This window comes from Paenibacillus xylanexedens (assembly GCF_017874615.1).
GTDB classification, from domain to species: domain Bacteria; phylum Bacillota; class Bacilli; order Paenibacillales; family Paenibacillaceae; genus Paenibacillus; species Paenibacillus xylanexedens.
Map to the genome: position 1 here is coordinate 115343 of NZ_JAGIKV010000011.1, position 57671 is coordinate 173013.

At 45.5% G+C, this 57671-nt stretch carries 47 protein-coding genes (2 of these 47 running past the window's edge); 4 read left to right on the top strand and 43 right to left on the bottom strand.

Annotation, left to right across the window (positions count from 1 at the left end):
* From J2Z28_RS16140 to J2Z28_RS16170, 7 genes are all read right to left on the bottom strand, one after another.
* A protein-coding gene (locus J2Z28_RS16140; RefSeq protein WP_211083246.1) for a serine hydrolase domain-containing protein crosses the window boundary here: on the bottom strand, nucleotides 1-72 show its 5' portion. 2016 nt of this gene lie to the left of the window's left edge; 72 of the gene's 2088 nt are visible here — the first part of the coding sequence; its start codon is at nucleotides 70-72; the stop codon falls past the left edge of the window.
* A gap of 35 nt (nucleotides 73-107) precedes the next feature.
* Complete coding sequence (locus J2Z28_RS16145) at nucleotides 108-1562, bottom strand: alpha/beta hydrolase family protein (RefSeq protein ID WP_211083247.1); 1455 nt, start codon at nucleotides 1560-1562, stop codon at nucleotides 108-110.
* Between the two features lie 127 nt (nucleotides 1563-1689).
* Nucleotides 1690-2670, bottom strand: coding sequence for an alpha/beta hydrolase (locus tag J2Z28_RS16150; RefSeq protein ID WP_211083248.1), 981 nt, complete (start codon nucleotides 2668-2670; stop codon nucleotides 1690-1692).
* Nucleotides 2671-2895: 225 nt separating this feature from the next.
* Nucleotides 2896-4266: a sensor histidine kinase gene (locus J2Z28_RS16155; RefSeq protein ID WP_211083249.1), complete on the bottom strand. Its 1371-nt coding sequence runs from the start codon at nucleotides 4264-4266 to the stop codon at nucleotides 2896-2898.
* Nucleotides 4263-4937 (bottom strand): response regulator transcription factor, encoded by a 675-nt coding sequence (locus J2Z28_RS16160; RefSeq protein WP_017688634.1) that lies wholly within the window; start codon nucleotides 4935-4937, stop codon nucleotides 4263-4265. Before J2Z28_RS16160 ends, J2Z28_RS16155 begins: the two co-directional genes overlap by 4 nt.
* 73 nt (nucleotides 4938-5010) lie before the next feature.
* On the bottom strand, nucleotides 5011-5544 hold the full coding sequence (locus tag J2Z28_RS16165; RefSeq protein WP_211083250.1) for a GNAT family N-acetyltransferase: 534 nt from the start codon (nucleotides 5542-5544) through the stop codon (nucleotides 5011-5013).
* 34 nt (nucleotides 5545-5578) lie between these two features.
* Entirely contained in the window at nucleotides 5579-6184 is a 606-nt protein-coding gene (locus tag J2Z28_RS16170; protein ID WP_211083251.1) for a TetR/AcrR family transcriptional regulator, read from the bottom strand.
* A gap of 281 nt (nucleotides 6185-6465) precedes the next feature.
* On the opposite strand from J2Z28_RS16170, the gene J2Z28_RS16175 reads away from it, so the two are divergent.
* Nucleotides 6466-7905 carry a DHA2 family efflux MFS transporter permease subunit gene (locus J2Z28_RS16175; protein WP_076249946.1) on the top strand — a complete coding sequence of 480 codons (1440 nt, stop codon included), beginning with the start codon at nucleotides 6466-6468 and terminating at the stop codon, nucleotides 7903-7905.
* A 98-nt stretch (nucleotides 7906-8003) separates the two neighbouring features.
* On the opposite strand, the gene J2Z28_RS16180 is transcribed toward J2Z28_RS16175, so the two are convergent.
* The 3 genes from J2Z28_RS16180 to J2Z28_RS16190 all read right to left on the bottom strand — a co-directional run bounded on the left by J2Z28_RS16180 (nucleotide 8004) and on the right by J2Z28_RS16190 (nucleotide 10881).
* Nucleotides 8004-9239: a cytochrome P450 gene (locus tag J2Z28_RS16180; protein ID WP_211083252.1), complete on the bottom strand. Its 1236-nt coding sequence runs from the start codon at nucleotides 9237-9239 to the stop codon at nucleotides 8004-8006.
* Nucleotides 9240-9454: 215 nt separating this feature from the next.
* Nucleotides 9455-9742, bottom strand: a complete 288-nt coding sequence (locus J2Z28_RS16185; protein WP_211083253.1) for a hypothetical protein — start codon at nucleotides 9740-9742, stop codon at nucleotides 9455-9457.
* Nucleotides 9739-10881: an NAD(P)/FAD-dependent oxidoreductase gene (locus J2Z28_RS16190; protein WP_211083254.1), complete on the bottom strand. Its 1143-nt coding sequence runs from the start codon at nucleotides 10879-10881 to the stop codon at nucleotides 9739-9741. Before J2Z28_RS16190 ends, J2Z28_RS16185 begins: the two co-directional genes overlap by 4 nt.
* 296 nt (nucleotides 10882-11177) lie before the next feature.
* Here J2Z28_RS16190 and J2Z28_RS16195 point away from each other — a divergent pair, with 296 nt between their 5' ends.
* Nucleotides 11178-11993 carry an AraC family transcriptional regulator gene (locus J2Z28_RS16195; protein ID WP_051447072.1) on the top strand — a complete coding sequence of 272 codons (816 nt, stop codon included), beginning with the start codon at nucleotides 11178-11180 and terminating at the stop codon, nucleotides 11991-11993.
* Here the strand turns inward: J2Z28_RS16195 and J2Z28_RS16200 are convergent.
* The 32 genes from J2Z28_RS16200 to J2Z28_RS16355 all read right to left on the bottom strand — a co-directional run bounded on the left by J2Z28_RS16200 (nucleotide 11990) and on the right by J2Z28_RS16355 (nucleotide 54142).
* A complete protein-coding gene (locus tag J2Z28_RS16200; RefSeq protein ID WP_211083255.1) occupies nucleotides 11990-12631 on the bottom strand; it encodes an HAD family hydrolase in 642 nt (213 codons plus the stop codon). The two genes, J2Z28_RS16195 and J2Z28_RS16200, sit on opposite strands and share 4 nt — an antisense overlap.
* A 39-nt stretch (nucleotides 12632-12670) precedes the next feature.
* Nucleotides 12671-13264: a DUF1349 domain-containing protein gene (locus J2Z28_RS16205; protein ID WP_017688643.1), complete on the bottom strand. Its 594-nt coding sequence runs from the start codon at nucleotides 13262-13264 to the stop codon at nucleotides 12671-12673.
* 94 nt (nucleotides 13265-13358) lie between these two features.
* On the bottom strand, nucleotides 13359-14603 hold the full coding sequence (locus tag J2Z28_RS16210; protein ID WP_169479570.1) for an MFS transporter: 1245 nt from the start codon (nucleotides 14601-14603) through the stop codon (nucleotides 13359-13361).
* Between the two features lie 80 nt (nucleotides 14604-14683).
* Nucleotides 14684-15715, bottom strand: a complete 1032-nt coding sequence (locus J2Z28_RS16215) for a zinc-dependent alcohol dehydrogenase (RefSeq protein ID WP_036608226.1) — start codon at nucleotides 15713-15715, stop codon at nucleotides 14684-14686.
* A 42-nt stretch (nucleotides 15716-15757) separates the two neighbouring features.
* Nucleotides 15758-17065: an aminotransferase class III-fold pyridoxal phosphate-dependent enzyme gene (locus J2Z28_RS16220; protein WP_211083256.1), complete on the bottom strand. Its 1308-nt coding sequence runs from the start codon at nucleotides 17063-17065 to the stop codon at nucleotides 15758-15760.
* Between the two features lie 37 nt (nucleotides 17066-17102).
* Complete coding sequence (locus J2Z28_RS16225) at nucleotides 17103-18257, bottom strand: glycosyltransferase family 2 protein (RefSeq protein ID WP_211083257.1); 1155 nt, start codon at nucleotides 18255-18257, stop codon at nucleotides 17103-17105.
* Nucleotides 18258-18602: 345 nt separating this feature from the next.
* A complete protein-coding gene (locus tag J2Z28_RS16230; RefSeq protein ID WP_211083258.1) occupies nucleotides 18603-20216 on the bottom strand; it encodes a DUF4179 domain-containing protein in 1614 nt (537 codons plus the stop codon).
* Nucleotides 20200-20718 carry an RNA polymerase sigma factor gene (locus tag J2Z28_RS16235; protein WP_211083259.1) on the bottom strand — a complete coding sequence of 173 codons (519 nt, stop codon included), beginning with the start codon at nucleotides 20716-20718 and terminating at the stop codon, nucleotides 20200-20202. The genes J2Z28_RS16230 and J2Z28_RS16235 overlap by 17 nt, the downstream gene beginning before the upstream one ends.
* Before the next feature lie 243 nt (nucleotides 20719-20961).
* Nucleotides 20962-21528 (bottom strand): TetR/AcrR family transcriptional regulator, encoded by a 567-nt coding sequence (locus tag J2Z28_RS16240; RefSeq protein ID WP_017688648.1) that lies wholly within the window; start codon nucleotides 21526-21528, stop codon nucleotides 20962-20964.
* Between the two features lie 151 nt (nucleotides 21529-21679).
* Nucleotides 21680-23158, bottom strand: a complete 1479-nt coding sequence (locus tag J2Z28_RS16245) for an Lsa family ABC-F type ribosomal protection protein (RefSeq protein ID WP_211083260.1) — start codon at nucleotides 23156-23158, stop codon at nucleotides 21680-21682.
* 552 nt (nucleotides 23159-23710) lie between these two features.
* A complete protein-coding gene (locus J2Z28_RS16250) occupies nucleotides 23711-24094 on the bottom strand; it encodes a hypothetical protein (RefSeq protein WP_211083261.1) in 384 nt (127 codons plus the stop codon).
* Nucleotides 24095-24237: 143 nt separating this feature from the next.
* Entirely contained in the window at nucleotides 24238-24843 is a 606-nt protein-coding gene (locus J2Z28_RS16255) for a pentapeptide repeat-containing protein (RefSeq protein WP_211083262.1), read from the bottom strand.
* 305 nt (nucleotides 24844-25148) lie between these two features.
* Nucleotides 25149-25481, bottom strand: a complete 333-nt coding sequence (locus J2Z28_RS16260) for a hypothetical protein (RefSeq protein WP_211083263.1) — start codon at nucleotides 25479-25481, stop codon at nucleotides 25149-25151.
* A gap of 32 nt (nucleotides 25482-25513) precedes the next feature.
* Nucleotides 25514-25876: an Asp23/Gls24 family envelope stress response protein gene (locus tag J2Z28_RS16265; protein ID WP_211083264.1), complete on the bottom strand. Its 363-nt coding sequence runs from the start codon at nucleotides 25874-25876 to the stop codon at nucleotides 25514-25516.
* Nucleotides 25877-26039: 163 nt separating this feature from the next.
* Entirely contained in the window at nucleotides 26040-26498 is a 459-nt protein-coding gene (locus tag J2Z28_RS16270; protein WP_211083265.1) for a hypothetical protein, read from the bottom strand.
* The gene (locus J2Z28_RS16275) at nucleotides 26495-28513 is read right to left on the bottom strand and encodes a S9 family peptidase (RefSeq protein WP_211083266.1); all 2019 of its coding nucleotides are present in this window, start codon (nucleotides 28511-28513) and stop codon (nucleotides 26495-26497) included. The genes J2Z28_RS16270 and J2Z28_RS16275 overlap by 4 nt, the downstream gene beginning before the upstream one ends.
* A 21-nt stretch (nucleotides 28514-28534) precedes the next feature.
* The gene (locus J2Z28_RS16280) at nucleotides 28535-29464 is read right to left on the bottom strand and encodes an ABC transporter permease (RefSeq protein WP_211083267.1); all 930 of its coding nucleotides are present in this window, start codon (nucleotides 29462-29464) and stop codon (nucleotides 28535-28537) included.
* Between the two features lie 16 nt (nucleotides 29465-29480).
* Nucleotides 29481-30398, bottom strand: a complete 918-nt coding sequence (locus tag J2Z28_RS16285; RefSeq protein ID WP_017688654.1) for an ABC transporter permease — start codon at nucleotides 30396-30398, stop codon at nucleotides 29481-29483.
* 102 nt (nucleotides 30399-30500) lie between these two features.
* A complete protein-coding gene (locus J2Z28_RS16290) occupies nucleotides 30501-32066 on the bottom strand; it encodes an ABC transporter substrate-binding protein (protein WP_211083268.1) in 1566 nt (521 codons plus the stop codon).
* On the bottom strand, nucleotides 32063-33274 hold the full coding sequence (locus J2Z28_RS16295) for a M20 metallopeptidase family protein (protein WP_211083269.1): 1212 nt from the start codon (nucleotides 33272-33274) through the stop codon (nucleotides 32063-32065). The genes J2Z28_RS16290 and J2Z28_RS16295 overlap by 4 nt, the downstream gene beginning before the upstream one ends.
* A complete protein-coding gene (locus tag J2Z28_RS16300) occupies nucleotides 33271-34023 on the bottom strand; it encodes a FadR/GntR family transcriptional regulator (protein ID WP_211083270.1) in 753 nt (250 codons plus the stop codon). The genes J2Z28_RS16295 and J2Z28_RS16300 overlap by 4 nt, the downstream gene beginning before the upstream one ends.
* 259 nt (nucleotides 34024-34282) lie before the next feature.
* Entirely contained in the window at nucleotides 34283-35380 is a 1098-nt protein-coding gene (locus tag J2Z28_RS16305; RefSeq protein WP_211083271.1) for a Gfo/Idh/MocA family protein, read from the bottom strand.
* A 12-nt stretch (nucleotides 35381-35392) separates the two neighbouring features.
* Nucleotides 35393-36316, bottom strand: a complete 924-nt coding sequence (locus J2Z28_RS16310; protein ID WP_244988337.1) for a helix-turn-helix domain-containing protein — start codon at nucleotides 36314-36316, stop codon at nucleotides 35393-35395.
* 24 nt (nucleotides 36317-36340) lie between these two features.
* On the bottom strand, nucleotides 36341-37345 hold the full coding sequence (locus J2Z28_RS16315) for a Gfo/Idh/MocA family protein (protein ID WP_211083272.1): 1005 nt from the start codon (nucleotides 37343-37345) through the stop codon (nucleotides 36341-36343).
* A gap of 246 nt (nucleotides 37346-37591) precedes the next feature.
* Nucleotides 37592-40393: an alpha-mannosidase gene (locus tag J2Z28_RS16320; RefSeq protein WP_211083273.1), complete on the bottom strand. Its 2802-nt coding sequence runs from the start codon at nucleotides 40391-40393 to the stop codon at nucleotides 37592-37594.
* Between the two features lie 18 nt (nucleotides 40394-40411).
* A complete protein-coding gene (locus tag J2Z28_RS16325) occupies nucleotides 40412-41236 on the bottom strand; it encodes a carbohydrate ABC transporter permease (RefSeq protein ID WP_036608291.1) in 825 nt (274 codons plus the stop codon).
* A 22-nt stretch (nucleotides 41237-41258) separates the two neighbouring features.
* Nucleotides 41259-42125 carry a carbohydrate ABC transporter permease gene (locus tag J2Z28_RS16330; protein WP_211083274.1) on the bottom strand — a complete coding sequence of 289 codons (867 nt, stop codon included), beginning with the start codon at nucleotides 42123-42125 and terminating at the stop codon, nucleotides 41259-41261.
* A 67-nt stretch (nucleotides 42126-42192) separates the two neighbouring features.
* Nucleotides 42193-43572: an extracellular solute-binding protein gene (locus tag J2Z28_RS16335; protein ID WP_211083275.1), complete on the bottom strand. Its 1380-nt coding sequence runs from the start codon at nucleotides 43570-43572 to the stop codon at nucleotides 42193-42195.
* Nucleotides 43573-43651: 79 nt separating this feature from the next.
* Complete coding sequence (locus J2Z28_RS16340) at nucleotides 43652-44953, bottom strand: glycoside hydrolase family 125 protein (protein WP_211083276.1); 1302 nt, start codon at nucleotides 44951-44953, stop codon at nucleotides 43652-43654.
* 223 nt (nucleotides 44954-45176) lie between these two features.
* Nucleotides 45177-46349, bottom strand: a complete 1173-nt coding sequence (locus tag J2Z28_RS16345; RefSeq protein WP_342357511.1) for a GntR family transcriptional regulator — start codon at nucleotides 46347-46349, stop codon at nucleotides 45177-45179.
* Nucleotides 46350-46606: 257 nt separating this feature from the next.
* Nucleotides 46607-51853, bottom strand: coding sequence for a S8 family peptidase (locus J2Z28_RS16350; protein WP_211083278.1), 5247 nt, complete (start codon nucleotides 51851-51853; stop codon nucleotides 46607-46609).
* A 687-nt stretch (nucleotides 51854-52540) separates the two neighbouring features.
* Nucleotides 52541-54142 (bottom strand): exosporium glycoprotein BclB-related protein, encoded by a 1602-nt coding sequence (locus tag J2Z28_RS16355; RefSeq protein WP_211083279.1) that lies wholly within the window; start codon nucleotides 54140-54142, stop codon nucleotides 52541-52543.
* A gap of 345 nt (nucleotides 54143-54487) precedes the next feature.
* Between J2Z28_RS16355 and J2Z28_RS16360 the strand changes: the two genes are divergently transcribed.
* On the top strand, nucleotides 54488-55417 hold the full coding sequence (locus tag J2Z28_RS16360; RefSeq protein WP_211083280.1) for a carbohydrate deacetylase: 930 nt from the start codon (nucleotides 54488-54490) through the stop codon (nucleotides 55415-55417).
* A gap of 160 nt (nucleotides 55418-55577) precedes the next feature.
* Here the strand turns inward: J2Z28_RS16360 and J2Z28_RS16365 are convergent, their stop codons facing one another.
* Nucleotides 55578-57038, bottom strand: a complete 1461-nt coding sequence (locus J2Z28_RS16365; protein ID WP_211083281.1) for an alpha-L-fucosidase — start codon at nucleotides 57036-57038, stop codon at nucleotides 55578-55580.
* A gap of 122 nt (nucleotides 57039-57160) precedes the next feature.
* Here J2Z28_RS16365 and J2Z28_RS16370 point away from each other — a divergent pair, with 122 nt between their 5' ends.
* Nucleotides 57161-57671 carry the 5' portion of an AraC family transcriptional regulator gene (locus J2Z28_RS16370; RefSeq protein WP_211083282.1) on the top strand. 323 nt of this gene lie beyond the right edge of the window, so only the first 511 of its 834 coding nucleotides appear in the window; its start codon is at nucleotides 57161-57163; the stop codon falls past the right edge of the window.

Here is a 57671-nt window from a genome sequence, read left to right on the forward strand (position 1 = left end):
CATTGGAGCTAACATTGTTAATGCCAGCGTTAACAGGGCGATTGAAGTGCGTTTTCCCTTTTGTCGTCCCATTCACATCATCTCCTGAATTTTAAGTGTTTTGGTAATTAGAGTTCTTCTGGGTCTACAAATTCCACCTCCGGATACAAGTCGTTTGGTCCCTGAATCAGATCTCCACCTGTTTCTTTCAATTGCTTGTTAAAGAAATCGAGTACATATTGATTTACGATGTTTGCTCCTCTTTTACCATTGATATCTCCTGTGATACCGGACAGTTTAACCAGCTCTGAATAGAACTGAAGGTCCGTGAAATTGAAGTGTTGGGTTCCTTCTATATAGATCACATTTCCCCCATGATTGATAACATTTTTCATAATGTGTAGCTCATCTGAAAGAAATTTGGTTACTTCATCATCCGAATTTCTATCCATTTCAAAATTGGCTAACCAGTCTTCAAAACTTCCTGATCGGATGAACATAAACGGCTTGTTTATATCATCTCTATTTTCCACTTCATATAGTGACCCATCCATATTAACCCCGGCCTTGATTCTCTGATCTAAATACGTTGCATTAAATGCGGTTGCACCCCCAAAAGAATGCCCCATCGCGCCGATGTGATCTAGATCGATTTTTCCTTTAAACTGACTTTCGATTGCACCTGAATTCAGCTTTTCGATTTGATCGATTACAAACTTCACGTCTTTCGTCCATATATCCCCTGTTTTTGTACGTTCATCTAGTGTAGTCGTACTTTTTTTGTAATCCGTTACACGGCCATCTGGAAAAAGAGTAGCAAAGGTGCTATACGTATGATCGATGGTGACCACGATATACCCATGACTGGCCAGATTCTCGGCCTGTGATGCTTGAAGAACTCTACTGGTTCCCATACCATGAGATAGCAGCACCACGGGATAAGGACTTGTAGAAGGTAATATTTCTACATTTTCATAAGAGTTGGTTTGACTATACTTCAAGTAGTCGAGCAAAAATTCGGGCAGTTTTAAAGAATTAGAGAAGCTCTGAATATACTTTTTGAACATTTCTTTATTATTTGGAAACAGCGTGTCACGCTTGTTATTATTGCTGTTTTCAGTTGGGTACCAAACTTGAACCATTAGTTCTCTCTTATCGCTTTGATCTTCAGTGAAGATTTCGTCTCTGTTCTGATCTGTTAAATGAAATGTTTGAGTACCCACCTTCTCTGGACCATCAAGCTTCGGCAGATTAAAAACAGGTAAGTATACAGACAAGACGGTAGAACCAACAAGCAGAATGACAATTAAGGAAGATAAACTATATTTCAAGAACTTCCCTATTTTTAGATTCATCATCTTTTCGGAATGTCTGAATAAAACGATGATTATGAATAGAGCCGTCATGATATATACCAAAAGCAACTGCCATCTGTATCCCTCAACAAACAATTGAACTAATAATATAACGCTACTTCCTATACCCAAACCCAAGCCTATTTTCTTTGCACTTCTTTTAATAAATAGTAGGTCTATGAGTAACGCGAAACAGGATAGAACTAACAGTATCTCAAATAATCTCAATTGAATTCCTCTCTCTCATCACGGCAACGGCCAAATTAATCTATTATGGAAAAACCGCCCCACAGGACGGTTCTTCATATTCGTTTATACATATCTGTGAACTCACGAGTGAACTTTTACAAGAGCGTTACTTCGCTTCGTTCATGAATGCTCTAACATCTTCAGCTATTTCTTTAGATAACGTATGGTGCAAGTAATGTTCGCCATCCATTGTGATTACTTTTCCATGTACCGAGTCTTTGATCTGTTCTTCGTGCAAAGGTATCCATCCTTTTACGCCAGTATTATTCGCCTGTATAAGGAAAAGAAGTGGAAGGTCTTTAGGGAAGGTTAAACCTTGAGCTTCTTTAAAATTGGAAGCAATATGACCCATCTCATTCAAAGTCGTGGAACTGTTCGAGTTTTTATTCGACAGCATGTTCATCTGCTCTACGGTATGTTCATCAAATGCGAGACCAGCATAGGGGTCACCACTAAATTTGACCACCAATCTTTGGAGACCTGATTTTTTAAGGAAATTGAACATTTTCACAGGTAATTTAGCATCCATACCCGGTTGTGTTGGAACACTGCTATCAATTCCGACGAATGCAGTTACCTCATCCGGATATTTGTTCACATAATCAATGCCGTAAATGCCTGCAATGGAGTGTCCCATCAGCATGTATTTGTCAATATTAAGCTGCTGTAGAGCTTCATGAATTTCACTTACGATATTCTCTGTGGTTCTCTCTTTTTCCGTTGCATCACTTAAGCCATAACCGAAAGGCTCCACCGCTACAACTTTGTAATATGGAGATAACTCGTCGATGAGAAGCTTAAAATCAAGCGCTGGTGCAGCTGTTCCGAAACCTGGAATTAGCACGATCGTTTCTTTGCCTTCACCTTGAATGAGCACATTCATATTTTTCCCGTCTACGGATACATGTTGACCGTAAGACTCTATCTTTTTTGCCTCTGAATTGCTACTGATCACATTCGTAATATAAACAATACCTAGAAACAGAATAATGGCGATTACGATTGCCCCTAATATTTTTAGTATAATGTTTCGTATTTTCTTGGACCTTGATCCATTCTTTTCTTTCTTTTCCTCTGTTTGTGTCACTGTCATCTTCTCCTGTCTTGAACTGTTGGTTAGGCTGCGTCATTGCCGTTAATGAAATCTTAACGAATGAAGATGTACTCCCTGTGACGGCAATATGAACTGAATATGAACAAGCAAAAAAAATGTCATATGTAACATACAAGGAAGCTTGCATGTTACATATGACATGAACATTCGGTTTAGATAATCCGATGGATATTCTATTCATTGGCCTATCCTGCGAGCCTAACTATCCATTGGTGTACTGATTGGCAACGTGACAAAAAAGGTCGTTCCTTGACCAGGTTCACTTTCCACCTGGATGTCTCCCTGATGAAGCGATACGATCTGTTTAACGATAGCGAGTCCCATCCCACTCCCGTCATATTTACGACTGTGGGAACGATCCGCTTTGAAAAAGCGCTCGAATATACGCTTCTGATCTTCAAGGGGAATACCAATGCCCGTGTCGGATATTCGGACAGTCACATTTTTGATATCCTGTTTGATACTGACACTAATCACGCCACCATCTTCAGAGAACTTGATGCCATTGCTGAGGATATTCGTCCATACCTGATTTAACTGGTCGTGATCTGCAGTAACTTTAACCGCCTGCAAATCAAGCTCAAAATGAATGCTGCGAGCAGACCATTGCGGCTGGAGCGCCACAATGACCCGCCTGATCTGTTCATCAAGGCTTAATGTGATGAGTTTCAGTTGCTGTGACTGCGATTCAAGCAAACTCAATTTGAGCAGGCTATCACTCATTTTGGACATTCGCTTCGCTTCAGCGATGATAATGTCCAGATAACGGCTTCGTTCGTGATCTGAGAGATTTACTTGCTTCAGTGCCGAAGCGTAACCGGATATCGAGGTGAGCGGAGACTGAACCTCATGTGAAACATTTGTAACGAATTCCCTGCGCATCTGCTCCAACTGCTGAAGATCATGCATCATTTCTTCAAAGCTGCGGGCCAACGTACCAATCTCAGTCGTTTGTTTAATGTTCAGCTTCACGTTGAAATCTCCAGCTGCAATCCGTTTGGTCGCTTTGGTCAATTTCTTGATCGGTCTAACCAGATATACAGAAGCAACCACAATCAACAAGCTTCCTACAATCAACGAACAGCTTGCAAAAATAAAGCCAAACTGAACCACAAAAGAGGCTGAGGGCGGTGAGAGTGTTTCTAGAAACATCGCTCTTGTACCCATTTCCGTCTTGATCGGTAGCCCCAAAAGAACGGTAGCGATACCTTTAGGTGTGTCCTGCACAACCCCCCCGTTTAACACCTTCTTGAGTTGATCCGTCGATACGGGGGATGATTTATGTTCATTAAGCTTCCCATAAGACTGGAAATTGCCCGTTGCATCATAAATTCGAATATGATACGAATCAAGTTGTTTCATTCTACTAACGAATAATTCTGCTTCATCAGCAGGCAGCGTCTTATAAATCTGCACAACGTCCTGGCCAAAGTTGCGTATGTTAATTTGAGCATTTTCATTCAATTGATCTTCAAATATCCAGGTTGACATAAAAAAAGAAATGATCGTACCTGCGATGACAGAGACCAGAAAGGTCAGAACAACACGAATATATAAAGATCTGATCATTCATAGACCTCAAGTCTGTACCCTAGCCCACGCACCGTTTCAATCCGAAAATCAGGTGTAGTCGCGAATCGTTCGCGCAGGCGCTTAATATGCACGTCTATTGTTCGATCATCTCCGGCGTAGTCAATTCCCCATATCTGATCGATTAATTGCTCACGTGTATAGACTTGTCCTGGTGTTCCAGCAAGCTTATACAGCAATTCGAACTCCTTAAGTGGTAACGTAAGCGACTCTGTACCTCTCATCACCTTATACGTCTGACGGTCCAGAATGACGTTGCCAAACTGGATTGTGTGTGTGGAGCCGATTTTGTATCGTTTCAGTAATGCTCGGACACGAGCGGTCAGCTCTAATGGATCAAACGGTTTAGTCAAATAATCATCCGTACCCAGTTCGAATCCTTTCACCTTCTCCCAAGTCTCTCCTCTCGCCGTCAGCATGAGTAACGGGAGGTCGGGATTGGCTCTTCGGAGTTCTTTGCACAGTGCCCAACCATCCATGACAGGCATCATAATATCAAGGACGACCAGATCCACTGGAGTTTCGCCATATATAGTGAGAGCTTCCTTACCGTCCGCAGCTTCCACTGTTGTGAATCCATCGTTTTTGAGAAATAGACAGACGAGTTCACGAATGTTCGCATCGTCGTCTGCAACGAGTATAGTAGCCATATGTTTTTTCTGTCCTCTCCGTTACGTTTAAATGTATAGTTCAACTTATATAGTAAATAGTACAACATCGTGCTTATAGTATATCCACAGCAAACATCGTATGTTCTTTCAAAGTTCCCTGGATTGGCACAGGCTGTGACCCATTCTCCTTGAATCCTGCTTTTTGAAGGACACGGATGGAACCTGTATTATCGGGCACAGCGCCAGCTTCGATTCGAGTAATTTCAGTTTCGTGTTTGGCAAATTCCAGTACACATTGCAGGGCTTCGCTCATATATCCTTTTCCTTGATGCAGAGTATCCGTTACATAACCAACGATCCATTTTGGGGTAGAACCCAGTATGATCTCGAACAAAGAAATTTCACCGACGAGTTCATCCGCTGTATGTAGAAAAATACCAAAAGAATAGCGATTTCCTTCTTCTTTCTTCTTGTTCCAGCTCTCAATGAGTGACCTTTGCCCTTCCAAGCTGTAGAAAGACTCCTCCCGATCACTTGCTGATATGTTCTCGATTTCCGCACGATTGCGAACCTGTAGATCCAGAAGTAATGAGGCATCATCCACATTCCAAAATCTCACATAGATACGTTCTGCACTATATTTCACCACATTATCCCTCCTCTATTAACGTTAGGTGCAATTATAGCAGGTCATTATAAGAGTACGAGCGAATCAACGAGAATTGTTTCGCCAGAAAATGCGGGGAATATGGCATATCCTTACGCAACCAGGCAACGATGGTTCCAATCAGAGCAGAAGAACCGTACCATATTGCGATTTCTTTGTGAATGCCGGATTCTTCGAGTTCATCTTCCATCTCTACCCGATCAATTTTGGCTTTGACCAGCGTACTTAACAATTTGAGCAGTCGTTCGGTAAAAATCGGTGTGCGCTTTGTAGCAAGAACCACCTGATAGAACGAGGCGTTCTCTGCAAAATGCTCCAGTAACTTGACTAGAACAGGCCAAGCCTCTTCCGTTCTTTGCTTCTCAAAATGAGGGGCATATTCATCCACGATCCGTTCAATATTCTCAATCATCTCATCCGCCATCTTCTCCATCATATCCGTAATATCACGATAGTGCAGGTAGAAGGTTACCCGATTGATCGTCGCTCGTTCGGCAATTTTGTTGACTGACAACTTCTCGATATCCATTTCCTGCAGCAACTCAACAAATGCACCTCGAATTAACTGACGCGTTCGCAATATTCTTGGGTCCACGGCTGATTTCTTCTCGTCTTTCACGTGTATCCCTCCTTCAAATTTTAAACATTACAATTTTAAACAAAAAGTCGTTTATTCTTCATTTAAACAACAAATTCATTTTATTTGTAAAATAAACGACGAAAACACGTCATAACGTAAATTGTAATCTGTCCGAATATGTATATAATTCAATAAATACAATGTAAACTATACAACACGTTGTAAATTTAGTCACGTGTGGATTGAAAGGATGAAAAGGATTGAGTCAGGCTAGAGTACAAGAAGAATTATCCGTAAAGAAAGGCCCCATCCTGTTTATCATGATTTTGGGAGCCTTCCTTGCAACGTTGAATCAAACGATCATGAGTGTCGCTACACCGGAACTGATGGGTGATTTTAACATCTCCGCCGCAACAGCACAATGGTTAACGACCGGTTACATGCTGGTGAACGGGGTGCTGATCCCGATCACGGCCTACTTCATGCAACGCTTTTCAACCAAGCAATTATTCCAAGCTTCCATGTTTATTTTCCTGATTGGTACCATCGTATCCGCTCTTGCAGATAACTTTGGCACACTGCTGACAGGACGTATGATTCAGGCAGCGGGTGCCGGCATTATCATGCCGCTTTTAATGCACGTTATTTTGACCTTGTTTGCCCCTGAAAAACGAGGATCTGCAATGGGTATGGTTGGTTTTGCCATCATTTTTGCCCCTGCAATCGGGCCTACCCTTGCCGGTTATATCCTCGAGAACTACTCTTGGCAAACGATGTTCTACGGCATGATTCCATTAACTCTTATTGTCATTGCTTTTGCGTTTGTATACCTGAAGAATGTATCCGAACGGGTCAACACAAAGTTCGACACAATCAGTGTGGTGCTGTCCACGATCGGATTTGGCGCATTGCTCTATGGTTTCAGCAGAGCAGGAAGTCTGGGATGGTCAAGTGCAGAAGTTCTTATCTGCATTGCGGCTGGAATTGTTTCTCTTGCCCTGTTTACATGGAGACAGCTCGTTTCTGAAACTCCGCTGCTTGATCTGCGGGCATTCAAGTACAACATGTTCTCCTTGACCACGGTCATCAGTATCGCTATTACAATGATCATGTATGCTGACATGATGTTGCTTCCCTTGTATCTCCAGAACGCACGTGGTTACACTGCACTGGAGTCCGGTTTATTGCTTCTGCCAGGTGCACTTGTCATGGGCTTCCTGATGCCAGTAGCCGGAAAATTGTTTGACCGATTTGGAGCGAAATGGCTCGCTGTTATCGGGATGGTGATCACCATCGTGACGACAATTGGTTTCATCGACTTAACGGATTCAACCAGTTATGGTTACCTGGTATTAATGTCTACCGGCCGCCGAATTGGTATGGCTCTGCTCATGATGCCGATTCAGACTGCGGGGCTTAACCAACTGCCACCAAGACTTGGTGCACACGGTACAGCTATCTCCAACACCGTCAGACAAGTGGCTGGCGCTGTAGGTACTTCATTGCTCGTAAGTGTCATGACCTCCCGTACAACAGCGCACGTACAGGATATGATGGCGACTGGTGCAGCCAATGGTCTCAGTCAAAAACAGCTTGCTACAGAATCCATGATCCAGGGTATCAATGATGCTTATGTTGTTATCATCGGTATCGCTGTTGTGGGATTGGTCCTTTCCTTCTTTATCAAACGCACCAAACAAGCCAAAGAGGAAGAAATCAAACAGGTGGTAAGACAAAAAGTTTCTATGAATTCAAATTAAGGTGTCCAGCCTCATACTTGCTTGCATAACAAAGCGGCAGATCAAGACGGTTACGTCTGATCTGCCGCTTTTTAGGTTGTGTCCCGTATGATTCCTTCTCACTCCGCAACGATCTTCACTGGCAGATGGGTCAATGACTGTCCCGGAGCTGAAGTGGCCAGATTATTCTCCAGATCAAAGGACTCCACCGGTTCAATCCGAGCAATCTTCTCCACAAATGCAGTCAAGGCAATGCTGAGTTCCATTCTTGCCAGCGGGGCACCCAGACAAAAGTGTGGGCCATTACCAAAGGTAAGATGTCTTTTGTTATTCTGACGATGAATATTCAGCTCAAAGGGGTCTTCAAACATCTGTTCATCCATATTGGCTGCACTCATCCAGGAGATGACAACATCTCCTTTTTTCAAATCCACTCCGAGCAGTTGGTTATCCTGCTTTACTGTCCGATGTCGCTTGGCATTGTGGAATCGATAACGAAGCATTTCTTCCACTGCGAGCGGAACCCATTCGGGGTTCTGCCTGAGTTGCCCATACAAGCTCGGGTCATCGTAGAGGAAGGAATAGAACGTATTTGAAACCATATGACTCGTTGTCTCTATACCGGCTCCAAGCAGAAGCATGGTCGTGCGAACAACCTCATCCTCCGTGAACTTCTCACCTTCAACATCGACATTTAACAGATCCGTAATGATATCCTCACCAGGATGAGTCCGTTTGTGTACCACAATAGGATACAGGAATTGATAATACTCTTGCGCGGCAGTTTGTTTTTTCAGTTCACTCTCCTCAGCCGTCTTTGGATTGATGGGTTGAAACAGAATATCTACCCAGTTCTTGAAGCGATGGCTGTCTGTAAGAGGGATGCCAAGCAGATCGGCCATAACCATCGAAGGCAGCGGAGTGGCCAACGCTTGAACAATATCAATGGTCGTATTTGGCTCAATTTCTGCTACCAACTGCTGCGCAATGTTCCGAATTCGTGGCTCCCAGTTTTTCAGACTACGCGGTGTAAAAGCAGCCGATAACAACGAACGACTTTTTTGATGACGGGGAGGATCAATACTTGATATGTTTAATTTGTCTGGAGGTGTGCCTTCATTGTTCTTTGCTCCAACGGCAATGGTCGTCCGGGTTCCTTCGGCTGAAAAATACTCATGATTACTGAGAACCTGCTTCACATCATCGTATCTGAACACATTCCATGTGTCTGTATCTTCGTGATAGTACACTGGTTGCTCAGACAGCATTTTTCGAAACCAGTGAAGTGGGAAAAACTCTTCAGATCTCGACCGAAACCCCGTGATGTCCTCAACACGTATCACTTCTTTATACATTTGGAATCCACCTCTCAGCATCATTTCGTGATTGGTTACATGGGTACCTGAATTGACAGTTCAGCACCTGATTCCATTTTATACCATGCGTTCATTTATTGATATAAACCATTTGAACTAAATGAGAAAAACCCCTTAATATAAGGGGTTTTCGTTTTATACGTATCGTATATTATTTCTGTCGATGTTTCAGAGAGATAAGCCATACGAACCGATCAATCGCCTAGTTTCGCTAATGCTTCCTGTAGCTGCTCCAGTTGTTCAGACAGGGTTTCAATCAAGTTCTTCGTTTGGCTTGCCTTCTCCATTAAGATTTGCTCTTCAGAACTGTCTTCCGATGCATTCCTGATTGGTGATGACTTCAATTCCGACAATTCGTTTTTGTATGTTTCTTGTTTCTCCAAAGCTATGCGCAGTTTTTCTTTTGTCGTACCGATCTGATGCTCCAGATATACGATATCGGACGAGTTCGCTCCATCGGATACACGTTGTGAATATGTCATGACTCACCTCTTTCAATTTCATCCATTGCTTTGCCAACAGTGTAGGGCTCAATATCGATATCCAGTTCCATGCCGAGAGCTAGTTTCGCCAGTTGACTCCCGATAAAAGGACCCATGGTCAATCCAGAGGCTCCAAGTCCATTCGCGGTAATCAGACCTTGCCAGCTTGGGACAGCCCCCATTACTGGCAGAAAGCCAGGTGTGAACGGACGGAACCCAACTCTTACCTCCTGGAATGTGCTATTGGCTAGCCCCGGTGCCAGTTCCAGACCTTTATTCAAAACTTCCTGCATGCCCCCTGCAGTGACTCTTGTATCATAACCCTCCACATCATTTTCATGAGTGGCACCAATCACGATCTTCTGTTGATCAAAGGCCAGCAGATATTGATCAGAAGGTGGCATGATCACAGGCCAGCGGCCTGTATCCTCCCCATCCGTGACATGTAGATGCATAATTTGTGCCTTTTGATAATGCACTTTAAAGTGTATGCCGAGTGGCTTCAGCAGTTCGTTGGCCCATGCACCTGCACAGACAACGACTTCATCTGCCAGGAAACTCTGATCATTAACACTCACACCAATGACCCGATCTGCTTCGAATTGAAGCGTGGCGTCTCCATGGATCACTTCCGCTCCATTTCGCTGTGCAGAGCGGATCAATGCATCGCGCAGCGCTCTTCCATCTATACGTGCAGCACCACTGATATGTACCGATTGATAACGTTCATCCAGCAATGGAAAACGTTCACGGGTTTCTTTGTCATCAAGAGGTGTAATGTCGCCAATCTCCGGCGCATCTGTTTTGCGAAGATGGGCCCGCTCTTCCATCTTATTGATTTTGTCCACATCCGTATGAATACTAAGCGCGCCCACTTGAGCATAACCGGTTTCCGTTTCTCCTTCGCCTTCAAGCTCCGCTATGATGCCAGGATAGAACCGCGCACCTGCCTTGGCGAGCTGATACCAGTCCTGATTGCGACGCTGTGACAGCCATGGACAGATGATACCGGCAGCTGCATCCGTTGCCTGTCCTATATCTTTTCGATCTACGATGATGACCTCTGCGCCATGTTTGGCTAATTGATAGGCTGTTGATGCCCCCAGAATACCCGATCCGACTACGATGACTTTCTTCATGTTTGCATCCCTTTCTTTAATCACTCATTCCTTATAGCGTATACCGTTTCGCATTCTGTTGGCAAGGCAGGCCGTACTTTTAGATCCATAAATAGAGGCTGATCAGACCACAGTTCATACTCATTCATCCAATTAATAATTGTTGAAGCATTTATATGAAAACGTTTTATATATTGCCCGTCATTCAATTAAAATTATCCCATTTATGTAATATAATTCTTTCTAGGTTTCTTTTAACGCTGTAACCACGCCACTTACGCACATGATCCTTTAACGAAAAGAGGAATAACACGACGATGCCGAAACCTAGCATGGGGAATCCGCTGGATACCGATATGCCGCTCATGATTACAGGGCAAAACCAGTTGACCGTTGATGAATTGATGAATTGGAGCGACCATTCACGGGATTACAGCATTGTACAGTGCATCGGAGGAACAGGGCGAATCGCAGCAAAGAATCATGAATTTTCGATCAAAAAAGGGACCGCTCTCATTTTGTTCCCGGAGGTAACCTACCGTTACCACAATCTGAGTGATTCATTACGATTTGATTGTCTGTCTTTCAATGGCTATTTGTTGCCACGGTTCTTGCATACCTTGCAGATCGGGGAGCTGCGCGCCTTCAAGCCGGATGGAATGCTTCATATCCTGTTGCGTGAAATTACGTTGGCGCTGCAGTCCCGGCACAAGGATCAGATCTGGCACGTATCCGCATTACTGTACATGCTTTTGGTCAGATTAACCATTGAAGGTGAACGCTATAGTGCTTACGAACGTTCTGATGCCCGATTAAGATTGGATGAACTCATTACTTTTATCAAACAAAATTATCATCAGGATATTTCTCTCCCCTTGTTGGCTGAGCAGATGGACGTTACCGAGCAGCACCTCAATCGGATATTCAAAAAAGAATTTCAAATGACTCCACTGGAGTATTTGATGCGTTATCGGTTGTTGAAAGCCAAGGAAATGCTCATCGAAAATAACGCTACTACCGCTCATGAAATAGCCAAAGCCGTTGGTTTCAACAGTGCCAGTTACTTTGGGTCAGTGTTCAAAAAATACGAAGGGATCTCCCCTATCGAGCTACGCAAGCAGTATCTGGATTAAAGCGCCTCCATATCGATCTCGGCCAGCGAGGATAACCGCAGTTCATGCATGGCGAATTCCAGACCACGCGTTACCTCGTTAGGTACGATGATACAACGAATACCTGCTGCATTGGCTGCCTTTAAGCCATTAGGTGAGTCTTCGAACACAATCGCTTCGGAAGCCTCGATCCCAAGACTCTGGAGAGCAAGAAGGTACAGTTCAGGGTCCGGTTTCACTCGCTTCACATCCTCGGATGTATGAACGACTGTGAAATAATCGAAAATGCCTAATTTCTGCAAGTAACCATGCACCCAGTCCCGTGTAGAGCTGGAAGCAACCGCAAGCTGAATCCCCTTCTCCCTCGCAGACTGAAGCAATTCATACACCCCTGGAAGAATGGCGGCCTGTCCCAAATAGACTTCGTATTTCTGTTCTGATATCAGTTTGATATGATCATGATCTATCTTTTTTTGGAGCGCTTGCTCCAGATACAGAAATGGATGAAATTCCTCAAAGGATGTCCCCACATTTTTCGACCATAGCTCCAGACCAAGTTCCACTCCATGCTCTTCATAAATATCGCGAAACGCATAGTACCAGGGTGTCTCCGTATCCACAATGAGTCCATCAAAATCAAATATAAATGCTTTTACCATGAACCTGTTCTCCCTCCAATGATCTGCCGGGGGAGCGGATTAGAAGCGTGCGGTCAAGTCCGGATGAGTAACGTTCACTGATAAAAAGTGACACGTACAGCCCGTTCCAGTCGGCGATTGTGCAACTAATCCAGCTCGAAGTTCCCCCTGAATCGGCATGCCGAAATATCGAATTAGTTTCCACTCTTCCCCATCGGGTGAATAAAAGAATGATATGCAGTCCTCTACTTTGCGTATACGCAGATAAGGATTAGGTACGGAGACTTCAACCGAATTGCAATCATCGGATGAACCATCACGTGTCACCACCGACACGATGGTAGGCACTTTTCCATCATACTCAAAACAAATTTTGCACCAGTTAAGATCATCCGCCATCACCATCAGGCATCCGGAATCATATTGATTTTTCATATCAACGGTTAATTGGGTTGTAATTTCGAAGTCCTCAGGTACAGGCATGGACAGAAATGGTGCGGTTGCACGAATATGCTTGCCCGCTGGATCTTGGAAAAAGTCGGTGTCAGCCTTCGTTTCCACCAGCACACCTCCCTGATCCGTATAGGACCAGCTTTCGGGCTCGTTCATCCAGCTCCATTGCTTCCGTGCTTCTGTTGTCATTACGTTAGTCATTTTTAGCAGCCTCCCAAGTTAAAATATGTTCTAGAGGTAGTTCTAGTTTTTTTCTGTACTACATATTCGCTCCAGATACAGTAAACCCCTTTTTCTACATATTTTTGTAAGGTTCCAGCACTTGGGAGTGCTTTTGCGGATCTGGCAGGAAGAACATAATGACCATGAGTACGACATATAGACCAAGAATGACACTGAACAATAGTGTTGGATTGTGATGATAGAGCAGGCCCGTCAGGTAACCGGATGGAATGGCTGTAAGCGTCATGACGGTCTGCACGGCCGAGAACATATCGGCTTTCTCATGCGTACCCAATCGGTTCATCAGCAGGGAATCCCGGTACGTCTGCAAAATGAAGTTACCCGCAGCGAGCACGATTAGCGTGAGAAACAACATCCCTATATTCCCCACAGGGATCAACAGAAACAGAATGGCTCCGGCCGTGCTAAGCACAATGGAAAAACCAACATACTTTTCTTCCGAACGCCGTTTCAGTCGCGGAATGATGACCAGATAGAGCAGCATGACGGTTACCGCAGTCACTACTGGGATAAACGAAATGACACGGTCATCAAACTTCAACTGTTCCTTGAAGAAAATGACCTGAAAGAAATTCAGTTGCAAGATCAGATTGGACAAAACCGTGATCAGAATAATCGGAAAAAGTCTCCGTTTGTAGAACGATTTGCCGAACAGGCGCAGACTGGAACCCAAGCTCTGAAGCACGCGGGTTTTGCTATGCAATCCCATAAGTTCCTTGCCGACCTCGGTCTCATCCGTGTATCGGTTACGAATGAAAAACATGGCGGTCATGAGGATGCCCCCGACAAAGTAAATAGTGGCGAGTGTAGGCACAATACCATAATCAGCAATGACAACTCCGGCAATCGGCGTGAGTACACCAGCCCCTGTAATGATCATGTTGAGAATGGCAAATACCTTAGATCGTTTGTGTTCCTCCACATCCTCTATGATCAGACAGTTAAAGGCGACCGTTACAAACTTGGATGTTGCGTTCAGTAAGTAGGCGATCAGGAACAGCCAGAAGTTCTGGGAGAAGGCCCAGATGAACATGGGAACACTCCAGGCAAGCAGATCAAAGATCAGTGTTGTGCGTTTGCGCCCCAGCTTATTCGTAATGGAACCCGCAAACAATTGAAAGATAAAGGCAAAATAAAGATTCACCGAATTGATTAAACCGATTTCTATGTCCGAAAGTCCGGCTTCCTTCATATATAAAGGAGCGTAGAAGAGAACGATCGTGCCCGGAATGGCCCATACCGGTTCGAGAAAAATGGAGTAGCGTGGATTCTTCGGCAAATCTTGAAGCAATTTCAATCGATATCCCTTCCTTCTGCGGTTTTCACCGCTGCGAATTCCAACTTCTCGCAGCGGCAAACCCGCTAATGTCTATATGCTTATAGGATAAGAGCTGTTTTGACCGAATTCATCGGCAACTTCTCTCCAGTATGCATGTCATAACCAATCGTTCCATTAAAGGCCTGTTCATAATCACTCAGCAGTTCCTTGGCTGTCACCATCTGTTCCAGTTCCGGGATGCTTTGGGCAAATTTCAGTGCCGTACTGATCATCGAGTGATTAGCCACCGCGCCGATGATACTAATGCCATCATTAATCACGGCTGTTGATTTGAACGTCACCTCATAGCTGTCGTCATATCCCATAGGAATAATTTTGCCGCCTTTGGCAATCAGCTCAAACCCTACATGAAGTTGGTTACCAACCGCGTCCACTACAATATCAAACTTTTTGTTATTATTGATCTCGTATACTTTATCCAGTGTCAGATCCTGAGGATAAAACACATGATCCGCGATCCCTGAAGCGAACTCTTTGCGGTATGGATCAACTTCCGTGCCTACGGTAAGCCTTGCCAATCGTTTGCTAACTAGCTGACACAGGGAACCGATTGCACCAGAACCGAGGACCAGTACGGAGTCACTTGGCTTAGTCCCTGCTTTCATGAACGTCTGAAGTACACATCCCAGTGGTTCGATCATCATGGCCGTTTCCCAACTCATGGAATCCGGGATGGCATAGATATACTTTTCGTCCCCAACAAAATATTCAGCAAAGGTTCCGTGTGTCGTCATCCCTACTTGATAGTCATCAAAATTCTCGCAGTAGATGAACAGACCCTCACGGCAGTATGAGCAGGTACCGCAAGATTGCGTGGGATCTACCAATACCCGATCACCGATCTTGAAACCACGAACGTCGTCGCCCACCTCAACCACTGTGCCTACGCCTTCATGACCAATGATCGTTCCTTTATTCGCCGGCACTTTGCCTTTGACAATATTCAGATCTGTCCCGCAGATGCCGGAACCATAGATTTTAATTTTTACCTGGTTTGGCTTTTGAATGGTTGGCTCCTCAATCTCCTGGTAAGTCACCTGTTTGAGATCCTGATATACGAGTGCTTTCATTGAATAATTCCTCCTAGTCGATTGTCGATTATGATCTATGGATTAAGCTTCAAACGTTTTCGAAAGTTGCATCGCATGAAGATGTTCCTGCTTCTGAATCTCTTTCCAGTCTGACAGGATCTGCAGCAGCGCTTCCTCGACCCACAGCAATTCTTCCCGTGTATGGGCATCCGAGAAAATAAAGTAACCTTTAGTGAAAATGCCGAAGTGAGCCATTCTCTTCACCATGAACTCGCGGAAAGGATCGGTTTGGAAGTTATCTTCAGCCAGGGATTGGATGCAGAAGCTTGCATACGTCCCTCTCACTTCCAATTGATCCGTCAATCCGAGTAACACAAGTTCAGATTCCAGACGATCCATGATCCGGGTTGCCGGATCTCGCCAAGTCGGCCATACTTTCGCATTTTTCATTAATCGTTCACAGGCAATGGCTGCCGCGAGCGCTGTCGTTTCGCTGGAATGAGCATTACTGAATCTGACCTGTCCCGACAGAGACATCAAGTGCTCAGGCCCCATAACCGCTGCGAGCGGTAAACCGTTGGCCATACCTTTAGAGATACAGAGCAGATCAGGCCAGATGTCATATTCTCCTGCTGTAGCCTGCTTGCCCATTCGAATACCGGAAGTTACCTCATCAAATATGATAATGATGTCCAGAGACCGACATAGGTTTACGGCTTCCTCCAGCGCGTCCCTTTTCCACTCGTTGGGGCATAGAACAATACATGCGATATCCTCGGGAGACGCGGTAATCTGAGCCTCAATTCGCTCCGTAGTAGGCTTGTTAACCCAGATCGTTGAACGCTCGATATCTACCGGGATGCCACGTTCTTTCGTCTGGCCACCATAATAGCCGTAGGCAGACCAGTCGTGCCACCCATGATAAGCTGTCGCAATAACCTTGCTTTTGCCACTAGCGGCACGGGCCAGACGCACGGCCCCACTCACTGCATCAGCACCACTCTTGGTGAAGCGCAGCGATGGATAATGACCCTCGAACCGCTCCAGAATCAACTCCGCACATTCAAGCTCAATGTCGGCAGGCAAAGAAAAGCTTGTCCCTTTTTTCAACTGGTGAATGACGGTTAATTGGACTTCATGTCTGGCATGGCCCCATGGTGCCGTACCCATGGCCATTTCACAATCCAGCCATTCATTACCGTCGATATCTGTAAATCGGGATTTGTACGCCTCTGCACAACATACGGGTGTATGCCCCGGAAATAAACGTTCAGGTGCTTTGGCTAAAGTGCTGCATCCGCTCGGAATTACCTTCTCGACTTGTTCCAACCACTCCAGATTACGGGTAAACCGTACGGCACGATCGAGCGTGCTCTCTTTTTCTTTCACCTTAAGTACCTCCCTGTTTATTTTCGTTGTGAGTGTATTACCGAACTTTGGTTCCAGGCCAGCATCCATCGTATATGCGATCCATCGTGATCACATTGCCATACAGGTCAATGATCAGATCCTTGGCTCGATGAGCATGTCTCATCTCAATCCAGTAGCGGTTCTCCAGCAAACGGGCGAAATTGTCCACCAAGAACAATAACCGGTTCTCACTATGAATCAGTTCCTTGCCCAGTACCTGTGGCAGCCAGATGGCTCCGTTGGAATTAAAGCGGTTTGAATAGTCCCGTACTTCGGCTACATTTGCAAATTCGGCTTCCTCCAGCTTGGTCCAGAATGTATCGGCATCACTTCGAACCTCGGCAAGGTCAATCCCGACAATCGGCAGATGCTGGTATTCCTCTTGGCTTTCCAGCTGTGTTTTCAGATGACTGAAAACGAATGGCCACACATCAGCCTCGATTTGACCGCCCCACTTTTTCCAGAAGCGTGCCAGATTGTTCTTGCGGTTGAAGTTGCGGTGAATGCCGCTGCTGCGTTCCCAGTGATATGCTTGAATATTCGGGTTAATAACCGTATCGTATCCGGCAGCTCGTGCCCGCATCTGATAATCGAAATCCTCGTATCCGTTAAAGAACTTCTCATCGAGGTTGCCGATCGTCTCATACACCTCCCGCTTCATGCCAAACATGGCGAACACCACCAGTTGAACAGAGAAGGTTTCTTTTGGGATATCATCAGGAGATGCGTTCAGGAACAGGTGTCGGCCGATGGTGTCCGCAAAAGCAATGCCGCAATGCTGCACGCCTCCTGTTTGCGGATACAACAGAACGCCCCCAATCATGCCAATCGTAATATCGCTATCCAGTGTCTCTTTCATCATCGGTTGCCAGTTCGGTTGAAGAATCGTGTCAGAATCCAGGAAGAAAATGTACTCTCCCTTGGCTAGACTCAGTGCGCTATTAATCGACACGGCGCAACCGAGTGGAAAATCATGCTGAAGAATCTCGATGGTCACACCTTCTCTTACTTCTTGCTTCAGTTTATCCAGATGTTGAAAGACTGCTGAGCCGGAACCATCGTTGATGAAAATAATCTGAGTGGATGGGCTTACCGTCCGGAGCAACGAATCTGTGAACAGGTTCAAAATGTTATAGTCCTGGTTGACTGGCACAATAATGGTGTAAAGCATAGAATCCCTCCTGATTGGGTTGATGGAATGAGTACATAAGCTGATTTTGAACCGCACAATTGCTGGTGTTTCTGTCCGGCCCCCTCACTTGAATATTTTGTCTTTATTTGGTAATGATTTGAATCTACTAGAAATTTATATCATTTTTTGTAAACTGGAAATCTTAAATTCTGAACTCTGTTAATATTTGAATATGTGAGAAAATCAAGTTTTTGTAGCTTGCGCACTGAGAAACGCTGTTGTGAACGCAAAAAAACACCCTCAGAGAGTCTCCGTTCCTCATGTAACGGATTCTCTCTGAAGGTGTTAAATTGTTCATCAAGCTCAAATTATGAATTACTTTATCTACAGTTGAATCTCTACATTTTTGTCCGGATCGCTGTATTTATAGATGCCCGGATTCAGTTCAATATGTCCATCAAATGGAATATCTTTGTAGGTGTCTATATGAATTTTTACAGGTGTCATCCCTTGGGGGTTAATTTCAGGAACGACTTCTTTGCCATTGATCCGAAGCATTGTTTGGTTAACACCTCTGAAACTAGGCGTTTTGGAATATGACTCTACAATTAATTTCTCCCCATCCTTATAATAAGAGAATTGTATTTCAAGTCCATCGACAGTGAGTTTGGTGTACTGCTTTTGTTTCGCGGGTTCATTTAAATGAATCCAGTTTTTAGTGGTATCTCGTTTCTCAACAATGGCATCTTTCAAGATGAGTTTCATTGGAACATCAGACCAATTTTGATACCACTCAGGAGATTCAAAATGAAACAATTGCTGATTATTTTCAGAACGCCCCCCTTTCGTGGTTTGCACCCCTGTGATTGTTTTATCATCTATAATCATCTGAATCGATTTATATTGAACAATACCTTCTGTATATGAACCTTCTTCATCAATTAAAATCTGAAGATTCAATGGAGTAATCACAAGTTGATCTAAAGTGACACCGGTTTTTGCTTGGAATTCAGGATTGGTATACAGTTTTTTCGTATATATCGCCTCACTTGCTTTTTTCCCATTTGCGACAAAATCGAATTTCCAAGTACCCGTCAATCGTTTTGCTGCTTCAACATAACTGAAATGAAGGTTCGCATTCGCCCAATCCGCTTCCGATATATCAAATACCTGTTCAATCAACAATCCTTTTTCTTCGCTAGGCAAGATGGTCGGAATGGCATCTACAACCTGGGCCCCGGTATGAACTCTCAAGCGAGGATTGACGCTTTCCAAATCTGATGATACTACCTCGACTTTATAACGGATCACCGTTTGATTATCTGCATGCCTAACCGATTCAATATGAATCGCCGGAAACTGTGAAACGCCAGTAACCATTGATTCTCCAGTATGTTGATTAGATTTTAGGAAAATATCCCTATCCCGATAAAGAATAAGATTCTTTGCTTCGAATGTAAACTCTTTGGTACCGCCCTTTAAAGTATCAGCTGTTTCATAGATCCCAATGAGTTTCTGAGTATCAGGGTCGCGCCCCAAATAACCATATACGTTCGCTCTCGCATCGGATTCTCCTATTATAGTATTTTCCTCAGTCGCAAATTCACTATATGGAGAAAGATCGGTTGATGTGTCAAGAGATATCAGCATCTTCATTTTTTCTCCATCTGTTACAACACCGTTTAGATTCATTGTCACACCTGAACTAGCGGACTGAAGATCATATTGCTGACCGATACCATTATTTATTGCGCTTGCGACGCCCCGGCCTCCGATTCGATCCCAATCAATCGTCATACTGGCGAATACAGGAATAGCAACAAGTAAGAAAAAAGTAAAAATGATGCTTATAGGAATTGCTTTAGCTCGATATCCAGCAGACTTTTGTGAAGAATTCAGATTGACTCGTCTTTTATGTGCTTCTTTTTCAATGGTTGTCCACATCAAGTCATAATCCGGAGGAGATATATTTTTTTCCTTATTAGAATACTGATTCATTATTACTCAGCTCCTTTAGTTGAGGTTCAACCATTTTATTAAGAAGTTTCAACCCTTTGTTTAATCTGGATTTTGCAGTCCCTTCAGGTATGTTCATAACTTTAGAGATCTCGGGAACAGTCAAATCATTGATAAATCGAAGGACAACAACCGTCCTAATCTTGTCAGGAAGCCCACTATATAATCCTCGTAGCTCTTCTTTTGTTTCCCTATGGTACACACTCTCTTCCACAGGGTTATAACTCTGGGATTTGGACAACAAATAATGCCGAACTTCTTTCAACCATCCAGATTTCCGTCTTCTCATAACGCTATGACACTCATTTGAAGCAATCCGCAATATCCATGATTTCATGTTCCTTACCTTAGTTCTGTCAGCCAAAATAACTTTGACAAACACTTCTTGGCAAATGTCCTCGGCATCTGCTTGATTCTTCATCAGATAATAACAGAAGTAATAAACTTGCTCTTTGTACAATTCAAAAATTTCTCTGTCAGTCATTCTATAACCCCCTTTGCCGTGTTTTCATTAATAAGACAAATAATGCTATGTAATCGTTCATTTTGTTTATAGTTGGTTTTGCTAAATTCTCGAATACATAGAATAGATTAGTTCAATGTCTCTGCTTGAACAGGTCTATATACATGTAAACAAGCAAAAAAAGCCGCTAAATTAGCGACTTTATGAAATCATTTGGTCATAGAGTAACGAGCTGATGCTGTTGAGTTAGTCTCACCCCTATTTTCACCTCTGCTTAAATCCATGATAAAACGTATCCACCACAAGCGCGGGGGCTGCTTTTCTCGCGATGTGACCACTTACAACCTGCTGCCACGTCAGGAACATGATGGAATACAGCACATCGACAATCCAGGTTTTATCGAGATCGGAGCGGAAATAACCTTTCTGTTGTAACAGACCGACCGCGTGCAATACAGGTTCTCTCAGTTTCAGATCCGCTCCCTCAATCTCGGGATTATAGTTAATGGTGGTGTCATGAGCCAGAAAATATATTTTGTCGCCTAATGGAATCAACGCCTCGATCAGCTCAGGTATGTACTTTTCACAGTGCTCCTCATCCAGTTGAATTTGTTGCATGGTCTCACTGACCACCTCGATTGCGCGTAATCCCAAATGAACCATGAGCTGTTCGCGGCTTTCCACGTATCGATGTAACGTAGCGATCCCGATTTTTGCAGATTCTGCAATTTCATTCATGGAAGCATTCGGTTTTTCAATCAGCAACTTGGTGGCCTCGTCCAAAATGGAATGAAGCCTGGTTTGTTTGATTGTTGTCATTTCCTTTTTCATTGGTATTACACCTCTTGGCGAATTAGTCTACAATTGATCTAGTCATCCATCAAATGATTGGATGAGATTATAAAATTATAGCATACTTCCTCACGAGTAATACTAAAAGCCGCCATTTGGCGGCTCTTAGCATGGTTATCTTTCACGTTACTTACAGTTCGATGATTCTCGTTGCAATATTTGTACAAAATTCACGATCATGCTCTACAAAAAGCAGGGTTGGCGAGTATTCCAAGAGTAAGTCTTCGATCTGCATACGTGAAATGACATCTACAAAGTTGAGTGGTTCATCCCAAATATGCAGATGAGCTTTCTCACTAAGACTTTTGGCAATGAGCACTTTCTTTTTTTGACCTGCGCTAAACGTTGAGATATCTTTCTCCAATTGCAGTCTGGAAAAATCCAACTTTCGAAGTATCGATTTAAACAGGCTTTCATCAACCCCCTGTGTGGCCGCATACTCAGATAAATGCCCTCCGAGATCGGACGTGTCCTGCGACACATACGAGATTTTAAGCTGATGATCCTTTCGGAAAAGACCTGTATAAGGGATATCTTCACCACAGATCAGTTTAAGAATGCTTGATTTGCCAGATCCATTTTTACCGTACAGGGCAATACGATCCCCTTTTTCAACCGTGATACTGACATCTTTACACACCGTATTGGAGCCGTATGATATCGACACATGTTCCAATTCAACAAGTTCCTGCTTGTGAAAATCCAGCTGATGAATCTGTAGACGTTCTGCACTCTCGATATTTTTGAGAAGTTTGGATTTCTCTTGAATCGCAGATTGCTGCCTTTGTTCGATATTTTTGGAACGTTTCATCATTTTGGCAGCCTTGTGCCCAATATATCCTTTATCCACCTTGGAGCCGGAATTTCTCGTACCATTTTTAGTTTTTTCAACTTCATGTGACCATCCACCGGTCCGTTTGGCTGAATCGGATAAACGCTTGATATCCTTTATTAATTTCTCATTACTCGCAAGTTCAAACTGATCTTGCCTTCTTTTATTTTCCCACCAAGCGGAGAAATTGCCTTTCTGAATCTCGATGTTACTTTTATTGATGGAAAGAATATGGTCCACGCTGTGATCCAGAAACGCCCGATCGTGAGATACCAAAATAAATCCACTCTTGCTGCCAAGATAATTACTGACAATTTGTCTTGCATGAAGATCAAGATGATTGGTAGGTTCATCAATGAGCAGAAACCGATTATCCTTCAGGAACAAAGCAGCCAGCATCACCTTTGTTTGTTCTCCGTTGGATAACGTATCGAAAGGCCGATACAGCACATCTTCTGACACTTTTAACAGGTTAAACTCGCGCACAACTTGCCAGTGTAGATATTCAGGATGAATCTCGCCGATGACATCAACGGTCATGGCTCCCTTATTCTCTACCTGGTACGGAAAGTATTCAAAGCTAACATTCGCAGAGATATGTCCGCTATATTCATATTTGCCAAGCAACAGATTGAGGAATGTCGTTTTGCCTCTGCCGTTCCTTCCGGTAAAACCCAATTTCCAATCGGAGTCCAACTGAAAACTAACATTTTCAAATATATTATCGTAACTGCCTTCATAGGCAAAGGTCAGGTTAGTAACGTTGATTAAAGACATGCATATCATCCTTTTTATGTGAAATATAAAAGTAAACTGACGGGATTTCACCATAGAACATGGCATGGATTCCCTCACTTTAATATTTGAACATAATCAGAATTTAGATTCGCTTATACAATAAAGAAACCTGGCGATAAACCACTCAGCGCCAAGTAGATCTATGCATAGGAGGACAAAGTGTCGGATTCTGATTAGTCATATTGTGAACCATGCCACTGTTCATGTTTGTTGACAGGTCCACATAAACATCCACAACCTCTAATTCCGTCATGACTCCATACCCCCTTTGAAAAATCACAATTTATTACAGAAAACTTAACATGGAATACGACATGGGTCAAGGCAGTACAGCCTCGATCTCATCTCCTATCCCCGTACCGTTAAACCATTGTGTTTAATGGCTTACACACCTCTACGTAAATTTTGATGATATACTCATCGGGATTACTTTCTGCAAAATAAGTGAGCACTCAAAAACCATTACCCGATTTGTTTCAGGTAATGGTTTTTGATATGCCTGATAACCGAAGCTTACCACCATGCGGCACCTCACGGAAGGTAGGCATCCTGTACCTCAACTTTTCGTTCATTCCCCATCGCAATGTATCTTACGTTAATGACATTTCCTTTCTGAAAATGGGGAATATGTGTAATTGGAATATAAGTCTCTACAATTGTTGGGAAGGTGCGGCCGTCAACTTGGGTTACAGTTAAATCCAATCGCACGCCAGGCCTTCCATCCCTACTGGATGATGTCTGTACAATATCATGAATTATTGCTTCTGTTGGAATTCCGTCCATCAGAATGCTCTTGCGAAGGTGATGTTTCTCTTCATTGTTACGTAACAGTTTAAATGCCATAATCGTAGTGATCGTGCCTGTTATAAGCCCAAAGACAATAATAGCAACAAAAATAATTAATGTGACGGTCATGATAACCTCCTTTTAGTTGAAACTTATGTTAACTACTTCTTGTTTAGATCTCTTATTCCTGCCAATTTGCTTGAATTAGGAAAGCTTTAACGTCAAAAAAGCCGCCTTAAGGGCGGCTTCATGCTGTGTATGTTCAACTCAACTCAATCTACTTTCGCACCATACGAGCGTACAAACAGAACGGCTTGTTCGCGATCCAAACGTACGCCTTTGATATCCAGTGATTTCAGATCGATGCCTTCCAGGTTAGCCCCTCTAAGATCGGCCCCTTGCAGCTTGGCTCTGCTTAATACAACTCGGGTAAGATCACAGTCTCTCAAATCCGCTTTGGTGAAATCCGTCTCCGTAAAGTCAGCCTCAAAGAAACGAATTCCTCGCAGATCCTGTTTCCCCAAACGTGTATGTCTCAGATTTGTGTAGGACCAATCGCCGTGACTTAGTGTGATGCCATCCATTTGTGCACCAGAGAAGTCTGAGCCTGTCATCTTGCAGGAGTTGAATTTGGAAGCAAATAGATTCGCACCACCGAAGGTGCAGTTTTCAAAAGCCGATTCCGTATGAATCGAACCATTCATGGAAGCCCCTTTGAAGTCACACTCGATAAAACGACAGTTACTCGTCTCGATTTCTTCCATAGAAGCGCTCATAAATGTACACTGCTTGAAAACACAACTTATGAGTTCTCCATAGCGCAGGTCACGTCCCTCAAAATGTACTGCTTCATATTCCTGATCCTTATATTGATACACTGGCTACACCCCACATTGTATATTTCTCCGTCTTTCTTCATTAAAGAACTTTTATACTATACCACACCCCTGTCAAGTACCTGCTTAAACACCCAAAAAAGTCAAGTTACTTTTTTTATGAGAAAAATCTGAAGAACTAAAAAAGAGACGCATAAAGCGCCCCTCCAGCTCACACTTTTAACTGTTCCAATGTGGGCTTATATATGAAACTCTCCAGTTAACTGCTTGTTCTATTCCTATCAGAAAACATTACACCAGTTTTTTGGACATCCTGTACAGGGATAACGAAGGTTTATTGATTTCCCCTACTCTTTCCAGTGTTGGAGATTATACTTAATCAAGCTCCATTTCCGAAGTTCAAACAGCTTGGAGAACGTTGGCAAAGCAAGTTTGTTCATTATAGTAGTCGGATAACACATGATCATGCCCAGCGTTTGGTTATCCTTTTTGGCTTCATAAGCGTACTGGTGACTGAATCGGTTCTGATTCGAACGCCATAACTTGTTAAATGTTTTTTCTATAATGCCTTTATCCTTGGTACCTGCAAGCGAATAGGCCATATATTCAAGTGCCATCTGATTTAGTTGCCCGCCGACTAATGATTGTGGACTGGCTTTTGTTATGGAAATCTTATTCATCGCTGTCACTCCTCTAGGTAGCTGAAATTGGATTAAAGCTTGGCAGCAGGTTGGTTGAATGATAACCCCTCAACGATCACATTCACCGTATCAATAGTTAATCCGGTCAGCTGTTCCACATGTAATCTCACATTGTTTTGCAATTCCCTGCAGACTTCATGCACTTTTGTTCCATAACAAACGACAATCTTTAAGTTTATCTCCAGTCTTGATTCTACCTTGCGGATATCTATGCCATTTTGCAGACTTTTCCCGCTCCACTTTTTGGTGATGCCTTCTATAAGTCCTGTCGACATGGAGGAAATCTCACTGGTAGTATTTGCGATCTTGCCGACAATTTTGGAGATCACATCATCCGATATTTGAATTTTTCCCAAAACATTTTGAATGGACATCCTAGGTACCCCTCTTTACACCTGCATTTTTGATAGGTAATAATATCATTTAATATAAATATAAATCATGCAGAGTCCGATTTCAACTTTTGAATTGAGTCATCCTCATTTCTACCTGTACATAGCAAAAAAACCGCGATCATCGCGGCTTCTTCTAGTCATACTATGGGAATTTCAATTGAATACGGACAGGAATGCGGGAGGATAACCCACTCTCTTTGCTGCCTTCTTCTGCTTGTACGATCCACTGCCTGCCAATTAACGATTGTAGCAGTTCAATCTCTTCTGCGGTCAGACGAATATGCTTCAGTGACAGTTCATCTTGAACGTAATCCCGATCCACCTTACGGTCAAACCGGAAATCGAGCAATCGTTTCAACCCGTTAATATGCAAAAACTTGAACTCATAACCTTGACGTATCGCCTTTTCCCAATCGTCTCCGATATCAGCTGCTGTCTGTAGTCTCTCATCAAAATCCATCGCGGATTCCTTAACCAGAGGCAACAACCGGGAATAGTCTCGACGTTGTAAACATTCAATAATCACTTCTTTTGGTTCCCCACTTGTCAGAACATTCTCTACAAGAAGCCCTACAGGAATGGACAGCTGAGTTCGACTCATTGCTCGCCCTCCTCATTCCCGAGGTACTGATTGAACCAGGCATTCACCTGCTCGAAGCTATCGATACGTAATGAAGGTTTACCGCTTTTCAGCAAAGTGTGGTTGGAGCCCGGATAACGAATCAGTTTGGTCTTTTTGCCGTAACGTTTTAGCGTAGTATATAATTCCTCCGCTTGCGCAATCGGTGTCCGATAGTCCTGCTCTCCGTGCATGATCAGAAGTGGCGTCTCAATGTGATGTGCATGGGCAAGAGGTGAGCGAGACCACAGGAATTCAGCGTTTTCCGCCGGATTACCACCAATGACTCCCTCAACATAGGAAATTCCGATATCACTCGTTCCATACATGGACAACCAGTTGGAGATGCATCGCTGTGTTACAGCCGCCTTGAAACGGTGGGTATGCGCTACAATCCAGTTGGTCATCACTCCGCCATAACTGCCACCCGCTACACCCAGACGTGATGCATCAAGGAAATCGTATGTAGCCAGGGCATAGTCAACAGCTTCCATTAGATCCCGGTAATCCCCTCCGGCAAAGTCACCACGGCAAGCTCTGGCAAACTCCTGACCGTATCCCATACTTCCGCGTGGATTAATCCATAGCACAGCGTAACCTTGCGCAACGAGTGTCTGCATCTCATGACTATATGTTCCCGTATACATCGCGTGGGGTCCACCATGAATCTGCAAAACTAGTGGCAGTTTCCCATCGGTGTCGCGTATTGCCGGTGTGGCTAACCAACCTTGAAGCGGCCATCCATCGGAGGACGTAAACTCTACACGGACTGGCGCATTTACAGCCAATTCAGCCATGAATTCATCATTTCGCCGGGTGAGTCTGAACATTTCACCACTGTCGATATTCACGCGATATAACTCTCCAGGGTGTTCAGCAGTCAACGCAGCGATTACCAGCGACGAACCATCTGGCGTTAAGGTATACTGATACACATCCTTTTCATCAGCACCCGTAACGGATTGACACGCCCCATCTTCTTGAATACGGTACACGTCCACATTCCCGTTATGTGTTCCGAGTACATATACACCGCGTTCCGGATGATGGGCATCCGAGATAGGAGAAGCTGACGCACCTGCCGACTTCATATCTCCAAGCGCCGCGTTACCAATCTGCATATCTAATTGAGGTGCGATTGGCCTGGGTATACCTCGATGAACGGGAACAGCGTATAAGCTGTTGTGGCTCCCGCTTCCATACTCACGATCACTGGCGATCAGAATCAGCTGCTGCCCGTCGGACGAATAGGAGAATTGGCTTATCGCCAGACTGGAATCCGTCACTTTGAACAGATCACTTTCTCCCAATCGAATGCTGTATACATCGGTAAAGTAAAGCAGATCCGCATCAAGTTCCTCGTCCTCTACTTGTTTCGAAATGAAAGAAAGCTGCTGGCTATCTGGCGACCATGCTGGAGCACTGATATTCCATAGCCCGGAAGTCACCTGTGTGATTTCCCCGCTTTTGATCTCATATACAAATAAATGGCTGTATTGACCATCCCACCAGCCAGCCCCTTCCGCCTTCGGCGTTGTACGCTCGAAGACTTTACCTCGCAGCACAGGTGCTGGCTCCTGTTGGACGTCTGCTTTCTTCTGTTGGTCCTCCGGTCGTACTTTGCTGGTAAACGCAATGTACTGCCCGTTCGGTGACCAGATATAACTCAATATTTTACGTGCGGGAGATATCAGCATGATCGGCTCTTTTTGATCTGAATGGAGCGTCCATAATCCTTTGCCCCCATCCACTGAGCGAATGAATGTGAGCTGTGTGCCATCCGGCGACCAAGCAGGTGAGGAATCCTTTGTTCCATCGGAAAGTGCAATATCTTCATCACCATCGAGGGAAATCCCTCGAATTTGCGTGTTATATTCGTTTTTATCCTGATCTATGGTCTGTTCCACATAAGCCACTTGTCCGTTCAGACTGATTACTGGCTGACTGATCCAACGATAATGACGCAGATCCTTCGGCATAATTGGTCTTTGGTTCATATTGATGGCTCCCTTCTCCGTTTATTTATGGGTTGTCTCCGTACGTGGATCAAGCACATCACGCAGCCAATCTCCAAGGAAAATAACACCGAGTACGGTAAATGTAATGGCTAGTCCCGGGAATGTAGCGACCCACCAGCTTGTTGCAACGTATTGTCTGCCATCACTGAGCATACCTCCCCAGGATACATCGGGTGGTTTGATACCCAGACCCAGGAAGCTGAGTGAAGCTTCCATAATAATTGTCGTGCCGACATTCATACCGCAGATTACGATAAAGGATGAAAGGATATTCGGCAGAATGTGTTTGAGAATCAATCTTCCATTCTTCGCACCAATCGATCTGGCCGCCTGAACAAAATCACGCTCTTTAATACTAAGAACCTCACTTCTTACCACACGGGTGAATGGAACCCAGTTCGTCACCCCGATGACAAAGATCAACGTTGTAATACCCGGGCCAACAATTGCCATCACAACAAGCATGAACAGAATGGTTGGAATCGCCATGAATGCATCACCTACACGCATGATGACAGCATCCAGCCATTTCCCATAGAATCCGGATACCAGCCCCAGAATCGCGCCAATGATTCCTGATACAATCACGGCACCCATCCCCACGATTAAGGAAACTCGGGCACCATATACAATTCGACTCCACATGTCTCTGCCGAGATTATCGGTACCCAGCCAGTATTCGGCTGTTCCACCCTCAAGCCATGCTGGTGGTTTAAGTCGGTTGAGCGGATTCACCGCTGCCGGATCATGACTCGTCAATAGAGGTGCACCTATGGCAATTAACACAACCAACAATACAAGCACAGCACCAAACATTCCGGTCTTGCTGATGATCAGTTGTTGCCAGATATAACGAAATCCCGTTGGTGCACGCCCATTGTCTTGTTCCTGTTCTGTACCCGGAATTGGCATTTCATTGCTGCCTGTCATATGATTGCACCTCCTTCTAGTCGTATTTGATGCGCGGATCGAGTAGCCTGTAAGCTACATCCGTCAAGATGTTGATTACCACAACGATAAAGGCAATGACAAACACCGCTGCCTGTACAATCGCCATATCATGTGTGTTGACTGCAACGACCAGCAACTGACCCAGTCCAGGCCAGGAGAATACCGTTTCCGTAATCAAAGTGCCCCCGATCAGACTTGTAAACTGCAAACTCATAATTGTAACGACCGGAATCAATCCGTTCCGAAATGCATGTTTTACAATGACAACCATCCGGCCAAGCCCCTTGCTGCGAGCTGTTCGAATATAGTCCTGGTTGAGAATCTCCAGCATGCTGGAGCGAATCAATCGGGTCATCTGCGCAGCCAGTCCAACGCCAAGCGTGAATGCCGGCAAGATCAGATGTGACAATCCTCCGCGACCCGATACCGGCAATACGCCCAGCATGACGGAGAACAAGAGGATAAGCATAATCCCCATCCAGAAGTTTGGCATCGCCTTACCAATGACGGATATTCCTGAAATAATGAGATCGGTAAACGTATTGCGTTTGACAGCTGAAATGACGCCAAGTGGCACAGCCATAAGTACGGCAAAAAACATGGCGGCTACCGCCAGTTCAAAGCTGGCAGGCAATCTCTCCAGCACAAGCTCTAACGCAGGCTGATTGTAGCGAAAAGACTGACCAAAGTCTCCCTGTATCGCACTGCCCAGAAACTTCACGTATTGCGTATATAAAGGCTGGTCCAAACCAAGTGCCTGCGTCAAGACAGCACGATCTTCAGCGGTAGCCGTTTCAGGCAACATTAGCGCAACCGGATCACCGGTGACTCGAACCAAAATGAACACAATTAATGAAACAATGAACAGCACCGGAATGATCTGCAGTAGTGACTTAAGTACGTATTTGCCCATTCCTTGTTCACCTCCCTTTTAAAAAAGAACGGCAGGAACATGGTTATCCAGTCCCTGCCGTTCACGGCCTATCTTTTCAATGACCGGTTGTTATACCCGATGTTACTGTGCAACAGGTGTAATCTCGTCAGCATAGAACATCTCGTCACTGCGTGGCGCGAAGTTCACTTTAGCATTTGTTCCGTAGACACCTTCCATTTGGTACAGATATACGGCTGGGCGTTCTTCAGAGAAGATCTGTTGTACTTGCTGATACTCTTTCTCACGAGATGCAAGGTCCATGTTCACCAATGCCGATTGAAGCAGTTTCTCTACTTCAGGATTGTTGTAATCCGACTCGCCTTTTGCTTCTTCCAACATATAACGATTGTAGTTATTCGAAGCATCGAACAAGGAGTTACCAATACCAATCATGAAGATTTCTTTGAAGGATTTGGAGCTGTAACGTTCACTGAATGCACTTGCTTCCAGGACATCCAGGTTGATTTTGAATCCGGCTTGTTCCAGCATTGCTGCAACAACTTCAGCCTGTTCTTTGTATTGTGCGGAAACGGAGATAGTCATCTCGGCTTCACCTTCCGCATAGCCAGCTTCTTGCAGCAACTGTTTCGCTTTTTCTTGATCATAAAGTGACGTTTTGTACAATGAAGGATCAGCACCGAAGTTGCCTGGTGTTACGGATGTGCGGGTTACGATACCTGCTCCGCCGGCAATGCTGTCCACGATTCCTTGTTTGTCGATAGCCAGGTCAATCGCTTCACGTACTTTCGGATCAGCCGTGATGCTGCCTTCTGTCTGACGGAAGATCAACTGAAGCACACGTTGGATTGGCGCTTTGACAATCTTTTTATCTGCTTCGCCTTCGATCCGGGCAATGTCAGTGGACGGAATGGAAGACGCCACATCTACACCACCAGCAAGCAATTCGGATACACGTGTGGAGGCTTCAGGAATAACGCGGAATACCACTTCATTCCATTTTGGTTCACCGTCGAAGTAGTTCTCGTTTTTCACCAGTTCCACACGATCATCTTTGGTCCATTTACTGAACTTATAAGGGCCTGTGCCTACCGGTTGTTTCAGGAAAGCATCAAATCCTTTATCTGCAATATATTTTGCTGGCAGAATGCCTGCTCCCATTTTGGACAGACGATTCAGGAGCAACGGATCTGGACCATCCGTGATGATGTCTACGGTATAGTCATCCACCACTTTAACTTCTACGATATTTTTGAAATAACTGTTTTGTTTCAGTGTCTCGTCCTTGGCAACGCGCTCCAGCGTGTATTTTACATCTGCTGAAGTGAATGGATCGCCATTGTGGAAGGTAACACCTTCACGCAGCTTAAATCTCCACGTTGTATCATCGACTTGATCCCATGATGTCGCAAGTCCCGCAACTTTCTTCTGTTCACTGTCATTTTTGATCAGATAATCAAAAACGTTGACCAGAACCGCCTCACTGGATGTGTTGTTATTGTTGTGCGGATCGAAACTCTCAATATCGGTTGCCGCAGCAATGGTCAGTGTTGTACTTGCGTTTCCACTGCCCGTTCCTTCTGTTGCGGAACCATCATTCGTGCTTGTCGATTTTCCTCCGCAAGCGCTGAGTACCATTACGACTGCCAGTAACGTGATCCACAAGCCTGTCCATTGTCTTTTTTTCATTGTGATTGCTCCCCCTCAGAAGTTGTATTCCGTGCCAAAAATTCAAGTGCTACTGCAGACAACATGCCCACACCATAAGGCATCGCTGTCTCATCAAGATCAAACATGGGATGGTGGAGTGGATAACGAGTACGTTCCTCATCATTCCCAGATCCTAGTCTGAAAAACACACCCGGAATCTGTTCACAATAAAAGGCAAAGTCCTCGCCCCCTGTAGAAGGTTTGATATAAGTCCATCCCTTCTCCGCATTAACCTGATCACAAGTCTCTGTTAGCAGGTCAACCATGCCGAGATCATTCACAACAACAGGGTATCCATCACCGTAGACGACTTCGCATCCTGCTCCAAAAGAATCGCAGACCCCTTTAACAACCTGCTCGATCAAAGCTGGCATCCGCTCACGAATGGCAGGTGAGAGTGTACGAACCGTACCAATCATCTCCACTTCGGGGGCGATGGCTGTTCCCATATAACCTCCCGTGATTTTGCCAATCGTGACTACTGCCGGTTCAAGTGGATCAACCATCCGACTGACGATATTTTGCAATGCGGTGATGACCTGAGCGGATACCGCGATTGCATCAATACCCTCATGCGGACGAGCTGCGTGGCCACCCTTGCCAAACACCTTGATAATCAAGGGATCAGCTGATGCAAACGCCACGCCTTGACTCACACCCAAGGTTCCCGTGTTCTGTCCAGGTGTCATGTGTAATCCTGCGATGGCATCAACCTTTGGATTCTCCAGAACACCGTCCTGAATCATGGCTCTTGCACCTGCAAGTCCCTCTTCTGCTGGCTGGAAAATAAATTTGATATTGCCTGATTTCGGTCTTCCAAGACCAGTAAGCAGTTGGGCGGCTCCCATCAGGATGGAGGTGTGAGCGTCATGTCCACACAGATGTGCTTTGCCTTCCATTTGCGAGCGGTATTCCACCGCTTTCTGATCCTGGATTGGCAGAGCATCCATGTCTGCGCGCAAGGCAAAGGTTGGTCCATCGGTCTCTCCGCGAAGCAGGCCTGTAACCCCGGTCTGTCCGACATTGCGTGTAACTTCCAGCCCCAGGCTTTCCAGATGCTCAGCTACGATAGCGGATGTGCGATGCTCCTCATAACCGATCTCCGGATGCTGATGTAAATCTCTGCGCCAGGCGCTTAACTGGGCTTGTAGTGGCTGAGCCAGCTGTATTAGTTCTGAACGATTCATTTGCTGTCATTCCCTTCATTTTTGTCCGATTCAGAAACCAAACGGGCATAGATTGCATCCGCCGAGAATTCGATATGCCTTTTCATCGTCTCCTTAGACTTGGTGTTATCATGGGCTTTCAATGCTTCAAGAATCTCCATATGTACACCGTGGTTGACGGTACGGATCCGGTCATCATAAGGCATCAGGTCGAGCGCCGGATTAATTTTCGTCCGAATCTGTCTGACGGCTCTCTCACAGTATGGATTCCCCGAAGCCTTGGCGATGGTCAGATGAAATTTCACATCCAGCGCCCTGAACCATTCCCTTGTGCAGTCTGGCTCTATACTTTGCTCCACGTAACCCTCAAGCAGCTCCAGTTCGCCTGCGGTGATCCGCTCAGCAGCGAGAAAAGCTCCCTCTGGCTCGATGATGGTTCGATATTCAAACACCTTCAGCATCTGTGACCAATCCCGTTTAATTTCTTCTCTGGTCCGTTTATGCGAATTGGCTGTCAGAGGCAGTACAAATGTTCCGCCTTTGGCACCCACCCTTTTCTCTATCAAGCCTTTCTCTTCCAGTGAAGAGAGTGCCTCGCGAACGGTAATCCGGCTTACGTTAAAAATCTCTGCCAGATCTCGCTCGGCTGGAAGCTGTTCTTCACTCATTAATTCTTTCAAAATAATGGCTTCTTCCAGTTGTTCCCTAATGAATTCACTAACCTTTTTGGTAGATACTTTCTCAAAACGAAATGAAAACGTACTGGACATCTAAACACTCCGATCTGTATATGGTCTAGACCTTATACCATTAATATAATTCCGACTAAACTTATATGCAATACTTTTTTTCAAGTAAATTCATATTTTTTTCTAACCACCTCCAAATTGAAGCATTTTGGCACAAAAAAGACGCATCTACACGCAGCAGATGCATCTTGGCGCTTTCGATATTTTGCCCGTACACGAAAAACCCTCTGCCCCAAATAACAGGACAAAGGGTTCTCTAATCTATTGTTTTAAGCCTTTTCTATGCTTCGCTACCGTTATTCAAGTACACAGCCTTGCCTGTGCGAGCAGATTCATAGAGTGCTTCCAGGATTTGAGATACAACCAGCGCTTGTTTCGGTGTAACGACTGGCTCCTGATCGTTCTCAATCGCTTCAATCCACTTTCTCATCTCAACATCCGGTGCGCTCTCGCTCTTACCATCGTAGAAAGCTACCCCGCCTGCACTCAGTTCAATCTCATTGGTGTATAGACGGCTAAATTTCTCGCCATTGATGCGCAGTCCGTTCTTCATATCCGCACCCGCTTCGCTACCGCTCAAGCTACATTTCGCCTCATCCACATCCAGTGAGTTCAGTGCCCAACTGGATTCCAGCATAATCGTTGCCCCATTCTTCATTACAATCATGCCAAAGGCCGAGTCTTCTACGGAGAATTGTTTTGGGTCCCACGGGCCCCAGGCATTGGCCGCATTTTCACGTTGTGAAAGCTCATGATAGGTCGTACCCAGCACAACTTTTGGTTGATAGTTATCCATCATCCAGAGCGTCAGATCAAGTGCGTGCGTACCAATATCAATCAGCGGACCGCCACCTTGCTTCTCTTCATCCAGGAAAACACCCCATGTTGGTACTGCTCTACGTCTAATTGCATGTGCTTTGGCAAAATAAATATTACCCAGATCACCAGCCTCGCACACCTTCTTCAAATACTGACTGTCTTCTCTGAAACGGTTGTTGTATCCGATGGTCAGTTTTTTGCCGGTACGTTCTGCCGCTTCCAGCATGAGCTGTGCTTCAGCAGATGTCTTCGCCATTGGCTTCTCACACATCACGTGTTTGCCTGCCTCCAGAGCAGCAATAGAAATCTCGGCATGAGAAATATTCGGTGTAAGCACATGCACAATGTCTAAAGACTCATCCTTGAGCAATTCCTGATAGTCCGTGTAGACTTCGGCTTCAGTAGTGCCATATTTCTGCTTGGCTTCATCTGCACGTTCCTGAACGATATCACAGAAAGCCACCAGTTCAACATTATCCAATTTACTCAGACTCGGCAGATGTTTACCATTTGCGATTCCGCCACAGCCAATAATTCCGATACGATATACTTTACTCATATATATTCACCCTCACTTAAGTATTGGTTGTTTCATTTTGCGAAAAGCCGATGGGGTCATCCCCAGACGTTTGCGAAATACAGCATGCAAATAGTTGGCATTATTGAATCCTGAAGCAAGAGCGATCTGTTCAATGGATACGTTACTTTCTTCCAGATTGCGGCACACGGCGCGCAGACGAATATCCTCCAGCACACGGCTGAACGGCATCTCCGGCTGTACTTGATAGAAGATTCGTTGCAACTGCCTGCTACTGATATGAAGTTTCTCAGCTACATGCTCCAGCGTGACCACTGTAGGGTGATTCGCCTCCATATACTGCACTGCATACTCATAGCGATACACCGACATATCCCGCACAGGGGCTTCCGGTCGATTCCCCCCGGTGTCGTATGCTCGCACGGTTTTAAGTAATATGCTGATGACCAGTTGCTTGATCGATGTATAATAACCTAACAATTTCTGATCACATGCCTCGTAGGCTTCCAAAAAACAATGCATCGCCCGATGATAATCATTCACCGGAGTAAGCGGAAGCGTTCTCAGCTTTTCCATCGTTTCCTCGGATTCTGCTGCTTCCCAGGGATCAACATGTTCTCTTGGCTTGTGAACGATATCCACATGAAGACATAATTCATCCATGTCCTCTTTGGCATCAGCCTCCTGATAATGAACGACACCCGGTCCAGTCAAATAAAGCATACCTTCCGAGAGTGCATGTGTCTGATCATCGAGAATAACTTTGCCTTTACCTCTTGGGATAAAATGAAACTCGAACTCCGCATGATTATGGAAATCCACAACTCGGCCCGCTGGAAAAGAAGTCAGATGAAATCGCATCACGCGAATCTCATAATGTCCCCATACCATTGAAATATCCAGTCTCTCCAGGAGATCCTGCCGTTCAAGCATTTTCTCATAAGGATACAGGCTCAAGATTGCATACCTCCTTAATAAAACCTAACCCTTCAACTCATTCAGAGTGATTCTGCGCCCTTCCTTAGCTGAAAGATTCGCAGCTTCCATCAAACGGGTCAACTCCATAGCGATCTGCACGTTTTCAGTTGCATCCGTATCATTCTGTATATGTGCAACCCATTGATTGAATGCGCTTTCTCTTTGGTCTGCCAAAGGAAGTTCAGTCCAGTCATCATATTGTCCCTGTGCTACTTTCGTGCGAATCAATAGCTTTTCTTCGGGTGTTCCGTACAGAAGTGTACCTTCCGTACCATGAACCTCAATCGTAAATGGAGAATGGCTGTTCACAAAACCGGCTTCAACAACGCCGACTGCTCCAGAATCCGTAAACAAGGTTGCAACGGCATTATCTTCCACTTCTTTGCCTGTAATATATCCAAAGTTCGCATTAACCGCTGTTACTTCCTGACCCAGAAACAATTTGGCGAGATACATTGGATGGCAGCCCAGATCAATCAACGCACCGCCCTGACAATCCTTCAGGTCATAGAAGTGTTCAGGCAACCAGTTTGAAATTGCTCCATCATGCGATAAACGCGCTCTAACATAGGTTATTTTACCAAGTAATCCTTGGTTAAGTACATCCTGAATCGTTAATGTATACCCTGCATTCAGACGTGGTAAGGAAACCGTCATCTTGACCTTGTTTGCCTTTACCTCATTAAGGATTCTGTTGGATTCCGCCTGTGTCGATGCAATAACCTTCTCTGTGAAGATGTGTTTACCTGCTTTTGCAGCAGCGGTGATCACCTCTTCATGAATGCGGGTTGGCGCATCTACAATAACGGCATCGATGTCATCCTTGGCCAGCATATCTTCGAGTGAAGCATAGAATGGTACGTTTAAGAGTTCAGCCGCTTCCTGTCCGCGTTTGGCATCGTCATCCCAAACGGCTGCGATGTCTGTATCCTCATGTTCCTGTGCCTGCTTGATGTAATCCCATGCGTGAACATGCCACAAGCTAATTTTTCCAATTCGAATGGTCACTGTTGTCTTACCTCCATACTATATAATATTCTGACATTTATCTATAAGTTATCACAGACTTAATCTATTTTTAATAGAAACTCACGACAATAAATGTATAAAATCACGACATTAGGTCATTAGGTATTTATGCAGTCTGCCCTAACACTTTGGTGTGAGTGCACATAAAGGAACACATGACAAAACCTCCTGTCCACACTACCGTGAACAGGAGGTTTCTTATAGTTATGATGTTCAAAAATCAACTTAACGTAACGCATACCCTTGTGTAACGATTTTGTACCCAGGTACCGTCTGGCTTTGCCCCTGCATCGTGCCCTTAACCCGTTCCAGCACATCGCTCTCATAGACGGAAGCACATTCGAATCCAGGCTGCACATTCAATTCAGCCGGTTCGGAATTCAAATTATACCACCGAGCAATCAAATCTCCGGTTTCCTCTGCGATCTTCAATGTGGAGAAGGCTAGTGACGAACCTTGTGCATTCCATGCCAGCCATTGCTTCGACAGAGGCAGTTCAACCTTTTTCCCATCAGCACCGGCATGACTTTCTCGCTCAAACGTGCGTGCTAGTGCCCCTAGCTGTACAGTCGTCCACAGAATCGGATACACATATGCGGATGCACATGCTCCTGACTGTGCCGCATCGCCCGCAAATGGAATAATAGCATATTCCACACTCTGAGGTCCCAGACATTGGGCTTCTGGTGTTTCAAACACACCCCAATCTCCAAGTTCCGAAGAGGCACGCAGCAGCGTAACCGCAATCGTACTGCCCTCTTCATGCTGTAAAATCTCGTACTCATTCAGCCCATTGTTTGCAATCATCAAGCCATGATCACCATCGGTCACATGTACAAACGCTTGCTGATGCTGCGCATTACTCGGATTGACCCATTCTTTGGCCGGTGTATTGGACCGTTTGGCGATTTCAAAGATGGAATCCGCATAATGATCGTCTGTCACCAGTCCGGATGGAAAGAGTGCGCGCAGTCGGTGATCTTTAGCCTGATTGTTAAAGTCAGATTTTACCTTGACCATATTACTGCCTGCTTCCAACGTATACGTTGTCGTAATCAGCAGCGGAACGATGTTCTTAACTCGCTGTGCCTTCCGTTCTGTAAAAGGAACCATCTGTCGCTTCTCCAGCTCGAACAGTTCATCTGCTCCAGCAGGAATATCCCAGCGTAATACACTTTCCATGACCACCCGGTACGGAGACTGCTCCACAATCCGCAGGTCTGCCTTCAGATGCTCTGTGGTCAGCGTTGTCTCTCCCTCCGGTTGACGGTAGACATATTCATTACCGATATCACCGGTATTCTCATATGAATTCAATCCCTTGTATACAGCACCTGAGACCTTATCTTCAATTGTTGCCGTACCATTCTCTTCAACCGTCACCCGTAATTGACCGTTCTCCATCATCATTCCCTGCATCTCGATGACGTCGCTCGTATCGGGCATCTCAGCAATCTCAGCAATCTCTGCTTGCTTCTCTACTGAAATGAGAGCATACGTCTTATACCCCAGCGAAGGTACATCCACCGCCTGGAAAGTCACTCTTACTTTACGAGCCATATAAGGCTGTCGGAAACGATCCTTCGGAAGTTCATAGCTAAAATGCGCACCCAGATCCTTGATTTCTGCCGAATACACGTGTCCATCCGAATCGATCAGCTGATACGCTGGTAGTGCATCTTTTTCCACCTTCTGCGCAAGTGCCTGAGGATTAGGACCCTCTGGGAAAAATGCTTTGTCCACAATCAGGTCCATCTCAATAATTCCATTTCGATTCCACCCACTCGTGTTGAACACAGTGAACAGCACTGCTTCCTCTCCCCAAGTCTCAGCAGGTTGCACATGAATGGACTCAGCAATCGCCTGCGCGCTCTGGGAAACCAATTTCTCTGCAAGTTGTCTGCTCTTGGCGAAGCGGGTCACCATCTCACGGTGAACCTCATCCACACTGCATCCGCAGATGCTATCATGTGGGTGGTTCTGCATCAGCATCTTCCATGCATGTGTCAACAGATGGTGCGGATAATCTTTTACCCCAGCTATATGGGCCATGGCAGCGAGTGGTTCGGCTACTTTTTCAAGCAACGTCTGCCCCTGCTGATTCAACTGTTTCAGATAAACCCGGGCGGATGCCGTATTCACCAGTGTTCCCCAACCATCCGTGTGCTGACTGCGAAGCTCGCCTTGGATGGTCGCCAGATGCTCAGGCACATCCTTCGTAACTGCCTCAATGTAATCGTCAAAATTGGAGTGAATAAATTCAACATCAGGATACAATGCAGCCGCCGTGCGTAAAGCCTCTGGCAGATCCGTCTGGATCGGCTGATGATCACAACCATTCATGAACAACAGATGTGGAGTCGAGGCAAACTTCTCGGCATCCGCCAGATTTTTATCCCAATATACTCGGGCTTTCTCCGAATCAACCGGAACTTCCATCCCATTGCAGTACCAATTCGCGAACAAAATGCCGAGCACTTCCGAACCATCCGGCGAACGCCAGATCATCTCCGAATAGGGAGATTCATAACTGTCTGCATCAACCACCGCATTATTAAATCCCGTAGGCTTTACCCCGCGTCCAAAGATCGCGTTATGAATATCCGCCTGTTGCAGAATCTGCGGTGCTTGTCCCATATTTCCAAACGAGTCTGGGAAGTATCCCGTCTTGGATACCACACCCAAGGGTCGAGCATCACGATGACCGATGAGCAGATTACGCAAGTTGGCCTCGCTGCTGGTCAGAAACTCATCCTGTAACACATACCATGGACCGAAATGGATGCGTCCTTCGCGGATATAACGATCGAGCCTCTCCTGTTGTTCGGGCCGAACCTGCAAATAATCTTCACGAATAATCGTCTGCCCATCCAGATGAAAATAACGATATTCCGGGTCCTGATCAAGCGTGTCCAGCAGTTTATCCATCAGCTCAATGAGCAGTACATGATGGTGTTCATAAGGCATATACCATTCGCGGTCCCAATGGGTATGCGAGATGAGATGTGCCGTCTTTTTGGTTGTCATGGTGCGTACCTCCTGTCATTAACCTTTGGTTGCTCCGCCCATGCTGAATCCTTTGGACATGTAACGCTGGGAGAAGATATATAGCACAACCGAAGGCATTGTATAAAGTAGTGAAAATGCAGCCAACCTGCCGTATTCAACCATACCGTGGCTGCCGAAAAATTGATAAATCGTGACCGATGCCGGAAGTTTCTCCGGTGTCTGGAGCAGGATGTATGGCACGAAGAAGTTGCCCCAACTTCCCGAAAAAGTAAATATCGCTATCGTTGCAATACCAGGCAACATTAATGGCGCCACGATTCGTCTCAAACTACTCCACACGGACGCTCCGTCAATCCATGCCGATTCTTCCAAATCGATTGGCACCGAATCCATGAAGTTTTTCATCATCCAGATGCCGTAAGGAAGTGAGGATGCGGTCAGGAACAGCATCGTGGCGATGATGCTATTTTGCATTTTGAAGAACAGAAACATTTGAAATACCGGAACCATCACGGCAGTAATCGGAAGAGCTGTCATGAACAGAATCGATAACAGGAAGCTTTTTTTGAATCTCATTTCATAACGGGATAATGGATAAGCAGCAAGGACCGATACCAGAACAACCAATATCGCTTGCCCTCCCGACAGAATCAGTCCCACACCGAATGAACGAAGATTGCTCGAATCCCCGAGTACATCCTTGAAATTTTGAATGGTCCAGGTACTGGGCATTTTGATACCCTGTTGCGCGTTTGGGTCAAATGAAGCCAGAATGATCCAGAGCAGCGGCAATAAAAAACAGAGCCCTAGAAAAACTAGAATCCCGTACTGGATTTTGCGTTGAAGCCCATGTTTGACCATAGGGATCGAACCTCCTTCATGGTTACACTTTCACTTTCATGGATCGCATGTAGAACAGACTGGCGACAATACCGATGAACAACAGAACCAGAGATATGGCTGTGCCGTATCCAAACTGATAGTTCACAAAGGCCTGATTGTACATGAAGATCGGCAAGGTTTGTGTTGAAGTACCCGGGCCACCACCGGTCATCGTATAGATCAGCGTGAAAACACCCAGTGTCTGTAGAGTAACCAACATCATATTGGTTACGATGGACCCTTTTACCATTGGAATCGTAATGTGTCTGACAATCTGGAACCCGGTGGCACTATCAATAATCGCAGCTTCTTCAACTTCCTTCGGGATATCATCCAGTGCCGACTGATAGACCATCATCGAAAAGGCTGTGCCGTGCCAGATATTTGCGATAATGACACTCACCATAGGGAAACTGAACAACCAGGAGACTGGATTCGCTCCAAACCAGCCGAGGATCTGATTCAATGAACCATTGTCACTGAAAAAGGCCACCATACAGAATGCCACGACAATCTCGGGTGTCACCCAACCGGCAATGACGATGATCCCGATGACCCGACGGAAGGTCACATTTTTTTCCTTCATTAGAAGAGCCAGAATGAAACCAAGCATTACCTGACCAATCACTGCGGAGAAGATGAGAAAGACCAGCGTACGCCAGACACTAATCCGGAAGTCGGGATCATGGAACATATTAATGAAATTCTGGAATCCGACAAACTCCAAACTCTTGGCTGCCGCCCCGGTCAGAGCCATATTCGTAAAGGCAAAACAGATCGTCAGAATGATGGGAACAATGAAAAACACAAGTAATAACAGTACGGAAGGCATGAGAAACAGAAATGAACCTGGTGCTTTCCTTTTCATAAGTCACTCTCCATTCGAACCGGAAAAAGGGGAGATTATGCCTCCCCCTCCGAATATATCGATATCCTTATTTCTCTTCGATGCTGTCAGCGCCAAGGGAACGGGATACGTTGTCCTTCAATTGCGTAATTCCCTCTTCCGGCGTCAGCTTGCCAGAGGCAATACTCTCAACAATGCTTTGCAATTGTGCGGATACCGCTGCATATTGATCGTTCGCTGGACGGAAGTGGGCCACATTCAAGAGTTCCTGTGCTTCTTTGGTATATGGACGATCTGTATAACCTTCAACTTCTGTGGAATCATTACGTGGGCTGAGGCTGCCTTCCGCTACTACACGAGCAGTCGCATTTTCCTTATTCATCAGAAACTCGATAAATTTCCAAGCTTCTTCCTTGTTCTTCGCTTGTGCAGGAACAGACCAAGCCCATCCTCCAGACATCGTAGTTGCTCCAGGTTCTTCCCCATTTTGTGTCGGGAATGGTGCAAAACCTATTTTTTCTTCAACGTTGGCGATTGGAGCAGCACCGTTCTCGGCCCATGTCGAACCTGCCCAGCTACCATCTACAGCCATCGCCAGTTTGTCTTGCGGGAACTGTTGCTGGAATGCAATACTGCCAGCTTGTCCATTCAGGGCAACCTGCATGGTTGGACCTGTTTTATCCGTGTTAAACACTTGATCTATGAATTTGAAAGAATCCAGCAGCCCCGGGCTGTTAACGACCCATTTCTTGCTGGTGTCGTTATACAGTGTATCCGCCGTACCATAGAGCAGCATTTCCAGTGTTTGCATGGTGACACCTTCACCGTTTGCTTTGCCCACAATCATATTAAGTGGCGTCACACCCGGCAGTTTTTGCTTGATGGTACGTGCTGCTTCGAGTACTTCTGCCCAGCTTGCAGGTTTGAACGGAACTACAAGTCCAGCCTGTTGAAACAGTTCCTTGTTGTACCAGATCCCGCGTGTATCCGAGGTAGCTGGAACGCCGTACACCTTGCCGTCTTCGCCAGTAACCCCTGCCTTCAGGTTGTCGACGATGTGTTCTTCCCAATCGGACCATCCCTGAACCTGTGTATCCAGTGGCTCCAGATATCCCGCAGCAGCATCGGATTTGATGATGGATGTATCTTCGGCAATGACATCAGGTGCCGTATCAGGAGATTTCATCTGCAAAACCATTTTGGACGTATAATCACCCTCACTTGCCAGTACAGGCGCAATGTTGATTTTGATATCCGGGTTTTCTTTCTCAAATTGATCCACCAAACCTGATTGGAAGAATTTCGTAAGTGTATCTTCAGATCCTGAAGAACGGAACGATACAGTTACTTCCTTCTTGCCATCACTGGTTGTGCCTGTGCTTGAGCTTCCGCCCGAACAGGCTGTAGTAAGAATGAGCAAGGATGTCATAACTGCTGCTACCGGCATTTTCAATGATATTTTTCTCATGATTCGCTCTCCTCTTGTCGGAATTCAACGAACTCCGAACGTTATGATGTACTCGCAGGTTATCTCTTGCTTTCCTATCCTATTTCTGTACGCGAAATCCGCAATAATCCAAAATCAGTTCACTAAAGAGCATGTTGGACCATGAAAACCATGGACGTGTATATTCATGTGGATTGTTGGCCGAAAAACCTTCATGGGTCAGTCCGGTATCCGCATCCGTCTTATGGATGAGCTGAAGCAATCGTAGTTTTTCATTGCGATCCTCTGTAGTCAGCCCCTGCATCGATAACGCGATATGCCAGATGTACCCTTCCGGTGTATGCGGACTACCGATTCCTGCTGCTGCTGTTCCCTCATAAAAATACGGGTTGTTCTTGGATAAAATGAAACGGCGTGTATTCTGATACACCTCGTCGTTCTCCTCGACATATCCGAGATAAGGTAAAGACAGCAGGCTTGGCACATTGGCATCATCCATCAGATTGTGATTGCCTTTCCCATCCGTTTCGTATGCATATATGGTTCCATATTCCGGATGTTCAACGGTGCCATAATCCTGAATACCTTTGTTGATCTCTTCCTCCAACTGCTGAGCAGTCGCTGCCAGCGTTTCATCCTCCAACACAGCTTCAGCAATTTCCTGAAGATATCGAAGCGCCACAACAGCGAACATATTGGATGGAATCAGATATCCATATTCACAGCGATCGTCGCTGGGACGGAATCCCGACCAGGTCATACCTGTATAGGCTGTTTCAGTACCTCGCCCCTCTCGGCTAAGCGTATCGGTCTCGGGAGCATCCAGACGTTGGAACGTGTAGGGTGATTTCGTCTCATGATGCTGTTCCACTTGCCATAACTGCATGATGATCTCGGCTGCTTTGCGGAACGTATCGTTGAATTGAGTTGTTCTGCCCGTGTTCTTCCACAAGAGATAACTGAGCTGAATCGGATAAGCCAGAGAGTCGATCTCATACTTCCGTTCCCAGATCCAATCATTCATCTGCGTCAGGTCTTCCTGATGTCCTTGTCCACTCTCCGTCTCATTAAAAGCGTTTGCATAAGGGTCCAGGAGAATATAATTCAGTTGCCGTTCAACCAGTCCAGCGATCATGTCTGCGATATCTTCATCCTCTGAAGCGAGAACAAGATAAGGTCTGACCTGAGCGGCAGAATCACGTAACCACATGGCAGGGATATCTCCCGTAATCACAAAAGTTGTTCCATCTTCTTTGGGCTGAATTGTGGTCGCCATCGTATTGGTAAAACAATTTTTGAACATTTGGTTGAGTTCCGGATAATCCGGCATACGTTTGTTAACCTGATCAATCATGTCGTATATCGAGGGGGAAATTTCTTGATCATCTCTGGGTGTCAGCATGTTGTCCTCCTTATGTAATCCAGTTTGTTAACCGCTTTCATCATCCTAAAACTAATATAATGTTATGTCAATATATTTATTTGTATATTAGTATGTTATTTTAATTTGAAGACACCAAATAATATACCATTTAAAGCAATTCTCCCCATTTTATCCGCACTAAAAAGAGGCCTCGTTTATACGAAGCCCCTGATTGAACACAATGAATATTAAGTTGTTATAATTAACCCTTTTGTTTCACCATACTCGTTGACTTACCCTTCACCAATCGGGCAGGCAAAACAACCCTGTTCACTGCCATTTCGTTGTTCTGCATACTTTGAAGCACCATCTCGAATGCTTGTTTTCCCATATCAAACTGGCTTTGTCTCATATGTGTTACACGGCTTCCTTCGGCAGCGTTTGGACTATCAAAGCAAATGATGGACACATCTTCCGGAATTCTCAGACCAAGCCGATCCGCTGCCTGTTCTGCAAGTAAAGCAATATGATACTCCGCAGCAAAGAGTGCAGTAATCTGTGGGTACTTCTGTAAATGTTCCACCAGTGTCTCGACATCACGGACCTCGACTTGAGGATCAAACACACTTGGCAGTGTCGAAAGAAAAGATTCTAACCACAGTTCCCTGTTCACCAACACCCCTTGATCATTATGAGCCTCAATGATTCCTTCAATTCTTTCTTCAATCGGTGTGGTGTTAGCTGGAGGCTGTGTCAGAAAACCGATATGTCGGTGACCGAGATCGAACAAATAATTCATCCCTTCTCGCGCCGCGCCTACATTATCCGTACTGACTGATGAAGCCGGAATGCCTTTCAAATACCGATCAATCAGGACAAACGGGAATTTGTTAACGACCAGTTTAAGAATCTCATCGCTGAAATATTCACCCTGTGCCGGGAAAATAATCAATCCATCCACACCCAGTTCCAGAAGTTCCTGAATGCTCTGTTCCTCCTGCTCGGGAATCCCGAAGGAGCGTCTAAGTACGAGAAAACAATCATGCTCTCGCGAAGCTTCTTCCATACCATATAACAGTTCTGTACCATACATATCACTGAAGTTAGTGATGACCAGACCAATGAGCAGTTTCTTCTCTGAATCTTTAACCGCAGCACGCGGAGCAGGTCTGTTAGGTCTTTCTTGTAACATATCTGCCGTATCAGCAACAAAAGAACCCCGTCCCGGCTGACGAACAATTAATTGCTCACTCGCCAGCATCTCAAGTGCTTTTTTAGTTGTAATCCGGCTCACTCCGAATTCATCACATAATTCCTTCTCCGAAGGAACACGCTCACCCACTTGATATTGATGAAGCTGTATCCGTTCACGCAAGGATTCAAAGATCTGTTCATACATCGGCTTGGATGCCGAATCTTTCCCCAATACAAGCACCTCCATAAATACCCATACTTCTCATGTTCTACATCCTAATATATCATGTTATATCATTAATGTGAAGAAAGGAGACAACTCACCTGCTGTCATATGAGAGCAAAAGAAAGAGCACCCCAATGGATGCTTCATTAATCTTAGGCGTCAGATGTGAATCGAGATACAACAAAAAGCCGACAAGCCCTGATACCTCGGCTTATCGGCTTCTTGCTTAGATGATCAAAATGCAGTTATCGTCCATGTCACACTTTGCATAATTAAGGTTGCAGACTCTCAGCGGACGGTGGACCTACTTCTGTTTCAGTCTCTTCAGGGCTCGAATCTGGTTCTGGAACGGATTGTTCTTGTGCTGCGCTGACGAACAATCGTCCAGCTGCTTCAGCCTCTACTTTGTTGCCTGCTGCATCCTGAGCGCGAATCACAATGACTCCACCATCCAGAACAAGGGATGAAGGTGTTGTGTACGTACCCGTGTAACGACCAGGTTCAGTCTCCACCAATGGAATCTCTCCTGCCCCTTGGGCATTCAGATTCAAAGGTAACTGAATACGGAAAGATGCTTGCAGACCAGGTTTACTGTCAAATGAAACGGTAACACTCTCCCCTGATGTGATTCGAACATCCTCAGCCGGAGTAATATTCGTAAGTTCTGGCAACGCCGTTTCCACATAGACGGTGCGGGTTACGGTTGTTTTGTTACCAGCGATATCGGTTGCTGTAATGGTAATTGTGTTCTCGCCTTCATTGACCAATACACGGTGACTGAAACTTCTGTCTTTACCCACTTGTACGGTTTGTCCGTTAACGGTTACCTTATCGAGGAATTGTTCCACGACATTACCCGTTACGTGAACCACTTCTGCATTGATGCGATCCCCTTGAGCTGGCGTGAGAATCGTTAACTGTGGTTTGGTCTGATCCAGAATAATGACAACGGGGAGTGAACGGTCGGTTGTTTTTCCGTCCACCACTGCCTCCGCAGTAATCGCATTAATGCCAGAACGGAGCTTCACACCGTATGAGAACTTCCCATTTGCTACCGTTGTTGTACCTGCCAGATCCTTGCCGTTGTAAAACTTGATCTGGGCGCCGGATGCTGGAGACGTTCCCGACACGGTGAAGGTTGACTGATTCGTATACGTGTTCGCAGGGGCTGTGAGCACAGGTGCATTTACCGGATATCTCACAACTGCACGAATCATGTAGTTACCTTCTTCTGCAGGTGAAGTGCTCCATGCGCCACCTACTCGCTGCCAGCTTCGACCTGCATTCGTACCATTCTCATCAGTAGCCAGTCCCGGAGCACCAGTTCCAGCTACACTCTGAACATACACGATATAGAAGTCGCCCGTTACAATGACCGGTTCCGGGAATTCAACGGTTGTCCATTGATCGTTACGAAGTGCAGTACCGTCAAATGGTCCAGCCAGTTGTCGTCCCGGAGCTCCGCCCGCACCCGATGCATCATATACGGCATATTGGAACGCTGTGCCTCCAGGTACAGGCCATTCGGTGTTCCAGAATCGGAACGATGCACCTGTCAGTTGAGCGGTCTCCAGCTCTGGTGTCATTCGAACTGCCCAAGCGTTATCCGCAGCGTTAAAAGCTCGTGCGTTCTCTGCTGTTCCATCATCATAAGCAATTTCCCCTGGGAAACCGATGAATGGTTTCAAGGCAACATTTGCCTCTGCTGTCCCATTACCAGGTACAGTTACAGTTACGGTTTTACTGTAATAATCCGCAGCCCGGATGGACAGGGTATAACTTCCTTCCAATACCTGAATATCGAAGCTACCATCTGAACCTGTGCGAACTTCACCTACCTTGGCATCTTCCACCACGAGAACGGAAGCATCAGCCAGTGGTTGTCCTGTCCGCTCATCCGTTACTACACCTTCAATCTGTCCATGCGGGATTGCCTCCAGATTAAAGTTGGCTTTGGCACCATTGCCATCCGTGATCGTTACCTGCTGTGTTCGAGGATAATATCCATATGCTTCAGCTTTTAACGTGTAATCACCTGCTACGTGTGTGAAGCTGTACTTGCCTGTAGCCGAATCCGTCTTCACCGAACGTCCGGTCTCCAGTACGGTAACCGTTGCACTTGCAGGCAGGCTTTGTGGATTAACCGAACCTGTTTCTGGTTTTTCGACTTCCGGTTGTTGCTGTTTCGTTTTGTTAAATTCCGCTTTGTCTGTCCGCGAAATTTTGTACCATGGATTATCATAGGACGGTTTTGGTTTGTCATTGTTAAGCACAACCGCACTGTCCTCCGTTACCGTCTCCGCAGCAACTCCCAGTACACGAAAATCATCAATAAACCACCCTGTCTTCACAACACTGTTATCTGAGGTCAGTCGGAACCGGAATTGAACTTCGTTACCGGTAAGTGCATCCAGATCATAAAATACGGGTGTCCATTGTTTACCGTTTGTACTATGTGAGAATTTGCCCAGTTCTGACCATGTGGTTCCACCATCCTTGGTGACTTCCACATACCCGAAGTCATATCCACTCTCAATCTCGTACCAATGATTAAACGTGAGTGTTCCTTCGGACACATCCGTCAAATCAATGACCGGAGATACGAGTGAATAGTTGGAACCACTCTCGTACGTATTGTCGAGATCAGTCGCCCAGACATTCGGTGGAGAAACCGCGCTGGCAGGTCCCGTTACCGGAATACCGCGTTCCCACTCATCTTTGGTTCCTGAATGAGTCCAGCCATTGTCATCACTGCCATCGAAATGATCGATGTAGATATCCTGAGGCACCTCTACTGTAATGGAGACCTCGTTCGATTTGTCACTTTCATTACCACTATAATCAAGTGCTGCAACGGTATAGTAATAGGTCGAATCTGTCACTGTAGCCGTATCTGTAAACGTTGTTCCTGTTGCAGTTCCAATGGATTCATAACCTGCACCTGCGGTTGTGGAGCGATATACGATATAGGATTCGAGATCCTCATCGCTCGGACCAGTCCAGCTCAAGGCTACGTTGCCCAGAATATCAGCGGTTGCAGACAATCCGGCAGGAGCGCCCGGAGCAATCTCATCCAGTTCTTCTACAGCGAAATCATCAATGTACCAGCCAGCCTTTTGCAATGAATTATCGCTTGTCAGATTGAACTTGATGAACACCTGCTGTCCCGCATATTCGCGAAGATCCACATATTGTGTCTTCCAATTGCCACCTGTACCCGTGAAAGTTAACAGCTCTTCGAACACATAATCGCTATCCTCGGAAGCAATGTATACCTTGCCGAAGTCGATGTTATTCTCCAGATCATACCAGTGCTTGAAGGATAATAACGCCCCTTCCGGACTCTCGGTGAGATCAATTGGTGGCGCAAGCAGATATGCATTGCTATTCGCCACATAAGTCCCTTGCAGATTGGTTGCAATTACCTTGTCACCGGAGTATGCACTTCCAGGACCACTGCTTGGTGCTCCCCATACCCAGGTACTTCCGGTTCCGCCAGTCGTGAAGCCCAGCTGATCTTCTTCAAAATCCTGAAGGTATCCTGGCTGAACACCATTGGATACAGCCACTTTATATACCTGACTTTCGAATCCGTTGTTACCGTAGTCGTTCACGCGGATATAATACTCTACACCTTGCGGTTCAATAAGAAAAGCAGGGATTGTCGCTGTATACGTCCCATCTTTGTTATCTCCAGCAATCCGGTTCATCGGTAGATAAACGTACTGGTTGGTACCTGTCGTTTTGGCAAAAGCCTCAACAGAGACTACCGCGACGTTATCTGTCACATGAGCGGTTAATGGTATATCGATGCCTGTAAAGGCAGAATTAACAGGGGTATGTGCCAGTACCGGCTCTTCCAGATCATCTCCGGCCGTAACCACTCTGCCGGATACTGTGCCGATCCCTTCGAGTACAGAACCCACAGCATCGAGGGCATTAATAATGCCGTGACCGTAGCCGTTATTAGGAGATGTCGGATATTGACTATCCGTTCTCGGCGTGGCTGTATCTGTAATGATCTGCTCCAGCTGATCCACCGTAAGGGAATGATTGGCCTGAAGCAGCAGTGCAGCAAGTGCAGTTGTATGCGGGCCTGCCATGGATGTTCCGTTCCAGCCTCCCTCATATACTCCGCCCGGAACTGATGAACGGATATTCACACCAGGTGCAGATACTTCCGGTTTGATCTCACCATACGGGGATGGACCCAGCAGCGAGAACGAAGCCAGGTTTCCGTTGATATCGGTTGCTCCTGTAGCAAAACTTTCAGGATAGTTCGCCGGGTTAGCAACAGAACCAGGTCCGCCCGGGTTACCCAGTCTCACATTTCCTGCGGAGAATTCCGGGAAAATCTGAGCATCACGCCAGGCTTGCACCATCGGTCGGAACCACTCATCCAGTCCTGCTCCTCCGCCCCATGAATTGTTCACGACATCCGGTGCAAGTTCAGGATGCAGATTGCCTTCCGCATCCACCGGAGCAATCAACCACTGTCCGCCATCCAGAATAATGGCATCTGTTGTTTCCGGATTGAATATCCGTACACCAATCCACTTCGCACCGGGAGCAACCCCGATCTGGTTGGTACCATTTGCTTCGGAGCCAACCATCGTACCCATCGTGTGCGTACCATGCCCGTCTCCGTCCGCAGGAAGTGAAGCATTACTGTGCGGATCATACCAGCTCAGTTCGGGATCAACGATATTGCCCGAAGCATCCAGTCCCCGCCATTTGCTGCGAAGCGCCGGGTGGGTATAATCCACACCACTGTCCAGATTGGCAACAACAATCCCTGTTCCATCGATGCCCCGATCCCATACGGCTGGCGCATTGATGTAATCCAGATTCCATTCCACGTTTTCTGTCGCAAGCTTGTCTTTTGCAGCAGGCTCTTTGTCTTTGACTCCGACTGAAGAGTCTTTAGCTGGCGTTTGGACAGCATCTTTGCCTGATGCCGCATTCGCCGGTTCTTTACTCACTTCAGCTTTCTGTAAGTATCTCGTCTCATTCGGTAGAATCTTCTCCACCTCAGGCAGCAGCGCAATCTGTTCCATGACTTCTTTGGTACTCGTTACTGCCAGTGAATTGACGATAAAATAGCTTTTATATTCTTTGACCTTGCCCAGGTCAACTTCCTTTTCCAGATAAGTTTCCAATGGATATTGTGTACGCGAGGCCGTTTCTCGCAGAGAGCTGACGACCGAATTCCGAACGGACAGCTTTGTGGCTGAAGCCGTTTGTTTGGCGATGGTCGCCTTTTCAAGGGCCTGTTTGGAGACTGCTGCTGTATCCACCTGTTCCTTCATTTTCACCAGATAGGTCACATATTCACTACCATCAAATTCTTTGGTTAACTTGGCGTTTACTTTGGACTCCGTAACTTTGGCAAGTCCAGATTTCATATCCAATTTGGATGATGTGGAGTTTTCAGCTGAAACCGGATGAATGATCGAAAATGCAAGGAGAAGCGAGAGCCCCATGGAGATGGGCTTGCGTAACCGATTAATCTTTATCAAACTTTTCCACTCCTTTTACCCGGTTTTTTAATTTAGTCTGGTACATATGCCCTTCTCTGCAGAATAACACGGTAAAATAACCTTTATTGCGTACGAAATAGATACCCTGGATTTCACATAAAGCCTCACCTCCTTTACAGGTCTGGTTAGGGAACAATATGAGTCAGAAGAGATAACAGATCAGTCTATGTTTTTTTACTTGGAAGTTTAGGAGATTGAATGAAACGGATTAAACCATGTGAGTGAATAGTGTGGGTGTTGAATCATGCAATGAGAGTGAATGTCTATAAGCATTCATGTGGAAGGGTAATCTGGAGCGTTAGCAGAACGCTTGCTAAGGAGTGGTGGATATGACTTTCGATCGTGATACGAGTGAGTAGTTCAACATTTCAATTACATATAATAGTCGATTAGGAATTTAATTGGATTTTATTGGTATAGTATAAATTCATTATTCGATATATACAAGCACTTTATTGAAAAATATAGAAAATAAGTCTATTTAATGCTTTTATGTGTCTCATGTCGCTTACGTATTTCAGCTTATCTTTCGTATTCATGCATCATTTTGATGGATAATAGCTTATATTAGTTCTATATAACCAAGACCTTTCACTCAAAATTTCAAATCAAGAAAAAGAACGACATGAGAACTCTCATGTCGTTCATCTCAAAATTTATATCTCATCATGTAATGTTCACGCCACCACTTGCATACCCGACAACCGTATTCACAAGTGTGAGTCCGGCTGCCGTTGCCGAGAACACCAGCAGCAGACGTGTCTGTGCAGTCACAGGAATAGCCAACCCTGTTGTTATGCCGTTAGAAATACTCCCCAAAGCAATTATACCAGTGAGTGGAGGAGCCAGTGTAACGACGGCCCCCGGAACCGCAGTAAATGCATTATTCGGAGTAGGTGAACTAAATAATTGCGCAGTGATGGTCACCGTTGAACCGACCAAGGCCAAGGCTGCTGTGGTACTGAAATAGGCAGCAATGGAAGTGATAACGCCATCACGTGGGACGGAGAACGCAAAGTTTATAAGTGGTCCGACAATCGTTCCCGTTAAATCAATCGTTCCACCCAGAATGCTGACTCCTGTTGCGGAGCTGCCGAAACCGATAAGGCTTGTCGTTCCGACCAGTCCACCAAGAATCGTTGTTAATATGGCAGGTCCCCCAGAAGCAAACGGTATGATGGCTCCAGAACCCGTAGCCCCAGTAACACCTGTAACACCCGTGAGACCTGTAGCTCCCGTCACACCCGTGAGACCTGTAGCCCCTGTCACACCCGTGAGACCTGTAGCCCCTGTCACACCCGTGAGACCTGTAGCCCCTGTCACACCTGTGAGACCTGTCGTTCCTGTCACACCCGTGGCTCCGGCCCCTGTAGCTCCCGTACCACCAGTCACGCCAGGTACTCCTGCTACTCCTGTAGCTCCAGTTCCCCCGGTGGCTCCGGCCAACCCTGCGGCTCCGGTGGCTCCAGTTACACCCGGATCGCCCGTTGCTCCTGTAACGCCCGCTGCCCCAACAGCTCCTGTGCTCCCCGTTACGCCTGTCGCTCCTGTTGCGCCACCTGCTGGGCCTGCCGCACCCGTTGCGCCAGTAACACCTGTCGCACCTGCTGGTCCCTGGGCACCAGCAGTTCCCGGTGTACCAGCTGGACCTACACCACCCTGAGAACCAGCAGCGCCAGCCGGGCCTTGTGGACCAGGTACGCCCTGAGGACCCGCTGGTCCTGCAGGTCCTGCCGGACCTTGACTCCCTATGTTTCTAAGCCCTGTTGTGATAGCCAATTCGGTCGCCCGGATCAAAATGACCAGTTGATCTTTCTCAGCCGAATCGATATTCCCCTGTAAAATGACAGATAGTAGCACATCCAGCAATTGCTGCAAATTGGTTCCCACACTGATCGGAGAAAATGGAACGGCCTCTGCAGATACAATGGTAAGCTCCAAGATCGCTTCGAGATCTGCCTTGGTTCCCTTTTTCAAATCCGAATGATGAACCAGAGCCAGTAATTTACGCAGTACCTCAATCAGAAGTGAAACATTGTGAGGCGTGGGATTGGCAAAAACCTGTACAATTGCTCCTTTCAACTCACCAATTAATTTGAGAAGCAATTCGGCTTCTTTGTCAAAACACTTATGATGGTGGTTATTGTGGTGGTTATGATGGTGCTCGTGATGGTTTTCTTTGTGCTGCTCTTGGGGATGGTCACAGTCCTCAGCTTTTTTTTTCTTAAATCCGCTCCAACCATATCTGGCGCGTTTCTTTGGTTTCATCTTTTTGCAGATCCTCCTTAGTGTGTCTCAATTATTCCGTAACGGGCGAACATCACTGGTTTGATCTAAACAGTATATTAGCCACAACGAATTTCGTGATTATTTTTTCATGTGATTGTATTAGCATTCTGACCCGAATATTTCTATTCACGAGTGGACATACATCCACTTACCTTGTGTTGTTCAGGCTATTTGACGTACTGGCAACGTCCAGGAATGTTGTTTTGATAGGAGTAAGACTTTTAGCAGACCTGTGCGAATGAACGGTCCCTCCCTTCGTTCCTTTAATATATTGGAGAGATGATATTCGATTGGTTCTCAATCCAGGGAAGGGGAGTAACGGACATGAGCAGGCAAGTCATTATTAATGCGGACGACTTCGGACTCTCGCCTGCCATTAACGAGGGGATTATAAAAGCCTATCAAGCAGGGGGAATTACGAGCACTTCGATGATGGTCAATATGCCGGGCTTCGAGCATGCAGTGTGTTCTGCCCGGTCACTACCGGACCTTGGAATCGGTTTACATTTCAATCTCACTTATGGATACCCTGTTTCCGATCCGGGTAGCATACCTTCTCTAGTGAAACCTGATGGTTCTTTTCATAACGGGAATAGTGCATTAGTACGAGATCCCGCTGATATTACCAAAGAACTTAATGCACAATGGAATCGGTTCATAGCAACCTCCCGATATCCTGCACATTTGGATTCCCATCACTTGTTACATCAGAACGATCCCATGATATATCAAATTATGGCGGAGAAAGCCTTTCGGGAAAACGTTCCTCTTCGTAGATCTCAGATCGTTCATTCCATCCCCAATGGGCCCATACCCCGAATGACCGAGACGATTCTGTTGGATACCTATGGAGACAACGAGGGTTTACAGCGACTGCTTCATCATTTGGTTTCTCTGCCTGAGGGAATCACCGAGATTGTATGTCACCCCGGCTATGTGGATGACATTCTGATTGGAATTTCGGAATGGACGGACATTCGTGAGCGTGAACTTGCCGTGTTCATTAATGAGGAAATTCCCCGAACAATGCGGGCCTTGAATATTTTACCTATAAGCTATACAGCGTTGAAGGAACTACCGCATGAACCCTGTGAACTTCAGGCACTCCAACAACGTACACAACCTATCGATAAGAAAATACTCCGTCATGTCCCACATCGTAAAGTCAAACGCAAACGGAAGACACATCGATTAATCCATAAACGAGGTACCAAGTCTCGCGTGTCAACAAGACGAACACAGAAGCGAGTGTAAATTCATTGCAGGATATCGATTATTGGTGAAAATGTGAAGCAACCCAAAGAGCGCATCCTCGTGAGTAAGTATACTCCGGAATGCGCCTTTTTTATTGCAATAGTAGTGAGAAGTAAACTCGTTCATCCGCCAGGTTCACCTTTTTATTTATAAAAAGAACTCAGTCCAATTCAATTTTGAAAACAATCGGCGCATTACTCTTCACAGTTGTCGTTGTGATCGTCAGTGCGTCCGCTGTTCTCTCCCATTGCGGCTGTTCTTCATAGCCAAGTACCTGAATATCTTGAATGACCCCTTGAAAATGATGAGAATTTTCCTTCAGGGATTTAATCTGCACCACCCCGTTATCTGGATAGGCAAGAACCGTGGCATACAGACTGCTTTCTTTTAACGTAAACCGTATATCTTCACTCGTAAATATCTTCGTATCCCCGTCCGTGAATTGCCCTTCCTTCACCTCTGTCGGACCCTCGCCAAACGTACGCCAGAATGACGTGTCATAGATCGCTTCCCCATTCACTTCCAGCCACTTGCCAATGCTCAGCAAAATGTCACGATCTTCATCCGGTATGCTGCCGTCTGCTTTGGGCCCAATGTTCAGCAGTAAATTCCCGTTTTTGCTTACAATATCGACGAGATCCCGAATGATCTCCTCAGCCGTTTTATAGTTATTATTTTCCGTATAACACCATGAGTTTTTAGCGACAGCCGTATCTGTTTGCCAAAAATAGGGCTTGAGCTCAGCGAACTGTCCCCGCTCCACATCCGGAACGGCACTTCCAAACATATAGGCCTCATGTTTATAATTGATAGCAACAGGCACGCCCCATTCTTCGCCTTTGTTATAATAATAGGCAGCAAATTTCTTCAGATAGGGTTTGAACGCAACTGTTTGAATCCACCAATCGAAATAGAAAACCTTTGGCTGATATTGATCCACTAGTTCACAGCAGCGAATCAACCAGTCCTCCAGATACTCCTCGGTTGGAGGTGAGTCATACAAGTCGAAGTGATCCTTGGGTTCAGGCATGGCAGGCCAATAGAAATCCCCACGCTCCAGGGGTTCCTTAATATCTGATTCAAATTCCTTCCCGTGAGACATGAAGAACCAGTGCTCGGCGCGGTGAGACGACACACATAAGGTCAGCCCCTGCTTCTCGTATGCAACCTTCATCTCACCCAGAAGATCCCGTTTGGGGCCCATTTCATATGTGTTATAGTGAGAGATAGAGCTTTTGTACATCTGAAAACCATCATGGTGCTCAGCCACAGGCATAACATATCTGGCTCCAGCCTGTTTGAATAACGTTGCCCATTCGTCTGCATCAAACTTCTCTGCCCGAAACATCGGAATGAAGTCTTTATATCCAAAGTCCTTATGAGGTCCATACACCTCAAGGTGATGTTCATAAGCTTTGGTGCCTTGTATGTACATATTTCGCGAATACCATTCGCTATCATAGGCCGGTACAGAATATAGCCCCCAGTGAATGAATATGCCGAATTTCGCTTTTGGGTACCATTCGGGTACTTGGAAGGCGCTAAGCGAACTCCAGTTGTCCTTGAATTTACCGTTCTCAATCGTTGCTTCAATATGTTGCAAATATTCGTTTTTGTCCATGAGATGTTCTCATCCCTTCTGTTATTGTCTGTAGTTGTATTGTAGTGCTACGGCCGAAAGATAGACATGCAGAACATTAACTTTTAGATGGACAATAATAACCTTGTATGGAGATGAAAAGTATGAATCACCAAACTTTGCTTACGAACTACCTGTCCAATCTCCAAGTCGAATTATTCATGGTCAGTTACAATCGGTGTGATACGGATTGGCGGGATCTGGATTACACGCCCGATTACAGCAAGTTTTATTTCATATGCGAAGGTGAAGGTTGGCTCAAGATTGGGAATGAGGAGTATTACCCTACGCCTAATCAGCTTATTTTAATGCCAGAGGGGATAAAACAATCCTACTCTGCCATTAATGACCGTCCTTTTCTCAAATATTGGTGTCACTTTAGCGCGAAGGTTGGGGGAATCAATTTGTTCCAAATTCTGAAATTCCCACACATCTGTACGATTGATCAACCTGAGTTGATTCAAGGAATCTTCAGCAGTATCCTTACATATGCAAAATCCGATGAAGTCTATGGCCATATGATGGCCAAGAGCAAACTAACCGAGTTACTATCCCACTATATAATGAATCTGGATCTGAATCAGATCTCTTTTATTAACGTGCCTGTCATGGAGA

Excerpts from the sequence above, each read along its gene's own strand:
- J2Z28_RS16155 (WP_211083249.1), bottom strand. The coding sequence starts at position 4,266 with ATGATCAGATCTTTATATATTCGTGTTGTTCTGACCTTTCTGGTCTCT.
- J2Z28_RS16160 (WP_017688634.1), bottom strand. The coding sequence starts at position 4,937 with ATGGCTACTATACTCGTTGCAGACGACGATGCGAACATTCGTGAACTC.
- J2Z28_RS16175 (WP_076249946.1), top strand. The coding sequence starts at position 6,466 with ATGATTTTGGGAGCCTTCCTTGCAACGTTGAATCAAACGATCATGAGT.
- J2Z28_RS16180 (WP_211083252.1), bottom strand. The coding sequence starts at position 9,239 with ATGTATAAAGAAGTGATACGTGTTGAGGACATCACGGGGTTTCGGTCG.
- J2Z28_RS16185 (WP_211083253.1), bottom strand. The coding sequence starts at position 9,742 with ATGACATATTCACAACGTGTATCCGATGGAGCGAACTCGTCCGATATC.
- J2Z28_RS16190 (WP_211083254.1), bottom strand. The coding sequence starts at position 10,881 with ATGAAGAAAGTCATCGTAGTCGGATCGGGTATTCTGGGGGCATCAACA.
- J2Z28_RS16195 (WP_051447072.1), top strand. The coding sequence starts at position 11,178 with ATGCCGAAACCTAGCATGGGGAATCCGCTGGATACCGATATGCCGCTC.
- J2Z28_RS16200 (WP_211083255.1), bottom strand. The coding sequence starts at position 12,631 with ATGGTAAAAGCATTTATATTTGATTTTGATGGACTCATTGTGGATACG.
- J2Z28_RS16205 (WP_017688643.1), bottom strand. The coding sequence starts at position 13,264 with ATGACTAACGTAATGACAACAGAAGCACGGAAGCAATGGAGCTGGATG.
- J2Z28_RS16215 (WP_036608226.1), bottom strand. The coding sequence starts at position 15,715 with ATGAAAGCACTCGTATATCAGGATCTCAAACAGGTGACTTACCAGGAG.
- J2Z28_RS16225 (WP_211083257.1), bottom strand. The coding sequence starts at position 18,257 with ATGCTTTACACCATTATTGTGCCAGTCAACCAGGACTATAACATTTTG.
- J2Z28_RS16230 (WP_211083258.1), bottom strand. The coding sequence starts at position 20,216 with ATGAATCAGTATTCTAATAAGGAAAAAAATATATCTCCTCCGGATTAT.
- J2Z28_RS16235 (WP_211083259.1), bottom strand. The coding sequence starts at position 20,718 with ATGACTGACAGAGAAATTTTTGAATTGTACAAAGAGCAAGTTTATTAC.
- J2Z28_RS16240 (WP_017688648.1), bottom strand. The coding sequence starts at position 21,528 with ATGAAAAAGGAAATGACAACAATCAAACAAACCAGGCTTCATTCCATT.
- J2Z28_RS16245 (WP_211083260.1), bottom strand. The coding sequence starts at position 23,158 with ATGTCTTTAATCAACGTTACTAACCTGACCTTTGCCTATGAAGGCAGT.
- J2Z28_RS16250 (WP_211083261.1), bottom strand. The coding sequence starts at position 24,094 with ATGACCGTCACATTAATTATTTTTGTTGCTATTATTGTCTTTGGGCTT.
- J2Z28_RS16260 (WP_211083263.1), bottom strand. The coding sequence starts at position 25,481 with ATGAATAAGATTTCCATAACAAAAGCCAGTCCACAATCATTAGTCGGC.
- J2Z28_RS16265 (WP_211083264.1), bottom strand. The coding sequence starts at position 25,876 with ATGTCCATTCAAAATGTTTTGGGAAAAATTCAAATATCGGATGATGTG.
- J2Z28_RS16270 (WP_211083265.1), bottom strand. The coding sequence starts at position 26,498 with ATGAGTCGAACTCAGCTGTCCATTCCTGTAGGGCTTCTTGTAGAGAAT.
- J2Z28_RS16275 (WP_211083266.1), bottom strand. The coding sequence starts at position 28,513 with ATGAACCAAAGACCAATTATGCCGAAGGATCTGCGTCATTATCGTTGG.
- J2Z28_RS16280 (WP_211083267.1), bottom strand. The coding sequence starts at position 29,464 with ATGACAGGCAGCAATGAAATGCCAATTCCGGGTACAGAACAGGAACAA.
- J2Z28_RS16285 (WP_017688654.1), bottom strand. The coding sequence starts at position 30,398 with ATGGGCAAATACGTACTTAAGTCACTACTGCAGATCATTCCGGTGCTG.
- J2Z28_RS16290 (WP_211083268.1), bottom strand. The coding sequence starts at position 32,066 with ATGAAAAAAAGACAATGGACAGGCTTGTGGATCACGTTACTGGCAGTC.
- J2Z28_RS16295 (WP_211083269.1), bottom strand. The coding sequence starts at position 33,274 with ATGAATCGTTCAGAACTAATACAGCTGGCTCAGCCACTACAAGCCCAG.
- J2Z28_RS16300 (WP_211083270.1), bottom strand. The coding sequence starts at position 34,023 with ATGTCCAGTACGTTTTCATTTCGTTTTGAGAAAGTATCTACCAAAAAG.
- J2Z28_RS16305 (WP_211083271.1), bottom strand. The coding sequence starts at position 35,380 with ATGAGTAAAGTATATCGTATCGGAATTATTGGCTGTGGCGGAATCGCA.
- J2Z28_RS16320 (WP_211083273.1), bottom strand. The coding sequence starts at position 40,393 with ATGACAACCAAAAAGACGGCACATCTCATCTCGCATACCCATTGGGAC.
- J2Z28_RS16325 (WP_036608291.1), bottom strand. The coding sequence starts at position 41,236 with ATGGTCAAACATGGGCTTCAACGCAAAATCCAGTACGGGATTCTAGTT.
- J2Z28_RS16330 (WP_211083274.1), bottom strand. The coding sequence starts at position 42,125 with ATGAAAAGGAAAGCACCAGGTTCATTTCTGTTTCTCATGCCTTCCGTA.
- J2Z28_RS16335 (WP_211083275.1), bottom strand. The coding sequence starts at position 43,572 with ATGAGAAAAATATCATTGAAAATGCCGGTAGCAGCAGTTATGACATCC.
- J2Z28_RS16340 (WP_211083276.1), bottom strand. The coding sequence starts at position 44,953 with ATGCTGACACCCAGAGATGATCAAGAAATTTCCCCCTCGATATACGAC.
- J2Z28_RS16355 (WP_211083279.1), bottom strand. The coding sequence starts at position 54,142 with ATGAAACCAAAGAAACGCGCCAGATATGGTTGGAGCGGATTTAAGAAA.
- J2Z28_RS16360 (WP_211083280.1), top strand. The coding sequence starts at position 54,488 with ATGAGCAGGCAAGTCATTATTAATGCGGACGACTTCGGACTCTCGCCT.
- J2Z28_RS16365 (WP_211083281.1), bottom strand. The coding sequence starts at position 57,038 with ATGGACAAAAACGAATATTTGCAACATATTGAAGCAACGATTGAGAAC.